42 protein-coding genes and 3 tRNA genes (1 of these 45 only partly in view) are annotated in these 57671 nt (G+C 61.1%); 33 read left to right on the top strand and 12 right to left on the bottom strand.

The features are described 5' to 3' along the window. Nucleotides 1-3919, bottom strand: partial view of an MSCRAMM family protein gene (locus tag COLINT_RS05645; RefSeq protein ID WP_039910396.1) — the 5' portion only. 716 nt of this gene lie to the left of the window's left edge; only the first 3919 of its 4635 coding nucleotides appear in the window; its start codon is at nucleotides 3917-3919; its stop codon lies off the left edge, out of view. A 285-nt stretch (nucleotides 3920-4204) separates the two neighbouring features. On the opposite strand from COLINT_RS05645, the gene COLINT_RS05640 reads away from it, so the two are divergent. The 4 genes from COLINT_RS05640 (at nucleotide 4205) to COLINT_RS08180 (ending at nucleotide 9500) form a co-directional block, all read left to right on the top strand. Continuing rightward, nucleotides 4205-4279: transfer RNA gene (locus tag COLINT_RS05640), tRNA-Gly, on the top strand. A 64-nt stretch (nucleotides 4280-4343) separates the two neighbouring features. After that, nucleotides 4344-5687 (top strand): adenylosuccinate lyase, encoded by a 1344-nt coding sequence (gene purB, locus COLINT_RS05635; RefSeq protein ID WP_039910394.1) that lies wholly within the window; start codon nucleotides 4344-4346, stop codon nucleotides 5685-5687. A 40-nt stretch (nucleotides 5688-5727) separates the two neighbouring features. Further along, nucleotides 5728-6819 (top strand): LPXTG cell wall anchor domain-containing protein, encoded by a 1092-nt coding sequence (locus COLINT_RS05630; protein WP_006723470.1) that lies wholly within the window; start codon nucleotides 5728-5730, stop codon nucleotides 6817-6819. A gap of 242 nt (nucleotides 6820-7061) precedes the next feature. Beyond that, nucleotides 7062-9500, top strand: coding sequence for an InlB B-repeat-containing protein (locus tag COLINT_RS08180; RefSeq protein ID WP_006723469.1), 2439 nt, complete (start codon nucleotides 7062-7064; stop codon nucleotides 9498-9500). 68 nt (nucleotides 9501-9568) lie between these two features. Here COLINT_RS08180 and COLINT_RS05620 read toward each other — a convergent pair whose 3' ends face one another. Continuing rightward, nucleotides 9569-10423 (bottom strand): trimeric intracellular cation channel family protein, encoded by an 855-nt coding sequence (locus tag COLINT_RS05620; protein ID WP_006723468.1) that lies wholly within the window; start codon nucleotides 10421-10423, stop codon nucleotides 9569-9571. Between the two features lie 139 nt (nucleotides 10424-10562). Here COLINT_RS05620 and COLINT_RS05615 point away from each other — a divergent pair. The 7 genes from COLINT_RS05615 to rplI all read left to right on the top strand — a co-directional run bounded on the left by COLINT_RS05615 (nucleotide 10563) and on the right by rplI (nucleotide 14348). Next, nucleotides 10563-10653, top strand: a tRNA-Ser gene (locus COLINT_RS05615). Nucleotides 10654-10706: 53 nt separating this feature from the next. Continuing rightward, nucleotides 10707-10797: transfer RNA gene (locus COLINT_RS05610), tRNA-Ser, on the top strand. A gap of 275 nt (nucleotides 10798-11072) precedes the next feature. Next, a complete protein-coding gene (locus COLINT_RS05605) occupies nucleotides 11073-12281 on the top strand; it encodes a DUF4013 domain-containing protein (RefSeq protein ID WP_006723467.1) in 1209 nt (402 codons plus the stop codon). A gap of 375 nt (nucleotides 12282-12656) precedes the next feature. Further along, nucleotides 12657-12950 carry a 30S ribosomal protein S6 gene (gene rpsF / locus COLINT_RS05600; RefSeq protein ID WP_006723466.1) on the top strand — a complete coding sequence of 98 codons (294 nt, stop codon included), beginning with the start codon at nucleotides 12657-12659 and terminating at the stop codon, nucleotides 12948-12950. A 53-nt stretch (nucleotides 12951-13003) separates the two neighbouring features. Then, entirely contained in the window at nucleotides 13004-13483 is a 480-nt protein-coding gene (locus tag COLINT_RS05595; RefSeq protein WP_006723465.1) for a single-stranded DNA-binding protein, read from the top strand. 59 nt (nucleotides 13484-13542) lie between these two features. Further along, complete coding sequence (rpsR, locus tag COLINT_RS05590) at nucleotides 13543-13809, top strand: 30S ribosomal protein S18 (RefSeq protein WP_006723464.1); 267 nt, start codon at nucleotides 13543-13545, stop codon at nucleotides 13807-13809. An 11-nt stretch (nucleotides 13810-13820) separates the two neighbouring features. Then, complete coding sequence (gene rplI / locus COLINT_RS05585) at nucleotides 13821-14348, top strand: 50S ribosomal protein L9 (protein WP_006723463.1); 528 nt, start codon at nucleotides 13821-13823, stop codon at nucleotides 14346-14348. Nucleotides 14349-15061: 713 nt separating this feature from the next. Here the strand turns inward: rplI and COLINT_RS05580 are convergent. Continuing rightward, entirely contained in the window at nucleotides 15062-15757 is a 696-nt protein-coding gene (locus tag COLINT_RS05580; protein ID WP_006723462.1) for a GntR family transcriptional regulator, read from the bottom strand. Nucleotides 15758-15765: 8 nt separating this feature from the next. Further along, on the bottom strand, nucleotides 15766-16503 hold the full coding sequence (locus COLINT_RS05575) for a GntR family transcriptional regulator (RefSeq protein ID WP_039910390.1): 738 nt from the start codon (nucleotides 16501-16503) through the stop codon (nucleotides 15766-15768). Nucleotides 16504-16701: 198 nt separating this feature from the next. Here COLINT_RS05575 and COLINT_RS05570 point away from each other — a divergent pair, with 198 nt between their 5' ends. From COLINT_RS05570 to COLINT_RS05525, 10 genes are all read left to right on the top strand, one after another. Next, nucleotides 16702-17718, top strand: a complete 1017-nt coding sequence (locus tag COLINT_RS05570; RefSeq protein WP_006723460.1) for an SIS domain-containing protein — start codon at nucleotides 16702-16704, stop codon at nucleotides 17716-17718. Beyond that, nucleotides 17718-18188, top strand: coding sequence for a PTS sugar transporter subunit IIB (locus tag COLINT_RS05565; RefSeq protein WP_006723459.1), 471 nt, complete (start codon nucleotides 17718-17720; stop codon nucleotides 18186-18188). The genes COLINT_RS05570 and COLINT_RS05565 overlap by 1 nt, the downstream gene beginning before the upstream one ends. A 37-nt stretch (nucleotides 18189-18225) precedes the next feature. Continuing rightward, on the top strand, nucleotides 18226-18975 hold the full coding sequence (locus COLINT_RS05560; RefSeq protein WP_006723458.1) for a PTS mannose/fructose/sorbose/N-acetylgalactosamine transporter subunit IIC: 750 nt from the start codon (nucleotides 18226-18228) through the stop codon (nucleotides 18973-18975). Continuing rightward, the gene (locus COLINT_RS05555; RefSeq protein WP_006723457.1) at nucleotides 18975-19829 is read left to right on the top strand and encodes a PTS system mannose/fructose/sorbose family transporter subunit IID; all 855 of its coding nucleotides are present in this window, start codon (nucleotides 18975-18977) and stop codon (nucleotides 19827-19829) included. The genes COLINT_RS05560 and COLINT_RS05555 overlap by 1 nt, the downstream gene beginning before the upstream one ends. A 1149-nt stretch (nucleotides 19830-20978) precedes the next feature. After that, complete coding sequence (dnaB, locus tag COLINT_RS05550) at nucleotides 20979-22376, top strand: replicative DNA helicase (protein ID WP_006723455.1); 1398 nt, start codon at nucleotides 20979-20981, stop codon at nucleotides 22374-22376. A 129-nt stretch (nucleotides 22377-22505) separates the two neighbouring features. Continuing rightward, entirely contained in the window at nucleotides 22506-23798 is a 1293-nt protein-coding gene (locus tag COLINT_RS05545) for an adenylosuccinate synthase (protein ID WP_006723454.1), read from the top strand. A gap of 57 nt (nucleotides 23799-23855) precedes the next feature. Further along, on the top strand, nucleotides 23856-25163 hold the full coding sequence (purD, locus tag COLINT_RS05540; protein ID WP_006723453.1) for a phosphoribosylamine--glycine ligase: 1308 nt from the start codon (nucleotides 23856-23858) through the stop codon (nucleotides 25161-25163). A 170-nt stretch (nucleotides 25164-25333) separates the two neighbouring features. Further along, nucleotides 25334-26008, top strand: coding sequence for an NUDIX domain-containing protein (locus COLINT_RS05535; RefSeq protein ID WP_006723452.1), 675 nt, complete (start codon nucleotides 25334-25336; stop codon nucleotides 26006-26008). Between the two features lie 144 nt (nucleotides 26009-26152). Then, the gene (locus COLINT_RS05530) at nucleotides 26153-27925 is read left to right on the top strand and encodes an ABC transporter ATP-binding protein (RefSeq protein WP_039910389.1); all 1773 of its coding nucleotides are present in this window, start codon (nucleotides 26153-26155) and stop codon (nucleotides 27923-27925) included. A gap of 3 nt (nucleotides 27926-27928) precedes the next feature. After that, on the top strand, nucleotides 27929-28810 hold the full coding sequence (locus tag COLINT_RS05525) for a hypothetical protein (protein ID WP_006723450.1): 882 nt from the start codon (nucleotides 27929-27931) through the stop codon (nucleotides 28808-28810). A gap of 95 nt (nucleotides 28811-28905) precedes the next feature. Here COLINT_RS05525 and COLINT_RS05520 read toward each other — a convergent pair whose 3' ends face one another. After that, nucleotides 28906-29772: a PfkB family carbohydrate kinase gene (locus tag COLINT_RS05520; protein WP_006723449.1), complete on the bottom strand. Its 867-nt coding sequence runs from the start codon at nucleotides 29770-29772 to the stop codon at nucleotides 28906-28908. 336 nt (nucleotides 29773-30108) lie between these two features. On the opposite strand from COLINT_RS05520, the gene COLINT_RS05515 reads away from it, so the two are divergent. Next, nucleotides 30109-31803, top strand: a complete 1695-nt coding sequence (locus tag COLINT_RS05515; RefSeq protein ID WP_006723443.1) for a phospho-sugar mutase — start codon at nucleotides 30109-30111, stop codon at nucleotides 31801-31803. Nucleotides 31804-32256: 453 nt separating this feature from the next. Here COLINT_RS05515 and COLINT_RS05510 read toward each other — a convergent pair whose 3' ends face one another. Further along, nucleotides 32257-33492, bottom strand: coding sequence for a cysteine desulfurase family protein (locus tag COLINT_RS05510; RefSeq protein ID WP_006723441.1), 1236 nt, complete (start codon nucleotides 33490-33492; stop codon nucleotides 32257-32259). A gap of 18 nt (nucleotides 33493-33510) precedes the next feature. Next, nucleotides 33511-33936 carry a hypothetical protein gene (locus tag COLINT_RS05505; RefSeq protein ID WP_006723440.1) on the bottom strand — a complete coding sequence of 142 codons (426 nt, stop codon included), beginning with the start codon at nucleotides 33934-33936 and terminating at the stop codon, nucleotides 33511-33513. A gap of 336 nt (nucleotides 33937-34272) precedes the next feature. On the opposite strand from COLINT_RS05505, the gene COLINT_RS05500 reads away from it, so the two are divergent. From COLINT_RS05500 to COLINT_RS05460, 9 genes are all read left to right on the top strand, one after another. Continuing rightward, complete coding sequence (locus COLINT_RS05500) at nucleotides 34273-35922, top strand: amidophosphoribosyltransferase (RefSeq protein ID WP_039910388.1); 1650 nt, start codon at nucleotides 34273-34275, stop codon at nucleotides 35920-35922. A gap of 176 nt (nucleotides 35923-36098) precedes the next feature. Beyond that, on the top strand, nucleotides 36099-37205 hold the full coding sequence (gene purM / locus COLINT_RS05495) for a phosphoribosylformylglycinamidine cyclo-ligase (protein WP_006723438.1): 1107 nt from the start codon (nucleotides 36099-36101) through the stop codon (nucleotides 37203-37205). After that, nucleotides 37195-37941 (top strand): phosphoribosylglycinamide formyltransferase, encoded by a 747-nt coding sequence (gene purN, locus COLINT_RS05490; protein WP_006723437.1) that lies wholly within the window; start codon nucleotides 37195-37197, stop codon nucleotides 37939-37941. The genes purM and purN overlap by 11 nt, the downstream gene beginning before the upstream one ends. A 459-nt stretch (nucleotides 37942-38400) precedes the next feature. Next, nucleotides 38401-43092, top strand: coding sequence for a discoidin domain-containing protein (locus COLINT_RS05485; protein WP_233418350.1), 4692 nt, complete (start codon nucleotides 38401-38403; stop codon nucleotides 43090-43092). Between the two features lie 261 nt (nucleotides 43093-43353). Further along, a complete protein-coding gene (locus COLINT_RS05480; protein ID WP_006723433.1) occupies nucleotides 43354-44559 on the top strand; it encodes a peptidylprolyl isomerase in 1206 nt (401 codons plus the stop codon). Nucleotides 44560-44580: 21 nt separating this feature from the next. After that, nucleotides 44581-45027: a GatB/YqeY domain-containing protein gene (locus COLINT_RS05475; protein WP_006723432.1), complete on the top strand. Its 447-nt coding sequence runs from the start codon at nucleotides 44581-44583 to the stop codon at nucleotides 45025-45027. 274 nt (nucleotides 45028-45301) lie between these two features. Then, nucleotides 45302-45679 (top strand): GntR family transcriptional regulator, encoded by a 378-nt coding sequence (locus COLINT_RS05470; RefSeq protein WP_006723431.1) that lies wholly within the window; start codon nucleotides 45302-45304, stop codon nucleotides 45677-45679. Between the two features lie 2 nt (nucleotides 45680-45681). Further along, nucleotides 45682-46638 carry an ABC transporter ATP-binding protein gene (locus COLINT_RS05465; protein WP_050750543.1) on the top strand — a complete coding sequence of 319 codons (957 nt, stop codon included), beginning with the start codon at nucleotides 45682-45684 and terminating at the stop codon, nucleotides 46636-46638. A 5-nt stretch (nucleotides 46639-46643) separates the two neighbouring features. Further along, the gene (locus COLINT_RS05460; protein ID WP_169302871.1) at nucleotides 46644-47345 is read left to right on the top strand and encodes an ABC-2 transporter permease; all 702 of its coding nucleotides are present in this window, start codon (nucleotides 46644-46646) and stop codon (nucleotides 47343-47345) included. Nucleotides 47346-47509: 164 nt separating this feature from the next. Here the strand turns inward: COLINT_RS05460 and COLINT_RS05455 are convergent, their stop codons facing one another. Both COLINT_RS05455 and COLINT_RS05450 read right to left on the bottom strand, forming a co-directional pair. Next, entirely contained in the window at nucleotides 47510-48337 is an 828-nt protein-coding gene (locus tag COLINT_RS05455; RefSeq protein WP_084743359.1) for an IS3 family transposase, read from the bottom strand. A gap of 23 nt (nucleotides 48338-48360) precedes the next feature. After that, complete coding sequence (locus tag COLINT_RS05450) at nucleotides 48361-48864, bottom strand: helix-turn-helix domain-containing protein (protein WP_156780335.1); 504 nt, start codon at nucleotides 48862-48864, stop codon at nucleotides 48361-48363. Nucleotides 48865-49088: 224 nt separating this feature from the next. Here COLINT_RS05450 and COLINT_RS05445 point away from each other — a divergent pair, with 224 nt between their 5' ends. Further along, entirely contained in the window at nucleotides 49089-49889 is an 801-nt protein-coding gene (locus COLINT_RS05445; protein WP_050750542.1) for a tyrosine-protein phosphatase, read from the top strand. 294 nt (nucleotides 49890-50183) lie between these two features. Here COLINT_RS05445 and COLINT_RS05440 read toward each other — a convergent pair whose 3' ends face one another. Further along, nucleotides 50184-52541, bottom strand: a complete 2358-nt coding sequence (locus COLINT_RS05440; RefSeq protein WP_006723424.1) for an LTA synthase family protein — start codon at nucleotides 52539-52541, stop codon at nucleotides 50184-50186. Nucleotides 52542-52759: 218 nt separating this feature from the next. Here COLINT_RS05440 and COLINT_RS05435 point away from each other — a divergent pair, with 218 nt between their 5' ends. Continuing rightward, nucleotides 52760-53551: a nitroreductase family protein gene (locus COLINT_RS05435; RefSeq protein WP_006723423.1), complete on the top strand. Its 792-nt coding sequence runs from the start codon at nucleotides 52760-52762 to the stop codon at nucleotides 53549-53551. Between the two features lie 137 nt (nucleotides 53552-53688). Here the strand turns inward: COLINT_RS05435 and COLINT_RS05430 are convergent, their stop codons facing one another. Together COLINT_RS05430 and COLINT_RS05425 are read right to left on the bottom strand one after the other, a co-directional pair. Beyond that, complete coding sequence (locus COLINT_RS05430) at nucleotides 53689-55725, bottom strand: KUP/HAK/KT family potassium transporter (RefSeq protein ID WP_039910387.1); 2037 nt, start codon at nucleotides 55723-55725, stop codon at nucleotides 53689-53691. Nucleotides 55726-55850: 125 nt separating this feature from the next. Further along, a partial coding sequence (locus COLINT_RS05425; protein ID WP_006723421.1) for a class I SAM-dependent methyltransferase occupies nucleotides 55851-57671 on the bottom strand: 1821 nt, incomplete at its 5' end.

Below are 57671 nucleotides of genomic sequence, written 5' to 3'. Positions count from 1 at the left end.
CGTTCTCTTCCTCCGCGTCGTCTTCTCGGTCGAGGTTCGTGCGATACCAAACGTTCAGCCTCCCGTCGTAATCGCCATGCGCCTGCCCGGTCGTGATGCCCGTCAGCTCAGCCATGCCGCTTTTGGCTGCATTGAGATTGTCTTCAACGGTGAACTCATCCACCCAGCTCGAACTGTCATTTCGATAGTCGAGAGCGTACGAGAACGAACCGTCTTCGCTTTCCCGAACCTTCGCGCGACTGAGGCCATCTCCATCCGCTTCCGCGTCCGGGGCAACGGGTTTCGCAATCTCCTGACGTTTATCGATTTTGCCCGATACGCTAATCGGCCTGTCGTGGAGCGAGACCATCTGGATGCCCGTCGTTGGTTTCACGTTGAACGTGAGCGCCGCGGCCGGCTCATGTGTGTGGGGAGACCTGAGTTCTGTCAGCGTGTAGGATCCCGGTTCGAGCCGTTCGATACGATGGGCCTCCGTTGTGCTTGTCCAACTTTCGATAACGTTGCCCTCTCCGTCCGTGAGTTCGAGCAGTGCACCCGCAAGCGGTTCCTCGGTTTCAGATGCCCGCTTCGTGATCTCGACTTTGGTGTAGTCATTGGCAATGTCGATGCGCCGGGATGCGACCCCCTCCTCGTTCGGTAGGACTTGAGTTGTGTATGTGTGAACCTCTCTGTTGGCAACGTATCCGGCGGGCGCGTGCATTTCCTGAACGCACCAGGTCAACGGTTTCTCCCCGGCCTCACGGGTGCTCGGTTCAGCCATATGCCGGGGCTGATCCTGCTGCTCTTTGAGCGCAATCAGGTTGAAGAGCGCGTCGAGTTCATGCGGCAACATCGGAAGGTGCGTTAGGACTATGTCTCCATGTTCGTCTGTCACCGTTGATATGCTCGCACGGGAAAACGCCGCATCCAGATATTTCTTGGCATATGGTACGAGTGTGTGATCCGTGCGATAGAGCTGGGACTCACGCCATTGCACATGGGCCGGTTCGCCGAAAGCAAGCTCCACATCCGTTTTTGCGCTCAGCTTCTCATCGCTGGTCGATGTTGTGCTTAGCCGATACGATCCCGGTTTAACGTCTCTGATGATGGCCAGGTCACCATCCAGGTCAAAGTCGTCGGTCTCATATGATTCGAGTTCGATATCTCTCGTTTCGATGGAAACCCTGCCCTTCATACCGAATATGCCCGGAGTGTAGGCGATGAGGTGTGACGTGCCCGCTTCGATGCGGAGTTCCTTTTCGTTGTCGGCGTGTACGGCCGCCCCATCTGCATCAAGCAGCTCGATTCGATACGTGCCGGGTGCCAGCATATCGTCCGTATCGCCGAGCGTTACGCGCTCGGCGCTCCGCGTCACATCGGGTTCAGGGGTCCTAACCTCCTTTTCGCCGCTGTCAGTAATTCGGGTGAGATGTAAGGAGTAGCCGACGGGGATTGATGCTCTGGCAAGTGCGTAGTCGACCTTTTGGTCAAGCCGGATCTCGACGTTCTCCCAGTCGCGAGCGCCGATGCAGTTCGTGATCAGCAGCGACCCCAGATTCCCATCGTCGGCCATCCGCTCGGGCTCAATCTGCTGCTTGAATTCGAGTTCCCGAGGCCAGACATCGAATGATGCTCCGGCCAGGGGCGTTCCCGTCGACGCGTCGGTCTTGTGTATGACGGTTTCGGTGGGGGCGTTCCAATGCGTCACTTCGATGTCGACCACGGGTGTTTCCGCGTTGACCCAGCTCAGGGTGAAGGGTATGGGGGTGGGGTCGAGAATGTGTCCCGGCGCCGCTTCGACCTCGACGAACGCATATCGAGCGTTCCCGCTGCCGAGCGGCAACCCATCGATACAGGCCACACCGCTTTCGTCGGTGGGGTCGAGCTCGACCGTCGCACCCTTGGGCATATCGACGGAGCCACTCGGGTTCACGATGTCTTCCATGGCTACCACGATAAAGCGTGCGCCTTCGATTGCGTTTCCCTCCTCGCACCATGGGCAGGCGTCATCGGCGCAGCGCTTAACGATTGACGCCGATCCCGTCGCTCGTTCGTCTGAAATGCGCACGACGGTCAGCGGTTGCGTTTCGGCGTCGTCGGCAATGTCGAATTCGATTTCGTCCCCGTTGATCAGATAGGGTTTCACGGCTTTCGTTTCCCGGATGTAATAGGTTCCCGGTTCGAGCGGCTCGGGCAACGTAACACATCCCGTGGCGTCGGTGGTGAAAGTGTCCATCACCGCATGATTGGGATGCCAAACCTCCTGGGATATCGGTTTCTTGTGCTTGTCGAGCACCTGAAACGCGAACCCTTCGAGTGGGATGGGCTGACCGCTGGCGGCGTCGCATTTCACGATTTGCACCCGCGATCCGACAAAGTCATTGTCGACGATGTAGTGCAACGTGCTTCCGTCTACCATCTGGTCGGTCCCAATGACCCAATCGGGGCATGGTTGATAGCCCGCGGGCGTGCTGTCGGGGTCCTCGTGGACGGTATATCCTTTTCGGTCGTAGGGGATGGCGCCCTTGATGCCGTCGATGCGCGATCCCTCACCGAACCACCTGCCCGCGCTCGACGCTCTTCCGCGGTCGTCGGTCGTGATGGAGCCGACGGTTTTGCCGGTCGAGTTTGAGATGATGTCAAAGCGTACTTTGGCACCCGGCTTTTGCAATCCGGAGCCCTCGTTGCCATTTTCGAGGTATTTCACCACCTCGATATCGAATGCCCGGGGCACTTCGCCGTAACCTTCTTTGGGTGAGAGTTCGAACACGCCCGATGTCCCAAGCTGGCCGCCGTTCACCTCGTAGGTATGCACGGTAGGATCGAGCCGATAGCCTTCGGGTGCCTTTGTCTCAACCACGGAGATACGGCCCAGAGGGATGTTCGTCGCCGTGGCGACGCCGCGTTCATCCGTTGTCATATGCGTTTTCCATCCCTGGGTCGACAAGGAGGTCACTTCGTATTGGGCGCCCTTTAGGGAGAGGCCCCTCTGTGCTCCGCCGCCGGTGGCGGCATCTTGTTTGCGAACGGTGAGGGAGACGGTCCCCGGCGCGTCCTCGAATACAATCGCGATTCCCTTGGGGTCCACATGGAACGGGATGCGGCCCTGATGCAGCTTGTAGCCCTGTGGCGCCTTGGTTTCCACGGCGTAATAGTTCTTGTTAGGGGCGAGCTTGCAGCGGGCCTTGCCGCCGGCGTCCATGGTGATGGAGGTGACCTTGCGCTCATCCGCGGCGTCGTATATGTCGAAGGAGGCCTCGCTCAGTGTGTATGCCGAGTTGCCGTCAGTCAGGCTCGGCGTCTCGGAGCGCTTAGAGAACTCGACGTTCACATCGAGTACGAGCTTCCATTCTCTGGTGCAGCAGCGCTGGTAAGGATAGGTGCTTGGCACGGTGCCCGGTGCACCCGCTGCTGCGTTTTGGCTTTTGATCAATACAAAGTACGTGCCGTTTGGGTTTCGCTTTGCCTCAAAAGGATATGAGCCGTCGCAGGGACCCGGGTACAGGCTGTGATTCGGCACCCCGATGACCACTTCGTAACAGAGTGCGGGGTACGTCGCGCCGTCCGGCATGGTGACCTTTCCGCTGAATTTGCCCCCCACAACGGCGTTGCCCGACATCACACAGGTGCCCGTGACCGTCCCGTCGGGATGCACCTCAACCGTATTGCCGTTGGGGAATGTATGCGTGTAGCCATCTGCGGCGAACGCGCTGCGCGACCAGGGTCCCATGAGACCTGAGAGCGCGCAAAATGCTGCAGATATGAGGATGAATATGAGAATGGTACGAGCTCTAGCGTTGAGTGTCGCGCCCGGCAGGGGATAAGTCCGTCGTCGCCCGCGCGCCCGCCGCGCCGCGGCTCCTTCGGTTGCCGTACGTCCCTTTTTGGCGTTTCCACCTCCGATCAGCCCGCGTGTCGGTTTCTTCCTCTTGTCGATCATCGTGCCCTCCCGTGGTCTCGTGGTTGAACGCGGGCGGCTGTGTTTGTGGTGCGTTGCCCGTGGGGCGATGCTACGATGCGAAATTCCGAGAGCATCTCGATTCGTCTGTCGTCGCTTTGGTAAGAAGCTGAGAAAAACTGACCATTCGTGCCGTCCCCCAGCTCAAGACGACGCCATGCGGTGAGCAGTTCACAGGGCCTTCGTTTTTGCCTGTTTTCATTCAAAGAAAGAGCGCAAAGACGTCGGTTGCCTGTGCGGGAGTGCGCGTGGTAGGATTAATCGCACGCGGGTATCGCCAAGTGGTAAGGCATCAGCTTCCCAAGCTGACATTCGCGGGTTCGAGTCCCGTTACCCGCTCCATTGAAGCCAAAAGAGCCCGGTACCGTGGAGGTGTCGGGCTCTTTTCATGAAAGGAGCCCTCGTCATGATTGATCGCTACACCCGTCCTGAGATGGCCCACATTTTCTCGCTCGAGAACAAGTACGCCGTTTGGCAGGAGATCGAGGTGCTCGCCTGTGAGGCCCAGGCCGAACTCGGCCAGTGCGGCATCACCAAAGAGGATGCTGCCTGGATTCGTGAGCACGCCGGGTTCGATAGGGCCGAGGTCGACGCTATCGAGGCAGTCACCCATCATGACGTCATCGCCTTCCTCACCAACATGGGCGAGCACATCGACGCCGAGGTCCCGCAGGGCGAGCCCAAGCCCAGCCGCTGGGTCCACTACGGCATGACCAGCTCCGACCTGGGTGACACCGCCCTGTGCTACCAGCTCGTCCAGGCGACCGACATCATCATCGAGGATGTGCGCAAGCTCGGAGAGATCTGCCGCCGCCGCGCGTTCGAGGAGCGCAACACCCTGTGCGTGGGCCGTACCCACGGCATCCACGCCGAGCCCATGACCTTCGGTATGAAGTTCGGCAGCTGGGCCTGGGAGCTTAAGCGTGACCTCGACCGCCTGGTGGACGCCCGCAAGAACGTCGCCTTTGGAGCCATCTCCGGAGCGGTTGGCACCTACAGCTCCATCGACCCGTTCGTCGAGGAGTATGTCTGCGAGCATCTCGGTCTGGCACACGACCCTCTGTCCACCCAGGTTATCTCTCGCGATCACCATGCGTACCTGGCCGGCGTGCTCGCCACTACCGCTGCGACTTGCGACCGTATCGCTACCGAGATCCGCAGCCTCCAGAAGACCGACACCCTCGAGGTGGAGGAGCCGTTCCGCAAGGGCCAGAAGGGCAGCTCGGCTATGCCGCACAAGCGCAATCCCATTACGCTTGAGAAGGTCTGTGGCCTCTCCCGCGTCGTGAAGGCCAACGCCCAGGTCGCGTTCGATAACGTCGCGCTGTGGCATGAGCGCGACATCTCGCACAGCTCCGCCGAGCGTGTTGCCCAGGCGGACAGCTTCATGGCACTCGACCACATGCTTACCTGCCTCATCCGCATCGTGGACGGTCTCATCCTGTATCCCGCTCGCATGAAGGCCAATCTCGATCTCACGCGCGGCCTGATCTATTCCTCCAAGGTGCTGCTCGCCCTGGTCGATACGGGCATTTCGCGCGAGGATGCGTACAAGATCGTGCAGCGCAACTCTATGGCCGTGTGGGATGACGTTCACGCCGCCGTGGATGGCCTGGATCTGCGCGCTCGCCTGGAGGCCGATCCCGAGTGCACCGTGACGCCCGAGACGCTCGACGAGATCTTCGACCCGTGGGACTTCCTCACTCGCCGCGACGTCCTGTTCGATCGTCTTGAGCAGCTGAGCTTCTAAGAGATAGAAAAAGAAGGAGTCGAGCTTGAGGTTTTCGAGAATGACACGGGTGATAACGTTCGTGCTCCTCGCCGGTGCGCTGTGCGCTCCGTCTGTGCTCCCCTCGTCGGCTTATGCCGATGGCGGGCAGGCTGGGCCCGGTGCTGATCCCCAGGCACTCGAAGATACGCATTTCTTCCCCGATTTTGAACTCGGACCCATCATGGTTTCGGGCTGGAATTTCAAAACGCTGCAGGAGGCCGTCGACGCCATTGGCACCGATCCTGAGGTTAAGGGCCGGACCGCGGTACTGATAGACAATGTCGAGGAGTCGATCACGGTTCCAGCGGGTAAGGAGCTGTCGATCGATTTGTACGCCCACAGGCTGAACGGTACGGCGGGCAAGCCGGCGATTACCGTCAAGTCGGGCGCCAAGCTCACCATTGAGGGTTCGGCGACCGATTCGGCCGTGCTTTTTGCTCCGACCCCCGGCACTCCCGCACTCGTGATCGAACCCGGAGCGTCTGTCGTGATGGAGAGTGGGTCGGTGAAAGGCGCGGAAGGCGTTACGACCCCCGTCATCCAAAACGGAGGAACGTTCGTCGCGCATGACGGGGTCAGGGTCGAGGGCGAGGTTCTCGGCGGTATGGACGTGCACAAGCATGCGCTTTCCTTTGTGCCCGAGGTGCCGGCGACCTGCATGGTGGACGGGCGTCCCGAGTACTGGCATTGCGACGGCTGCGGGCTGTCGTTCTCCGATCCCGAGGGCCGCAACACGATCAGGTTGGATGAGCAGGTGATTTTGCATCCTGGGCACCTGGTCAAGCATGTGCCCGCGGTGGAGCCGACGACCCAGGCAGAGGGAAATACCGAGTACTGGGAGTGCGACCGCTGTGGCCTTGTGTTTGCCGATGCCGGCCTCGCGCAGGTGATTGAGAAGGCCGACACGGTGCTGCCGAAGCTTGAGGCGCCTGCGCCGGCCGTCCCGATGCAGCCGACGTCTCCCACTGCCCAGCAGGTTGTCCTTGCGCCGTTGAACCTTCTGCCGAAGACGGGTGATGACTCCGCTATTCCGGTCGTGATCATGGGCGTGATCGGAGCTATTGCCGTCGTTACCGGCATCGTGGTCAAGATGCGGGGAAAGTCGAAATAAATCTTCAAGAGGTCATGCTCTTCGTTAATCGGATATGGGTCCAGGCGTGATGCCGAGGGTGGTTGTACCGCTCTCGGCATCATCTATATCAAGCAGTTAAAGGCCTGGTAGCACACCGTTCAGGTGACAAAACGCGACGATTGGCGATAGGTCATTCAGGGGTCGGATTTCCTTTGTTTGCAACGGGGTATTTTGTTTCTGAGCGGCCAGAAGGCCGAGCAAGCGAGTGGAAGGACCGAACGATGAGAAAATGGAGTAAGGCCCCACGCATCCTATCGCTTCTCGCGGTGATGATCGCCGCAGCCGTAGGATTTGCGCCTGCCGCGCATGCGGCTGAGGGCGACGTCATGATTGGCGACAGCGCGTACGCCTCGGTGCCCGAAGCGGTGAAGGCGATTGTCGACAAGAAGGAGCCACAGGGCAGTACTATCAAGCTGACGAAGGATCTGACCGGACCGGGCGTTCAAGTTGCCGGGGGTCAGGAGTTCACCTTCGACCTTGGCGGGCACACGTACACGGTGACCGATCCCACGGTCGGTTCGACGGGTACCGAGACCAACGCATTCCAACTGATCATGGGTAGCAATTTGACGTTCCGGAACGGTGTCATCACCACCGAAAGCGCGAGCGGAAAGATTCTTATTCAGAACTACAGCAATCTCAAGCTGGAAGGCGTCACGCTCAAGGGCGGTCCGCACACCGCGTACACGCTGTCCAATAACAATGGCAACGTGACTATCGGCGTCGGTACCAACATTTACGCCGGCGGGGCCGGCCCTAAGGCGGCATTCGATGTTTGTCGCTTCGCAGATTACGAGTCTGTTGTCGTGACGGTCGAGAAAGGCGCGGGTGAGATCGTCGGCGTTATCGAGACGAGCGTCTCCGGTGGCGCGACCGGCAAGGGCCCGATCGGCCTGAATATCAATGGCGGAAACCTTTCCAAAGCCACGCTTGTTTGCATTGATGAATCCGCAGAGACCATCAAGGTCGTTAAGGACCCGTCCGTCGCGCTGGCTGCGCCCGGTGGCCATGAGTGGGTGAGCGGCACGCTCGTCAAGCCGAGTGAGAAGGCCGTTGCGGCCGTGGTTAAGCCCAGTGGTGACGTTGCGACCTTTGCGAAGCTCGCAGACGCCCTGGCCGCCGCCGACGGCGCGACCGTTCGGCTTCTGACCGACGTGACCGAATCCGTTGTCATTCCCGCGGACAAGACCATCACCCTTGACCTCGCTGGCCACAAGATCACCAACGTTGCCGGCAAGCACACCATCACCAACAAGGGTGAGCTCACGGTTGTGGATTCTGCCAGCGGTGGTGTGGTCGATAATGTGTCGCATGGGCGCGCCGCTTTGGTAACCGAGGAAGGGTCCGTTACCGTGCTTTCTGGCGGAACGTTCAAGCGCTCTGCCGAGGCGGGTACGCTTAAGCCCAATTCGGGCAACGGAAACTCCTATTACACCGTTTTGAATCGCGGGGATTTGACGCTCAAGGCTGGCTCCAGGGTCGAGCTGCTCCTCGCGGACGGCAAACCTGCCGGATTCTCGAGCGTTGTCGACAACGGCTGGTATAGCGGCAAGCCCGAGAAAGACGGCTATGTTGCAAGGTTGACGGTTGACGGCGGTGTTATTGAGGGCGGTAAATACATCAAGAACGATTCTTATGGCGTCATGGTGATCAAGAGTGGAGAGGTGAAGAATGGCGCCAACGCCGCCATCCTCAACTGGAACGACCTGACCATTACTGGCGGCACCATTGATCCTTCGGATGGCGCCAAGGGTAGTGTCTTTAACCTCATGGGTGCCAAGGGCTTCGAGGACGGCAAGGTGGTCGTAAGCGGCGGAACGTTCATCAGCACGGGCGGCCAGCAGGCCATCTTCACCGATAGCAAGGAGAATACGTCGAACAACGTGCAGGTCTCCGGCGGTACGTACGAGGGTGCCATTCCCAACGAGGATTACATCGTCCCCGGTTTCGGCCTGAACAAGAACCCCGACGGAAGCTTCGGTGTGCACAAGCACGTGCTCGTCGAGGTTGCTGAAGTTCCCGCTACCTGCGACAAGGACGGTGCGAAAGCGCACTGGAAGTGCAAGGACTGCGGTGATCTGTACCTGGATGAGGGTATGAAGACTCCGGTCACCGACCCCAACGCGCTTGTCATTGCCAAACTCGGCCACAAGGCAACCCATGTCCCGGCAAAGCCTGCGACCGTTGACACCGAGGGCGTCGTCGAGCACTGGTACTGCGCAGCGTGCAACACCTATTTCGCTGATGCCAAGCTCACTAAAACGATGACCAAGGCGGAGACTGTTCTGGCTAAGCTCCCCAAGGAGTTTACAGTGACCTTTGAATCCGGCGCCGGCAAGCCTGTTGCCGTTGTCGTCAAGGACGGGGCTCTGCTTGAGGAGCCCGCCGCCCCCACCCTCAAGGGTTGGAAGTTCCTGGGTTGGTTCAAGGTGAAGAACGCTGACGGTACTGTTGCCGAGAAGTGGGACTTCGCGAAGGATGCCGTCACGGCCGACACCACGCTGTATGGCGGTTGGGTGAAGGACGAGCCTGCCAAGCCGGCCGCCAAGCCCACGAACAAGCTCCCCAAGACCGGCGATGCGTCCATGTTGCCGATGATAGCCGCCGGCATCTCCGGCGTCGCTGCTCTGGCCGCTGCGTCCAAGCGTCGCAAGCACTAGTATTCGGTGCGCATAGCTGAACGGCTGCGGGTCGTCGCTTTCGGGCGGCGACCCGTTTTCTTTGCCGGCTAGCGTCGATGGCGGTGGGTCTCCCGCTGGCGATCGCGCTTGTGCTGACGCTCGATTTTGCGCAGGCGGGCCTGCTCGGCAGCCTGGCTTGTCTTGATGCTCACATGTTGAGCCGCCTTGCGCATGGGGCGAACCACCGGGCGGGCGACCTTTTTGACCGGTTCGGGCAGCTTGTGCAGATCGACCTCAGTGGGGCTCATGATGTTGTAGCGGATGGACCACCAACGGACGGCCATGGTGACGGCGACGCTCATCATGGCCGCGGCGATGTTCCAAATATCGAGGCATTGCACGAGAACGATGTAGGTGAGTGCGCCTGCGATCGCCGCAATCGCGTACAGGTTACTGCGTTGGAAGATATAGGGCACGCGGGCGAGGCAGACGTCGCGCAGCAGACCGCCGCCGACGGCGGTGAAAAAGCCCATCATGACGCAGGTGATGGCGGGATAGCCGTAGAGCATCGTCTTATCTGCGCCCATGACGGCGAACAGACCGACGGAGAAGATGTCGAGTATCGCCACGAGGCGGTCGGGTTTTTCGACCATAACGGGGAACGTGAACACCGCCGCGGCGGTTGCGATGGCGACGGGCAGGGCAAGCGGCTGGCGGAGGATGTAGACGTTGCCCTCCTGCAGGATCACGTCACGGATGAGACCGCCGCCGAGCGAGACGAGCACCGCCAGGCCGATGGCGCCGACGAGGTCGAGCTTGTTCTCGCGAGCCGTGAGCGCGCCCGTCGCCGCTGCAACGACGACAGCGAGCAGCTCGAACGCGAGTGGAATCGCGACGCTTTCGGATGCAATGACGGAAGCCGAGACGGCGCTTTGCGTGACTGCGAGTACGGCCGGAAACACGGTGCCTCCCTGGGAAAATGAACTGGCTCAACCATCTTAGCGGAGGCAGTTGTGGAGGGAGCAGAGCAATTTTGCCCCCTTTTCCAAGAATTACTGTTGCATCCCACCTAACTTACGGTACAATAGCCCCTGCATTCACGGAGAGTTGTCCGAGTGGCCGAAGGAGCACGATTGGAAATCGTGTAGGCGCCAAAAGCGTCTCCAGGGTTCAAATCCCTGACTCTCCGCCAGAACTTTCAGCGGCACGCATCCAATTGGATAGCGTGCCGTTTTCACATCCTACGGAGGAGTGGCAGAGTGGTTGAATGCGGCGGTCTCGAAAACCGTTTACGGGTACTCCCCGTACGAGGGTTCGAATCCCTCCTCCTCCGCCATCATGCATCGCGTTAACGAGCCCGAGTGGCTCGTTTTTTTGTATGTCGACCATGGGTCACGCCCAACGGGAGTTGTGGCGCCGGCGGGTGTTTTATCAGGGTGCGCATTTCGCCTTGTGACCCAGGCCCTGTCTGCGCGGGGAACATTACTCTTAGGGGGTTCTTGCGGGCGGCTTAAGCTGTGCTTAATGATGGGTGTTGCAAGTGAAACTACCACGTTCATCGGGATACACTTCAGTCATGCAAATGGCGAAGACTGAGGAATTGAGGCACGCATGCAAACTGGTGAAGTTGGTTTCATGTCGTCGTGGCGGATGCTCACGCGCGACAAGGGATGGGTGAAACCGCTACTCGTCCTGACATTGGTCAGCTGGATTCCGATATTGGGTCAGATCGCCGTGCTCGGCTATGGCCTCGAGTGGGCGCGGCTCACTGCCTGGGGCGTGGAATCCGCCCCCAAGCAGCGCGGCGTTGACTACGGCAAGGTTATCTCCACGGGCGCCCGCGCCTTCCTCGTCACGATTTCCCAGGCCTTTGTCTGTGGCCTGGTCCTGCAAATTCTGTTTCCCGGTTCCCTTGCGGCGCTGATGGCGATGACCATGGGCGGCAGCGGTCTTGCGAACTCGGTCATCCTGGCTTCCGGGGCGACGTTCTTCCTGCTCGACCTCGTTATCATGGTGTTCGCCGGTACGTTTTTGCAGGCGGCGGCGCTGCGCGGAACGTTGTACGACAGCTTTTCTGCCGGATGGCGTCTCGATCGACTGTTCCAGATGGTCGTCCGCGACTTCGGCGGCTTTTGCAAGGTCCTGCTGGTGACACTCATCGGGGCCGTGGCGTCTTCGGTCTACGCGTTCGTTGTGGCGATGGTGGCCATGCTCGTGCTGATGGGCGGCCTGCTGAGCGCCACCGCCGTGATTGGGCTTTCGGATGGCTATATGACCGGCTGGCACTTCCTGGCCGACCAGCTTCTGCGCATGGGCGCCGGCCCGGTTTTGCTCTTCGTGCTGCTTTTGATGGCCCTGCTGTTCGTGGGCAATGTGATTTCGACGGCGATGAACCTGGTGAGTGTGAATGCGATGGGGCAGTGGTTCGCACGTTTTGACGTGAACCGCTGGGGTGTCTCGTCTGCCCCCCTGCCCGACGATGTTCCCCACCACGGAGCTCGCACGGCTTACGCCTCCGCACCGGTGGATCCTATGGCCTCGCCGGCTGGAGAGCCCGATTCTGTAGCCTCTGCCCCCGCCGATGACGCCCGGCCCGTCGAGCCCGTCGACTCCGCTGCTTCTTCTGACCCCGTCGAGCCACTCGAGCCCACCGATTCTGCCGAGGCTGAGGCGAAGACTTCCGCGACGGCTCAAGTTGAGACTGTTGAGGAGGCCCAGGTCGACGCCACTTTGGATGTTGAGAAGAAGCCCATTCCGCTCGGACCGATCAGCACCGATGATGCTCCCGGCGATGAGGACGGCGGTCCCATCGCGGAATAGGATCGGGATAGCCTTCGTTTGCCATAGTGCCCCAGTTGTGTTTCTTGTTTGTGGGAAACGCGGCTGGGGCACATTTTGATTTTCGGCCGCGTTGTGCGCATGCTGAGTCTTTCAGATGGGGGAGGACGAAGGCCAGATATCGAAGAAGACACAGTGCGATGGGGAGCGATTTTGTGTCTGGGCGGCGTGTCATGCTTATCACGTGGCGGATCGCATGCTTGGGTATCTGGCAGAAGTGCTCGAAAATGTGGAGGTCATGGGGTGCGGCAGCGGACACCTTGCAAGATGTGCGGACTCGGCTATAGTTAGCACGTCTTTTCCTGCTTCGGGCGCACCTTCACGACCCGAAGCCGTTTGTCCAGAGGAGGTGACCACATGAAGGCTTATGAACTGCTGTTCTTCGTTGACCCCAGCCTCGATCCCGAGACTCGTCTCGCCGTGATGAAGCGCATCGACAACACGATCGCCGAGGGCAATGGTAAGGTCGACAACGTCGACGAGTGGGGCAAGCGCAAGCTCGCTTACGAGATCGACAAGCTCACCGAAGGTGACTACACCCTCATCAACTTCCATGCAGACCCGGCTTCCATCGCGGAGCTCGATCGCGTGCTTCGTATTACCGACGCCGTGATCCGCCACATGATCGTCCGTCGCGACGACCAGGAGTAGGTCATTTGTATGGATGCGGCCCATTAACGCCGCGTGAGAGGTAGTGAACACGTATGAGCATCAATCGAGTCAACATTTCCGGTAATCTCACCCGCGATCCCGAGCTGCGCGCCACTGCGAGCGGCACCCAGGTCCTGAGCTTCGGCGTGGCGGTCAACGACCGTCGTCGCAATCCTCAGACGGGCGAGTGGGAGGACTACCCGAACTTCGTGGACTGCACGATGTTCGGCACCCGTGCGGAGGCCGTGAGCCGCTATCTCTCGAAGGGGTCGAAGGTCGCTATCGAGGGCAAGCTCCGTTATAGCTCCTGGGAGCGTGACGGCCAACGCCGCAGCAAGCTCGAGGTCATCGTCGATGAGATCGAGTTCATGTCCCGCGGCCAGCAGGGTGAGGCAGGCGGCTACGCCCCCGCCCCGTCCTACGGCCAGCAGGGCGGCTACGCCCCCGCGCCCGCTCCGCAGCAGGCTCCGGCGCCCATGGCGGCTCCGGTTCCCCCTGCGGTCGACGTCTACGATGAGGACATCCCGTTCTAAGGGATGTGTAATTGACGGTGAGAGTTCGCTCGAACCGTCGTCACGAAAGGTATTGAGACATGGCTAATGATTATTCTGCCCGTCAGCCGCGTCGCAAGTACTGCCAGTTCTGCAAGGAGAACACTGAGTTCATCGACTACAAGGATACTCAGCTCCTTCGCAAGTACATGACCGATCGCGGCAAGATTAAGCCGCGTCGCGTCACTGGCGCCTGCACGCAGCATCAGCACGACATCGCGAACGCTATCAAGCGTGCCCGCGAGATGGCTCTTCTGCCGTATGCCGTGCCCGTGGTGTCCACCCGCGGTCCTCGCGAGAAGAAGTAGGGAGGGTACCCATGAAAGTTGTTCTGCTTGGTGAGATCAAGGGCAAGGGCGGCGAGGGTGACGTCATCGACGTCGCTCAGGGTTACGCCGAGAACTACCTGATTCCGCAGAAGCTCGCCGTTGCTGCTACCAAGGGCAACCTGAAGCAGCTCGAGGAGCGTCGCAACAACATCGAGAAGCGTGAGGCTGTCCGCCTGGCCGACGCCAATGCTCTCAAGGCTAAGCTCGACGGCCAGAAGGTCGCCGTCGACGCCAAGGTCGGCGAGGAGGGCGTCCTCTTCGGCTCCGTCACCGCTGCCATGATCGTCGACGCGATCAAGGCCGAGCTCGACGTTGAGATCGACCGCAAGCGCGTTGAGCTTGGCAAGCCGATCAAGGTCGCCGGTTCCCACGAGGTGGAGATTTCCATCTACCGTGAGATCAAGGCTTCCATCGTCGTCCTGGTGGGCGTCGAGGAGCAGGCCGAGGAGACCGTCGAGGCTGAGGAGGTCGCCGCTGAGGAGACCGCCGAGGTCGAGACCGAGGCTGCTGCCGAGTAGCTTACTCGCTTCGAGTTACGCGACTCATGAGCCCCGTGCCATTTGAGTAACGCCGGGGTTCTTGAATCGGCTGATCATGGGGACTGATTCCGGAATCTCCCGGGGTCAGTCCCTTTATTTGTGATGCTTCTTTGGTTCCAAGGGTTGAAGTGGGTGGACGGGCACCTTCCGATCGTTTGGAAGTTCGGATGAGCCCGTTTGTGAACAAGGCCGTCTTCGGGCGATGATTGTCTGTCTGACCGTGCGGCTGTCGACATGAGGCGTCCCTCCCTGAATACGATCCGCGTTGCAACCTCGGTCTTCTTTGGACGTAGGGTTATCCGATTTACGGGTGCTGCCGGTTCGTATCGGGATTCGGGTGCAGACTCCGCGTCTGTCATTCGTTCTGTTTGGGGCCGGTAGCGTTCACCCCAGCTTTGTGGCGAATCTTCATCCAGTACGCTGTTGGGATAGCTTGGGATTTCTAGACGGTCTTTGCTTTCGGCGCATAATCGCTACGATGGCTACCTTGGAAGGTGGCCCCGCCTCGGGCAGACGTCTGGCGCGTCTAAGGGATGCCCTCAGCTCATCGGGTCGTCTGGAAAGCCTTTTTTCTTATTTCCGATAAAAGGAAGGAGATTAGCTTGAATTGAGGACGTTGTACAGGTGATTTCAGACTAAAGAGTGATGTTTCTTTAATGGGGGGCTATCCCAACTTTTGGTCAATTCACTTGTTATTCCGGTAATGCAGTGGTGGATACAAGCGACACTCTTGTGCCCACGCATATTGAGTATGAGAGTGCGATCTTTCGTTCCCCAAGGTAAATGTTGTTCTGCAAAACGAGCAATGTATCGGATGCATGCGTTTTGAGTAAATGCGAGATGGACTCACTCGGCCTGTCGAATATTCGAACCTTTTGAGTCTGTGTAAGCTCTCGTGGAACATGGGTCGATTTGAATAGGTCAGAATACAGCATGCACGCATGTGTCGATAGCACGTTTGCGGTGAGCGAGACGATGTTGTTGTTGATGCTCTCCAGAAACAAATCCGTTTTTGCCACGTCGCTCTCAATGCCAAGTGACAGGTGGTCAGTTAGCCAGCGCAAATCGACAGGGAGATCTCGGAGCGCTCTGGCGGTATAACATGCGTTTGCAAATGCCTTGTCTGCATGAGGAAAGCAGTAAGTTGCTAACGTTCGAATTGCCTTCGGTTGGCAGAGGTACGAACCGCTTCCCTGTTTACTGAAGATAACCCCTTGGTCAACTAGGGCTTGGAGCCCACTTCGCAGTGATGAGCGGGTGATGCCGAGCTCTTCCGCAAGTGCGCGCTCGGTTGGAAGCCGATCACCCGCTTCTAAATGATGCTCGTCGATGTATTGAAGAACGTATTCCTCTACATCACTTGAGAGCAGATTGAACAATTTGGGCATGCGTGCTCCTAGACGCCCTGGAAGTTAATAGAATATACGCCGTTGTTGATGATGGCGTCGGTGTAGTATCTGCAAAAATCAGGAAGCACCGTGACGTCAGTAAACTCGACAACGCGATCGTTTTGATTGTGGGCGGTAATCTGAATGAGCATAATCGCTGATCCGTCTTCGGTGTCCAGGGCGCGCGCAATGCTCTGGCGCGCGCGAGAGCTTGAAAGCTTCTGATCGATACGTGTAATCGAAACGTGGTTCATACGGAAAGCATCATATAGCGAATAAACCTGGAAATCGACCTGTTCAATGTCGTTGATTAGGGAGGGGAGAGTGAAGGTGTTCTCAACTGAGATGGGCCGAGAGTTGCCGGAGCGCAGGCGAGTGATTTGGAACACCTCAGCATTCTCGTCGATGCCGAAGATGCGGGAAAGCCGGTAGCCGGAGGGCCGAATTTGGGTGCGCAGGATGTTTGAAGAAGGCTCATATCCAGCTCGTTGTAACAGTTCGCTCATGCCTTTAAAGTGGATGGATGCATCATCCACATCGGTGTTCATGACGAAGGTTCCTTTGCCCTGAACGCGTTTAAGCCTCCCGGATGAAACGAGAAGCTCAATGGCGGCACGGACGGTGGCGCGGTTAACGCCGAACTCATCAGCAAGGATTCGCTCGGAGGGGATGCGTGAACCGCAGGGGTATTTCCCGGAAGCGATTCGGTTTTGGACTTTATGGGCGATTTGGTGGGTAAGTTTCATCGAAGCGCTATTCATCTCGACCACTTGACATTATGAATATACCAAATGCCGAAGGAAAACGACCGTTCACGGCAGAAATGGTATTCCAAAACAACTAAGTGGTTGCATTGAGATGTAAATAGGTATATCTATACTACCAAGTGGTTGCAACACGAGACTGTTGGTGCCCATAAGGAAGGGCGAGAGGAAGGAAGAATCATGGTCGGTTACGACGAGGCTGTCTATCGAGAGGTGCTGGGAAAGGCCGTTTCGAATATTGAAGAAATCAACAAGGCAGTGGATGAAATTTGTGATCAGGGATACAAGAATCTGTATCTTATGGGTTCTGGCGGCACGTATTCTATGGCGAGCCCTGTGACCTATCTGCTCAAAACGCACTCCACCATCCCGTGGAATTGGGAGATTGCTGCCGAGCTCATCAAGGCCAAGCCGCTGTCGCTCAATGCCGACTCGGTGGTGATCACTGCATCGCTTTCTGGAACTACTACCGAGACTATTGAGGCCGCACGGTACGCACAGTCTGTAGGTGCAAAGGTTATCGCTCTGGTGGGTGAAGATGGGTGTCCGCTTGCCGAATGCGCTGACTATGTATTTGAGAACCCCAATGCATCGAATGATAACCTCGTTGAGGAAATCTACATTCAGTATTTCGCCATCGCAGCACGCTTCATGAGGAATAACGGTGAGTTCCCGGAGTACGATGAGTTTGTCTCGGCGCTTCGCAAGATGCCGGAAGTGCTTCAGGCCGTGCGCGAGCAGCAAGATGAGACGGCGCTCGCCTTCGCTACTGCTCATAAGGACACGCCATTTCACATGTGTGTCGGCTCCGGTAACGTTTGGGGCGAGACGTACTGTTTCGCCATGTGCGTGCTCGAGGAGATGCAATGGATCGCAACGAAGTCCATCCATGCTGCAGAGTTCTTCCACGGCACCATTGAGATGACCGATCCGGATATGAGCTTCATGCTTTTTAAGGGCGAGGACGAGACCCGTCCGTTGGTCGATCGTGTGGAGCGCTTTGTGCGCCAGCACACCGATAAGGTGCAGGTTTGGGATACTAAGGCCTTTGAGCTCGATGGCATTGACCCGAAGATTCGCCCGCTCGTCTCGCCGCTCGTTATGTCGGCAATGTTGGAGCGCGTGAGCACCCACTTCTCGATCGTGCGTGACCACGATCTCGATATCCGCCGCTATTATCGGGTGGTTGAGTACTAATGATCAAGCTTCTTCGAGTTGATGAACGTCTGGTTCACGGTCAGGTCGCGCTCGCGTGGACGAACTCCCTTAACGCCGATTGCATTTTTGTTGTCAACGACGCGGTGCGCAACGATAAGCTCCGCCTCACCACGTTAAAGATGGCTGTGCCTGCGGGCGTGAAGTTTGTTTCGAAAAATGTGGAAGACGCCATTGATGCGCTGAACTCCGGCAAAACCGATAAGTACAAAATGCTCGTTGTGGTGGATAGCGTTGTCGATGCTCTCCGCATTGCAGAAGGGTCGTCGGTTGTTGAGAGCGTGAACTTGGGCAACATGAAGAATCTCGAGGGTAGGCGTCAGCTCACGCCCTCGGTATATGCAAGTGATGAGGAGATTGCGGCGATTAAGGAGCTGCTTGCTCGCGGTGTGGAAGTGGGATGTCAGGCAGTTCCCACCGAAGCGAATGTCCCTGTAGAGACGCTCATCTAGCAATGTACGTAATGTTTTACTGCAAGAGGTGACTTTTATGCTTATCCAAGCTACCCTCGTGGCAATTGTCGCGTTTCTCGCGTCGGTAGACGAGCAGTTGTTCGGCGCCAGTATGATGGCGCGCCCGTTGTTTACCGGCATGCTGGTTGGTGCCATCATGGGTGATGTGGCCACCGGTGTTACAGTGGGTGCTGCCCTTGAAGCAATGTTCATGGGGTCGATTATGGTCGGCAGTGCGGTGCCGCCTGAGGTTTACGCATCGAGCACGCTGAGCATCGCGATTGCCATCAATGCGGGCACGGGCGCAGGCTCTGCTGTTGCCCTGGCGCTGCCCCTGTCTGTGTTCCTTCAAATGTGGCGCAACTTCTGCTATGCAGTTCCGGGCAGCTGGGCTGGAGCGCAGATTCAGGCCGCAATTGAGGCCCGCAATCTCAAAAAGGCCAACTTGCTCCACCTGGCAGTGGTGCCGCTTTCCCTCGGCCTTCCCTCCGCGCTTCTTGTGTTTGCTTCGCTCTACTTCGGAGCCGACGGAATAAATTCTGCTCTCAACGCAATTCCGCAGGTCGTGCTAGACGGCTTCAATGTTGCTGCGGGTGTTCTGTCGTGTGTCGGCCTTGCCCTGCTTATCAAGATCATGTCCAACAACAAGATCTTGCCCTATCTGTTCCTAGGGTTCATTGCTGTCGTTTACCTTCAGATGGACGTTATCGGTGTGGCGGTTGCGGGTTTGTGCTTTGCCCTCATCGCGGTCTCTAACATGAAGTTTGATGAAGAGGAGGACTTCTAATGACCGAAGAGTTGACTCGAGCGATGGACCCATCCGCTGAGGAGAAGAAGCCGGCCTGCGGCATGACGCCTGCAGAATATCGCAGCATTTTTTGGCGCTCATTTACGATTCAGGGGTCTTGGTCATTTGATAAGATGATGGCCTATGGCTTTGCGTACGCGCTGGAAAAGCCGCTTCGCCGCATTTATCCCAATGATGACGATTTCTATGCCGCCCTCGAGCGGCATACCGAGACGTTCAACATCACCCCGCACGTCTCTCCATTTGTAATGACTCTTGCGGTTGCCATGGAAGAGGAGGCGGCGGCGAATCCCAATTTCGATGTTAAGGCCATAAATAACCTGAAGGTCGGTCTTATGGGGCCCCTCTCGGGTATAGGTGACTCGTTCTTCTGGGGGACCTTTCGGGTAATCGCGGCAGGCATTGGCATCGGCCTTGCCTCAACCGGCAATATTATGGGCAGTCTTTTGTACTTTGCTCTCTACACCGCTATTCACTTCATCACGAAGATTCTTGCTGGCAAGTTCGGCTACAAGCTGGGCGCGCAGTTTTTGGAGAAGTCAGAAGAGGAGCACTTGATGGAGCGCCTGTCGTATGGCGCATCCATTTTGGGCATGACCGTGATTGGCGCTATGATTGCAACCATGGTTTCTTTGTCCACCACGCTTACCTTTACCCTGGGTGGCACCGAGACGGCGCTGCAGTCAATTTTCGACCAGATTTTCCCAGGCCTGCTTCCTCTTGCTGCGACGTTTGTCTGCGTGTGGCTGTTCAATAAGAATGTGAAGACCATTTATATTGTCTTGGGAATTTTCGCGCTGAGCGTTCTCGGTTGCATCGTGGGCATCTTCTAAATTCCGCCCAGGTTTCCCAGTTTAAACGGATGCACCTCTCATGGGTGAATCGCCTCCCATTTTCTGGACATCAGGAAATGGGAGGTTTTCTATGTCCCGTAACCTGAAGGTGGGGTTTAGTTTCGGCTTGCGCAGGGCCGTCGTGCGTTTAGAGGGGGCGGTTCGTCCGGCGGTTCGCTTCTTCTGACTTCGATGAGGTGCCGGGAGGAAGTGGCGTCGTATTTGCGCACAGTTGGAGACATGGGCGGTTGAGCGATGGGGTTACGCTGCAAGACGCTCAAAGATCATCGTTGTTTCCGAGAGTTGGGAATCCGTCGAAAGGCGTTCTTTCGCGCGGCCAGCGGCTGTGGGCACAAGCAGATGGCGCTCTGCCCGTAAACGAAGTGGGCATGGCCGCCGAAAGACCATACGGAAAGCCGCGCGCGGTAGAAGGTCCACTGCGCAGCACGTGGTGAGAGGTTCGAATGCGCGTCCGGCGCCCGCGCGGCATATTTGGGCATCAGTGACAGATTAAACCTGAGGTGATGCTGCGAGGAGGATCGGAATCTGTTTCTGCTGGTTGGAGGGGGTGGATTTGCTTGTTCTGGGCTAAAGTGCATTTTATGTTCGAGAAGGGGGCGCCGCGGCGGTTTCGTGGGAAACGTTGGTGGTGGGTTGGGTGCATGTCGGCAGATATTGAGAAATCCACAGACTGTGATTGCGATAACAGTCGAAAACCCAGATAAGCGAGTTTGTCCGAGCCGAAAGGCAGGTGACTTCAGCTTTGCCCCGAAATCGCCCAGGACATGACACTCGATCTCTATATAGGCATCTACCTGCGAAAATGCCAAACATGCAGGTAAACACTGCATTAAGGGAAAGTAAGCGCTGGACGTTCGTTGCAAACCCGCAGGTCATGCCCATTTCTGTGGATAACTTCAATCTCACGAGTCATCCACATTGTTGAAAACGTTGATAACCGTATTGTCCCCAGCTCAAGACGGTGAGTTATCAACAGCTGGAACGGGTTGGGCCTCTCGTCGATAAAACGGTCTACCTGGGGTCGTGACGCTGGGAACTCGGTCTCAGATGCCCTACCATTGTGTGTCCCAGGACCCGGTGAACGCGCCATGCGGCGTGCGTGCGCCATGAGGCTAGGAAAGGAGTGCGATGAGCGGAGCTGATGATTTTGGGTGGGAGCCTTCTGCCTCGATTGACCGCGGTGCCCTGAAGGGACTGCCCAACAACATCGATGCCGAGGCGAAGGTTCTGTCCGCCATGCTGCTCTCGGGCGAGGTTGTCGAGGAGGCCCTCGTCGAGCTCATGCCCGATGACTTCTATCGCCCGTCACACAAGACGATTTTCGTCGCCATGAGCGCGATGTACGAGAGCTCGATTCCGATCGACTCCATCTCCCTCATCGACTATCTGAACTCCATCGACAAGCTCGAGGCCGTGGGCGGGGAGGCGTATGTCCTCGAGCTCATGGGGAATACTCTCGCGCTCGCCAACTGGCAGCATCATGCCGGCATCGTCCGTCGTGACGCCATGCTGCGTGAGATCATCGGGGCGACCAATCAGATTAGCGCTTTGGCCTACGACGCCCCGATCGACACGAAAGAGGTCATTGAGCGCGCCGAGTCCATGCTGCTTTCCGTCACGGCGCGAGAGGTGAAGAGCTCCTATCGCGAACTTGGCGACTTTATGGCCGAGGCGTATCAGGAGGCTGAGGAGGTTGCGCGGGCTGGCGGCGACGTCCATGGTGCGCCCACGGGCTATCCGACGCTCGACCGCATGCTCATGGGTCTGCGCGAGGGCCAGCTTGTCGTTATCGGCGCTCGCCCTGCCGTTGGTAAGACCTCGTTCGCTTTGAACCTGGCTCTTAACGCCGCCGCGGACGGGTACACGGTGGGCTTCTTCTCCCTGGAGATGTCCGGCAAGGAAATCGCGCAGCGCTTCATCTGCGCCCAGGCCATGGTGAACATGTCCAACTTCCGCACGGGCCGCATCTCGCCCGAGGAGTGGGCCAACATCAACGAGGCCATCAACGAGCTGGGGCGTCTGGATATCTTGATCGACGACACCCCGGGCACGACGGTCACCGAGATCCGCGCCAAGGCGCGCCGCATGCTCCACAACAAGGAGAAGGCCGTCATCATTCTCGACTACCTGCAGCTCGTGAACCCGCCTGCGGGCAAGAACTACAACGGCAACCGCGCCGTCGAGGTTTCTGAGATGAGCCGTGGCCTCAAGATCATGGCCAAGGAGCTCGGCGTGCCGGTCATCATGCTCTCCCAGTTGAACCGTTCGCTCGAGGGCCGTACCGGCAAGCGCCCGCAGATGAGCGACCTGCGTGAATCGGGCTCCATCGAGCAGGATGCCGACATCATCATGCTGCTCGACCGTTCGAGCACCGAGTCGGAGGCCGAGCGCGATGACCGACCGGACTTTGGCATCACGCGCGTGATCCTCGCCAAGAACCGTTCGGGCCCGGTTGGCGACGTGGACCTGATGTTCCTGCCCGCCTCGACCAAGTTCTATGAGATTGACGAACACGCGGTTGAGTAATGCGAGGTAGGCGCTTCGCGCCTATAATGTGAGGGCTGGGCCGTTTGACCCCGCGGTCGGACGCTCGTCCGATATGTTCGAAGACCTGTCCGGGTCGATGTGCCCGGGCGATTGAATTGAGGAGTGGCCATGCCGTCAACAGTGTTGGTGGGTACCCAGTGGGGCGACGAGGGCAAGGGCAAGATCTGCGACCTGATCGCACCCGAGTTTGACTGCGTCGTCCGCTACCAGGGCGGTAACAACGCCGGGCATACCATCGTGGTGGGTGATAAGAAGTACGGCCTGCACCAGGTTCCCTCGGGCATCATGTACCCCGACTGCGTGTCGGTGATCGGCAACGGCTGCGTGGTCAATCCCGCCGTCCTGCTTGAGGAGATCGACATGTTCGAGGGCGACGGCATCTCCACCGCCAACCTCAAGGTCTCCGGCAACGCCCATGTGATCATGCCCTACCACGTCGATCTCGACGGCGCGTACGAGGAGCTGCTCGGCAAGAACAACATTGGCACCACCAAGCGTGGCATCGGCCCTTGCTACCAGGACAAGATGGCACGCATCGGCATCCGCATGCAGGACCTCATGGATGAGGCGACCCTCCGCGAGAAGCTCGAGATCGCCCTCGCCCGTGTGAACCCGCAGCTCGAGCGCATCTTCGATATGCCCGCTTACACTGTGGACCAGATCTGCGAGACCTATCTGCCCATGGCCGAGCGTCTGCGCCCCTATATCTGCGAGACGGGTCTTTTGCTCAACAACCTCGTGGAGGAGGGCAAGGAGATCCTGTTCGAGGGCGCCCAGGCGACGCTGCTCGATATCGACCATGGCACCTACCCGTTCGTGACTTCTTCCAACTGCACCGCCGGCGGCGCCGTGACCGGTTCTGGTGTGGGTATGAAGAACATCGACCGCGTTCTGGGCATCATGAAGGCCTACATCACGCGCGTGGGCTCCGGCCCCATGCCGACCGAGCTCGACTATGAGACGAGCGACGAGGGCCGCACCCTCACCGAGGTCGGCCACGAGTACGGCGTGACCACCGGCCGCCGTCGCCGTTGCGGTTGGTTCGACGGCGTGATCGCCCGCTACGCCACCCGCGTGAACGGCCTGACCGACATCGCGCTCACCAAGCTCGACGTGCTTTCCGAGTTCGACACCATCAAGGTGTGCGTTGCCTACGACTGCGATGGCGTGCGCTACACCAGCGTGCCCGAGCACACCGCGGCGTTCGCCCATGCGGTGCCCGTGTACGAGGAGCTGCCCGGCTGGAAGTGCGACATCACCGGGTGCCGCACGTTCGAGGAGCTGCCCCAGGCCGCCCAGGACTACGTGACCTACGTGGAAAACCTGGCGGGCTGCAAGGTGAGCTTCGTGGCCGTGGGCCCCGACCGCGAGCAGACGATCGTTCGCGACTGGAATAAGTAATTCAGCCAAGTCAGCGCGCCGTCCGGTTGGGCGGCGCCTTGCTCTAGAGGAGGACGCATGAGCGCACCCGAGAACACCATCGACATCCTGCTGCTGGGTAGCGGCGGTCGCGAGCACGCCCTGGCTGCCAAGCTCGCCGAGTCCCCGCGCTGCGGCACGCTCTACATCGCCCCGGGCAACGGCGGCACGCTCGAGTTGGGCGAGAACGTCGCCCTCGACGCCGAGGATCCGTCTGCGGTTGCGGATTTTGCCCGTGAGACCGGCTGCGGCCTGGTTGTAATCGGCCCCGAGGCCCCGCTCGTGAAGGGCGTGGCCGACGCCGTGCGCGAGGCCGGTATCCCGTGCTTTGGCCCGGGTGCCGCGGGCGCGCAGCTCGAGGGTTCCAAGCGTTTCTCCAAGGAACTCATGGCCCGTGCCGGCATTCCCACCGCAGCCTACGGTTCCTTCGCCGACGAGGAGTCCGCCCTCGCTTACGTTCGCGAGCAGGGCGCCCCCGTGGTTGTGAAGGCCGATGGCCTGGCCGCTGGTAAGGGCGTTGTGGTGGCCCTTACTCTCGACGAGGCCCTGCAGGCCGTGCACGAGTGCTTTGACGGTGCGTTTGGCGCTGCGGGCAGCACCGTGGTGATTGAGGAGATGCTGACCGGTCCTGAGTGCACGCTGCTCGCCTTCACGGACGGCAAGACCGTCCGCCCCATGGCGACCTCCCAGGACCACAAGCGCGCCCTCGAGGGCGACCTCGGTCCCAACACGGGTGGCATGGGCGTGTACAGCCCCGTGCCGATTGTCACGGACGAGGAGCACGCAGAGATGTGCCGCATCCTGGACGAGACCATCGCCGCCGCCAATCGCGAAGGCATCGATTTCCGCGGCTGCCTGTACGGCGGCTTCATGCTCACGCCTGAGGGCCCCAAGGTCATCGAGTACAACGCCCGTTTTGGCGACCCCGAGACCGAGGTGCTGATGCCTCGCCTGAAGAGCGACCTGGTCGAGGTTATGCTCGCCTGCGCCGAGCAGCGTCTGGACGAGGTCGAGCTTGAGTGGTGCGACGAGTGGGCCGTGTCCGTGGTACTTACGAGCGCCGGTTACCCGGGTTCGTATGAGAAGGGCAAGGTCATTACCGGTGTCGAGGATGCTGCGGCCATGGAGAACGTGACCGTGTACCACGCCGGCACCGCCGTGAACGAGGAGGGCGAGCTCGTCACCTCCGGCGGCCGCGTGCTCGACGTGACTGCGCTCGGCGAGACCTTCGAGGCCGCTCGCGACCTGGCATACGCCGCGTGCGAGAAGATCGCCTTTGAGGGCAAGACCCTTCGCCGTGATATCGGCCTGCGCGCCCTTCGCGGCCGCGACGCTTGGGACGCGTAAAACGCGGTTGCTCCGCGCCCGCGCAGAGGTTTCACGCGCCGACGCCGGGGACTGTGCGAATGCTGGTTTAGAGGGTAGGAATGTCGAAAAACGCTTGGATTTTCCGGCGGGTTTTTGGCATTCCTACCCCATATTTCAACGCGCATGTATGCGCGGGCAGGGAGAGAGCCATGGATAACGAGGAATTCGAGGCCGAGGTCATCGAGAACGAGCGACCCGCAGGGGAGGCCGAGGTCATTGAGGGGGAGCAGCCGGTCGAGGAGGTCGAGCAGGCCCTCGTCTTGGGTGACGACGATCCGCGCGACGCCGGGCTTCACGAGCACATCATCTCGGAAGAGCAGGCATGGCACGGCAAGTTCCTCGATGTGCGCAGCGCGCAGGTCGAGCTGCCGAATGGCCGCGTGACTAGCCGCGACCTGGTGCGCCACCCCGGCGCAGCCGCCGTGGTCGCGCTGACGGAGACGGGCAAGATCGTCCTCGTGCGTCAGTACCGCACCGCGATCGACCGCGTGACCGTGGAGATTCCCGCGGGCAAGCTCGATCCGGGCGAGGACCCGCTCGATTGCGCCAAGCGCGAGCTGCTCGAGGAGACCGGGTTCTCCGCTGGCCGCATCCAGTACCTCACCACCATCGCCACGACTCCCGGTTTTTGCGACGAGGTCATCCATATCTACATGGCGACGGGTCTCACCTTCAGCGGCGCGAATCCCGACGACGATGAGTTTGTGAATGTGGATCTGGTGCCGTTGGCCGAGCTGATCGATGCGGTGCTCGACGGCAAGATCGAGGATGCCAAGACCGTTGTGGGAGCGCTTGCCTGCGATGCGATCTCGCATAGGCTCTAATTCGTCCCGCCGGCCCCGAGAGGGGTCAAGGGTTTGGGCTGGTCCTCGTTCCTGCGGAATCGCCCAAACCCTTGACCCCTCTCGGGGCCTACCTCACATGAGCCGATATGCTCGCAAATGAATTCTGTTGCAGGAAAGATGCCTATGTTTAAACGCTTCATTTCGTATTACGGGCCCGAGAAGGGGCTGTTTATCGCCGACACGGTCTGCGCGTTGACGTATGCGGGGATCGACCTGGCGTTTCCGATTATCCTGCGCGCGCTGACGGGTGGGTTGTTCACCGAGGGCGCTGCGGCCATCATGGACGGGCTTCTGTTCCTGGGGCTCGGGCTCGTGGGGCTCTATATCGTCCGTACGGCATGCATTTATTTCGTCTCCGCACAGGGGCACATCATGGGTGCTCGCATGGAGTCGCGCATGCGCGAGGACCTGTTCGACCAGTACGAGCGCTTCAGCTTCGCCTACTTTGACGCCCATAACTCGGGCGACATGATGAGCCGCGTGGTCAACGACCTCTTCGACATTTGCGAGGGTGCGCATCACCTGCCTGAATGGATCATCATCTGCGGCATCAAGATCATCGGCGCCCTGGCCATCCTCTTCACCATCTCGCCTGAGCTCGCGGGCGCTCTCACGCTGGTCACGGTTGTGTTCGTGGCGCTTATGGTTCAACAGAACCTGCACATGCGCAGCGTGTTTGCCGATAACCGCACCAAGATCTCCGAGGTGAATTCGCAGCTTCAGGACTCCCTGGCGGGTATGCGCGTGGTGAAGTCCTTTGCGAACGAGGAGACAGAGCGTGCGAAGTTCCGCGTGGCGAACGGCCGATACCTCGATTCGAAGGTCGCGCAGTACAAGGTGATGGGCAGTTATCAGGCGACCAGCGCCGTCATGACGGCGATGCACTACATCACTATCGTGCTCTTCGGCGGTTACCTGGTGGCGCAAGGTCAGATGACGGCCGTCGATATGGCCACGTTCGCCCTGTACATCAGCTTGTTCACCGGGCCCATCGAGACGCTCGTGAACTCAACGGAGATGTTCCAAAAGGCCATTGCGGGATTTCGCCGTATGGACGAGGTGCTTGCCACCGCGCCCGACATTCAAGACAAGCCCGGCGCACGCGCGCTCGAGGTGACGGAGGGCGCGATCGAGTACCGCGACGTGTGCTTCTCCTACGAGCAGGGCGAGGCGGCCGAGGCGGGTGCCGAGGTGCATCCGGTGATCGACCACATGAACCTCTCCATCAAACCTGGCGAGACGATCGCGCTGGTGGGTCCCTCCGGTGGCGGCAAGTCGACGACCTGTGCGCTGCTTCCGCGCTTCTACGATGTCGCGAGCGGTTCGATTACCATCGACGGCCAGGATGTGCGCGATGTCACGCAGCACAGCCTGCGCAGCGCGATCGGTCTGGTGCAGCAGGATGTTTACCTGTTCGACGGCACCCTGCGCGACAACATCGCCTACGGCCGTCCAGGGGCCATGAACGCCGAGATCGAAGACGCCGCCCGCAAGGCGAACATCCACGACTTCATTGCGAGCTTGCCCGAAGGCTACGATACCGTGGTGGGCGAGCGCGGCAGCCGCCTGTCCGGTGGACAGAAGCAGCGCGTGGCGATCGCCCGCGTCTTCCTCAAGGATCCGGCGATCTTGATCCTGGACGAGGCCACCTCGGCGCTGGACAACGAGAGCGAGGAGGCGGTGCAGGAATCGCTCGAGCGCCTCGCCGCCGACCGCACCACGATCATCATCGCCCACAGGCTCTCAACCATCAAAAACGCCGACGAGATCGCGACGGTGGAGCGTGGTCGCGTTGTGGAGCGCGGCACCCATGAAGAGCTTCTCGCTCGTGGCGGCACGTATGCTCGGTACTATCGAATGCAGTTCGAGGGCGCGCGAGCGCGTGACGTGAGGTAGGCGATGGGCAAAAAGCACAAAATGACACCGGAAGAGGCGCGCGATCTGTTCGCCGAGCTCGACGCGTCGGGCGTGCTCGACCCCGACGATGCCCCCGGGTGCGAACAGTTCTCTCGCGGCATCTTTGGCAGCCGAAGGGCGAAGAAGAGGGCGGCGAAGAAAGAGGCGCAGCGCGCCGCGATCGACCCGCTTTCCGATGATGACCCCTCGGGCTCGCAGGTGAGCAAGACCATCTCTCGCACGGCCGTGCTGGTGATCATGGGCGTGTTCGTGTTCGTTCTCGGCATGCAGATCGTCTACGGTGTGAGTCGCCGCCTCAACACCGCCAACCTGTCCGACCGCGCGAACGCCGAGACGGTGTCGCACGCGATGGACTCCGGCGTGGAGTGGGGCAACGGTTTCACGCAGTTCCCGCGTGAGTTCACGGTGAACGAGGCGAGCGAGAAGACGGGGACGATCGAGGTTTCCGTGGTCGACAGCGATTCGCGCAACGAGCTCGAGCTCCTGTCCAACTCGCAGATCCAGGCCTCAGCTTTGGCGACGAACGCCCTGCTCAACGAGAAGATCAATCGAGTGGTCTACAACGTGTACGCCCTTGTGGACGATAACGGCGCGTTCCAGCACGACAGCCTGTTCGGCTTCTTGCCGGCGCGCGGGGCCCGTCGAGCGATGCTCACTTTCGTATGGACCAAGACGCAGTCCGCCACGCCGTCCAACATCGATTGGGAGCTCAAGATCATCGGCATGGATGACGATCTTGCCGAGGCGATTCAAAAGCAGGTGAACTCGGTGAGCTCGCTGGCCGAAGACCCGGGCGCCACGCAGGCCGAGATCGACGAGGACCTGCGGATGCGTGAAGAGGAGGCCGCACTGTTCTCTGAATAGCCGGGCTGCCGCACAGATTATGAGAAAGGGCATCGACTCGAGGTCGATGCCCTTTTGCGTTCGGGGAAATGGAAAGGCCGCGCACCCCGTGTGGCTTAAGCCAGCAGTGCGGCAACCTTGCCGAGCGTGGGCTCGAAGGATACGCCGCGCATCTCGAAATCAGGCTGCTCGCGGGTGATGCGCATGGCGTCGCGCACGAGCTCGCCGGCAAAATCAACCGCTTCGCGCGTGGTGCGGCCGGTGTAGATCGCAGCGGTGAGGGCGCTGGCGAACAGGTCGCCCGTGCCGTGCAACATGTAGGGGAGCAGCTCGCTGGAGACCTCCTCGACCTGGCCACCTTCGGCGGCGCTGGCGAGGTAGTTGCGGATGATGGGCTCATCACCGTGGACGATGCCCTTGATGACGACCGTCTTTGCACCCATGTCGAGGAGGGCATTGGCATTCTTCTGGACGAATTCGACGGAGACGTCCTGGCCCTCGTAGGGGATGCCGGTGAGGATGAAGGCCTCGGTGAGGTTGGGAGTGAGCACGTCGGCGCCGTCGACGAGGGCTGCCATGGCCTCGCACAGCTCGTCGGTGTAGGTGGGATACTTCACGCCGCCGTCGCCCATGACGGGATCGACGATGCGAAGGGCGTTGGGATATTCGCGATAGAGGCGCTGGATGACGGCGACCTGTTCGGCCGAACCGAGGAAGCCGGAATACACGCCGTCGAGATCGACGTTCTCCTCACGCCAAGCGTCGAGGTAAGCCTCGAGCATGCAAGTGGTGTCGTGCATGTGGAAGACGGGGAATTTGGTGTGGGCGCTGAAGAGGGCCGTGGGAACGGGGCAGACATCCACGCCGGCGGCGCTGAGGACGGGTATCGCCACGCCGAGGGAGCATTTGCCGTAGCCGCACATGTCGTGGACGGCCGCGACGCGCGGGATGTACGCGCCTTCGCGCTGATAAAGCTTGGTCATGATTCGGTTTCCTTTCCGCGGACTTATGGACCAGCGTACGGGTACAGGGTAGCACCGGTTGCGGCGTATGCGATCGCGCAATTGGAGACGGGCGCAAATTGCGCCCGTGTGCAGACGCGGGGCCGCTGGCGGTGCCTGGCGCCGGCGAATCGGTAGGCAAAATGTTGCAATTGGTGCCTGTCCCCAATTGAGACTTTCTAACCCCTCGCCGAATAATCCTGAGATGAGACGGGAATTTGGTCGCGAAGGCCGTTCGAGGGCGTATTATGCAGGTGCGGCGCGCTCGTACGCTGACGGCGCTCCCGCACCGTAATCAACATCGGGAAGGGTTTCACCATGGCAGATGTGCACGAGCTTCTCTCCGTTTGGATCGAGAATGTGAAAGATGAGGAGCTCCTTGCGGAGCTCAAGGCCATGAAGGAGGCGGGCGACGAGGAGGCGATCACCGACGCGTTCTTCCAGGAGCTCGCGTTCGGCACCGCTGGTCTGCGCGGCACGCTCGGCGCCGGCACCAACCGCATGAACATTTACACTGTCGGTCGCGCTACGCAGGGCTTCGCCGATTACCTGGTAAAGCACTTCGAGAGCCCCACCGTGGCCATTGCGCGCGACAGTCGCAACAACGGCGAGCTGTTCGTCAAGACCACTGCGGCGATCCTGGCTGCCAACGGCGTGACCTCGTACGTGTATCCCAAGATCTCTCCCGTGCCTACGCTCTCGTGGGCCACGCGCTACCTCGAGTGCTCCGGCGGTATCTGCATGACCGCGAGCCACAATCCGGCCGCCTATAACGGCTACAAGGCATACGGCCCGGATGGCTGCCAGATCACGAGCGAGGCGGCCGACGCCATCTCCGCGGCCATGAACGCCTGCGACCCGTTCCGCGACGTCAAGACCATGGATTTCGATGAGGCTGTGGAGCAGGGCCTGGTCAAGTGGATCGGCGACGAGGTCCTCGACGCCTATTACGACGCCGTGGCCGATAAGTCGGTGAACAACCTCACCGACGAGCAGATCGCCAACGCTCCGCTCAAGCTCGTCTACACCCCGCTCAACGGTACCGGCCTGATCCCGGTCACTACCGTCCTCAACAAGGTGGGCGTGACCGACATCACCGTGGTTCCCGAGCAGCGCGACCCGGACGGCGACTTCCCGACCTGCCCGTATCCCAACCCCGAGATCCGCGAGGCCATGCAGAAGGGCATCGACCTGTGCCAGGAGGTCAAGCCCGACCTGCTGCTCGCGACCGACCCGGATGCCGACCGCGTGGGCGTTGCCTGCGCCGACGGCGACGATTACACGCAGCTGACCGGTAACGAGATGGGCGTTCTGCTGCTCGACTACATCTGCAAGATGCGCGCCCAGCGCGGGGAGGACCTGTCCCGTAAGGTTGCCGTCACCACCATTGTGTCCTCCGCCATGGTGGATGCCCTGGCCGAGGAGTACGGGTTCGAACTGCGTCGCTGCCTCACGGGCTTCAAGTACATCGGCGATATCATCACCGGTCTGTCCGACGCCGGCGAGGTCGACCGCTTCATCTTTGGCTTTGAGGAGAGCTACGGCTATCTCTCCGGCGACCACGTGCGCGACAAGGACGCCGTCAACGCCTCCATGCTCATCTGCCAGATGGCTCAGTACTACAAGCTGCAGGGCAAGAACCTGGTCCAGGCCATGCGTGCCCTGTACGAGAAGCACGGCTTCTATCACAACAAGACCGTCTCGCTGAGCTACCCCGGCGCCGATGGTGCCGCCAAGATGGCCGGCATCATGGCCGGTCTGCGCGCCGAGGCCCCTGCCGAGATCGCCGGCGCCAAGGTCGAGGCCGTGGTGGATTACGCCACATGCGTGAATGGTCTGCCCAAGGCCGACGTTATCGAGTTCGATCTTGAGGGCGGGAACAAGGCCATCGTGCGTCCTTCCGGCACCGAGCCCAAGATCAAGCTGTACATCTTTGCCAAGGGCGAGGACGCGGCTGCCGCTGATGCGCTCATCGACGCCATCGAGGAGGATGGCCGCAAGCTGCTGTCCTAGCGTTCCAGCATCAATTTGGGGACAGTCCTTAAATTGAGGTCCACGGAGCAAGGCAGCCGTGTGTAATTAGGGGCGGGTGTGTTTTGCATGTCCCCCGAGGCCGAAGGCGGGCCGCTCGCAGATGCGGGCGGCCCGTTTTTTTGAAGTTCTGCTGCGATCGAGGGCAGGATGGGGGCTCGAGGTGCGTGGGGCGCGAGCTCGATGAGGTTTTTCGTATTGATTTTGCGATTCGGTGAGTAGCCGGGGCGAATTGCAATAAAAAGCGCAAGTCGAGTTTGGTCGAAATGCCCCCGTACTCATGAAAACTCAAAATGGATACGAAAAACCTCATCGAACTTGTCCTGCGACGCGGTCATTCGCCTTGCGACGCGGTTGGGTCGGCTGGGAGGAGCTTTGGCGCCTGATGATATGAGTGGGTCGACGGGTGGAGGACCGTTATTCAGGGACGGTCCGTTACCGCGTGGAGCTGATGAGGCGCGCTTTGCGGACGCAAGTGGGAATGCGTTCGCTGAGCAGGGCGATGTCTTCGGCGGTAGCGTTGCTTGCGAGGGAAAGACGCAGGGCGCCGCGTGCCGTCGTGGCATCGATGCCCATTGCGGTGAGGACGTGCGACGGTTCGGTGGAGCCGGTTGAGCAGGCCGAGCCCGTGGCGGCCGCAACGCCTGCTCGGTCAAGCAAGACCACGAGCAGTTCGCCATCGACGTCGTCGCATGTGAAGGATGCAATTGAAGGAAGGCGGCCGTCGAGACCTGCGGCGATGGGCGCGCCGGTGAGGCGGATGCCGTCGACGTGCTCCAAGAGATGGTCGATGAGCGCGTCGCGCAAGGTGGAAATGCGTGTCATGTCGGCCGCGAGGTGCTCGCACGCCTCCTCAAGCGCCGTTGCCATGCCGACGATGCCGGCGAGGTTCTCGGTGCCCGCCCGCTCGCCGCGCTCCTGGGCGCCGCCGGCGATGAGCGGCGGGATGGAAAAGCCCTCGCGCAGGTACAGGGTGCCAATGCCGCGCGGCCCATGAAACTTGTGGCCGGAGAGCGAGAGCGCGTCGACGTCGAGGTCCTGCACGTCGACGGGGATGTGTCCCACGGCCTGCACCGCGTCGGTGTGGATGGGCGCACCGTGCGCGTGCGCGATCTGGGCGAGCTCGGCGATGGGCTCGATGGTGCCGACCTCGTTGTTGGCGAGCATGATGGAGACGAGCGCCGCAGGGGCGTTCGTGCCGGCTGCCGCTTCGCGCGCGTCATGTTCTTCAAGTGCGCGTTCAAGCTCGGAGGGGTGAACGCGGCCCTGCGCGTCGACCGGCAGATATGTGACGCGAACGCCTTCGGCCTCAAGGGCCTGACAACAGTGCAGGATGGCGTGGTGCTCGATTGCGCTGGTCAAGATGTGGGGGACGGCACGTTCGCCATATGCGTCGCGGAAGCGGCGCACGGCTCCGCGCAGGATCCAGTTGTCGGATTCCGAGCCGCCACTGGTGAAGTAAATCTCGCCGGCATGCTCGGCGCCAAGGAGGCGGGCCATGGTGCCGCGTGCCTCTCCGAGCGCGACGGCGGCTTCGCGCGCCATGCGGTGGATTCCGCTCGGGTTGCCGAACGAGCGGGTGAGATGGGGCGTCATGGCTTCGAGCGCGCGAGGCGAGAGCGGCGTGGTGGCCGCGTTGTCGGCATAGATGTAGGGCATGATGTCGGTCATGGGCGAGGGTCGAATCTCTTAGCGCAGAACGAAGAACCAGAACAGGGCGAGGGCGATCGCGGCAACGATCATGATCCCGAGGGCGATCTTGATTCGCCTGCGCTGGCGGTCCTGGCGGGAGGTGAAGATGGCGCGTCCTTTTTTGGGCGTTGAGATGTAGTTGCGTCTCGGGGAGATATTGCCGCCACCTTCGTACGTGCGGACCTGCAGCGTTGGGCTGGCGACCGGGATGCGCGAGGGCGATTGGCCCGAGGGGATGCCGTTTTGGGCGGAGCCCCCGCTGCCGTACGAAACCTTGCGCACGGGGACGCGCGCTTTGCGGTCCGATGTGGGTGCGTTGGGGTTGTCCACAGGCGGCAGGTAGGTCGGGTCGCTCGTGGCGACCCCCATGTGCTTGCGCGTCCCTCCGATGACGGGGCGCGGCTGGGATGTCTGCTCGTCCATGAACACCTCGTTGAATAGCGGGTTCGATAACGCAATTGTATGGTCAACGTCTGCCTTGCGCGCCTGGCTTTACGCCGAAGCGCGCCCTTTTCATTACTCCACCATGCCCGGTCAAGTCTCAATTTAGGGAGAGACCCTATTTGGGGCCGCTCGCGGCGGCACGGTGCGTCGGGGACCTCAATTTGGGGACTGTCCCTGAATTGAGTTCCCCGGGCTGAGACCGGGGTGTGTTTCTTTGCAAAGCCGTGTCGATTCAGCGTGTACATTTGGTACGCACGATGCGCGCGTATAATTTTCACCGTATGGCCGTGTATGGCAACCAAGAGGGGAACTCGCATGTCTTTTGACGCCGATCTGTCCGAATTCACCGCGTTCGATTCCGACACCGACCATCCGCATGACGAGTGCGGCGTGTTCGGCGTTTGGGCGCCCGACCGCGACGTCGCTCGACTGACCTACTTCGGCCTGCGCGCGCTGCAGCACCGTGGTCAGGAGTCCGCCGGCATCGCCGTGGGCGACGGCGGCACCGTCATGGTCCGCAAGGACCTCGGCCTGGTGAGCCGTGTGTTCTCCAACGCCGACATCAACGCCCTCAAGGGCCAGCTGGCCATCGGCCACGTGCGTTACGGCACCGCTGGCGCCAAGAGCTGGGAGGCCTCCCAGCCCCACCTTTCCACCATCGGCGAGGTCATCGTGGCCCTCGCCCACAACGGCACCCTGGTGAATACCGATGAGCTGCGTCGCCAGCTGATCGAGCTCGGCGTACCCTTCAACTCGAGCTCCGATTCCGAGGTCGCCCTCAAGCTCATCAGCTACTTCACCCAGGAGACGCATCATCTGCGCGAGGGCATTCGCAAGACGATGGAGCTTATCCGCGGTGGTTACGCCATGGCGCTCATCAATGAGGAGGCGCTGTACGCCTTCCGCGATCCGCACGGCGTCCGTCCGCTCGTGCTCGGCCGCTTGACCGACGACGAGGGCGTGGCCGCCGCCGATGCCGCCGCGGCTGCCTCCGCCATGCCCAGCGACGCCGCCTCCGCCGAGGACCTCGTGGGCGACGCAGTCGTGGCCTCCACCGCCGGCTGGGTTGTTGCCTCCGAGACCTGTGCGCTCGACATTGTCGGCGCCGAGTATGTGCGCGATATCCGCCCTGGCGAGATCCTGCGCATCAGCGCCGAGGGCCTCGTGTCCGAGCAGGGCGTGCCCGCCGCCGAGAAGAGCGCGCACTGCATCTTCGAGCAGGTCTACTTTGCCCGTCCCGACTCCATCGTGGACGGCAAGTCCATCTACGCCTGCCGTTACGACATGGGTCGCAAGCTGGCGCTCGAGTGCCCGGTCGAGGCCGACATGGTCATCGGTACGCCCGACTCCGGCCTGCCTTCGGCCGAGGGCTACGCTTTTGAGAGCGGCATTCCCTACGGCACCGGCCTCATCAAGAACCGCTACGTGGCCCGTACCTTCATCGAGCCCACGCAGGAGCTGCGCGCCATGGGCGTGCGTCTCAAGCTCAACCCGCTCAAGGATGTGATCGAGGGCAAGCGCATCGTGGTCGTGGACGACTCCATCGTTCGCGGCACCACTATGGTCCAGCTCGTGCGCATGCTGCGTCAGGCCGGCGCCAAGGAGATTCACATCCGCATCAACTGCCCGGAGGATGTCTGGCCGTGCTTCTACGGCGTGGACACCGGCGAGCAGAGTCAGCTCATCTCCGCGACCAAATCCGTCGAGGAGGTTTGCGAGTTCATCGGCGCCGACACGCTTGCGTTCCTGTCCGTGGATGCGCTGCTCGAGTGCGTTCCCAAGGGCGGCTACTGCACCGCGTGCTTCACCGGCGAGTATCCGGTTGCGATTCCGGAGAGCTTCGGCCGTGACAAGTTCATCGAGGGCTATGCCCCGCGCAACCTCAGCAAGCTCGAGCCCATCACCGGTCGCTGCGTTGTCGACAAGGCCGAGGACCGTAGCTGGGAAGAGGCTCACGGCGAGTAACCGCGTTCCAACGTGCGATTTATCCGCCCTCGGCGCTTCGGCGCCGGGGGCGTTTTTCGTGCCGGGGTGGCGGGGTGGTGCTGCATCGGCGTCTCAATTGGTACCTGTCCCCAAATGAGACGTTGGCCCTGCTATCATGCTGTACTAGGAATTCCCTGGGTCGAAAGGAACCTCACATGGCCGAGAGCAAGCACGTAACGTACGAGGACGCCGGCGTCGATACCGCCGAGGGCGGCCGCGCGGTCGACGCGATCAAGCAGATGGTCAAGGAGACCAACCGCCCCGAGGTCATCGGCGGCATCGGTGGCTTCGGTGGCCTGTTCTCCGCCGCCGCGCTCAAGGACATGGAGGACCCGATCCTCATCTCCGGAACTGACGGCGTGGGCACCAAGCTCGTGCTCGCCCAGATCCTCGACCGCCACGAGACGGTCGGCCAGGATCTCGTTGCCATGTGCGTGAACGACATCCTCGCCTCCGGCGCCGAGCCGCTGTTCTTCCTCGATTACGTCGCCATCGGCCATATCGAGGCCGAGCACATGGCCAAGATCGTCAAGGGCGTGGCCGACGGCTGCAAGCTCGCGGGTTGCGCGCTCGTGGGCGGCGAGATGGCCGAGCATCCCGGCGTCATGCGTCCGGACGACTACGATCTGGCCGGCTTCACCGTGGGTGTTGTCGATCGCCCCAAGATGATCGACCCCGCCAACGTGCGTGAAGGCGATGTCATCATCGGCCTGCCTTCCACCGGCGTGCACTCCAACGGCTACTCGCTGGTCCGCAAGGTCATCGGTGTCGACGGCATCGTTCCCGGTACCCCCGAGGCCGAGGCTAAGAAGGCCGAGCTCGAGTCCATCGAGCTCGCCCCCGGTCTGTCCCTGGCCGACGGCCTGCTTGCCCCGACCCGCATCTATGTGAAGCCCATCCTCGAGCTGCTCCGCGGCGAGGCCGGCAAACACGTTCACGCCATTGCCCACATCACCGGCGGCGGCATCACCGAGAACCTCAACCGCGCCCTGCCCGCCAACGTCGACGCGCTCGTGGAGCGCGACGGCTCCAAGATGGGTTGGGATATTCCCGCCGTCATTACCTATGTGTCCGAGAACGCCGAGCTCACGCCCAACGAGGCCTGCAAGACCTTCAACATGGGCGTCGGCCTGATGCTGATCGTTTCCGCCGAGGACGAGTCCGCCGTGACCGAGGCTCTCGTCGCCATGGGTGAGAAGCCGTTCCGCGTGGGCACCTGCATCGCGGGCTCCGGCGAGGTGAAGTACACCGATGAGCAGTAAGGACGAACAGTCCCTGGACGCCGCCGTGGCAGAGGTCGCGGCGGCTGCCCGCGTTTCTGGCATGCCCGATATCAACGAGCTGCAGGATATCCGCGCAGCCCTTGCTCGCGAGGATCGCGCGCCGCTGCCCATCGGCGTGTTGCTCTCTGGTTCCGGCACCAACCTGCAGGCGCTGATCGACGCCATCGACGCCGGTGTGCTCAATGCCGAGATCAAGCTCGTTGTGGGCAGCCGCCCCTCTGCCTTTGGTCTTAAGCGCGCCGAGGCAGCGGGCATCCAGACGCTCACGCTGTCCAAGGAGATCTACGCCGATCCGATTCAGGCAGACGAGGTCATTGCCCATGAGCTGCTTGCGACAGGCTGCGAGTACGTGGTTATGGCCGGTTACATGCGCATGGTTCACGCCCCGCTGCTCGCCACGTTCCCCAACCGCGTGATCAACATCCATCCCGCGCTCCTGCCCAGTTTCCAGGGTGCGCACGGTATCCAGGATGCGTTCGACCGCGGCGTGAAGGTGACCGGCGTGACCGTGCACATCGCCAACGCCGTGTACGACATGGGTCCGATCATCGCCCAGCGCGCCCTCGTGGTCGAGGAGGATTGGGATGTGGACACGCTTGAGGAGCATATCCACGCCATCGAGCACGTGTTGTATCCGGAGGTCGTGCAGATGCTGGCCGACGGGCGCGTGCATGTGAGGGAGAACCTCACGGTCGAGGTCCGGTCACTCGCGTAGCGGGCCGAGCGCGATGCGTTTCGCATTGCGCCTTGCAGCTCGTTTCGCTGCGCTTCATACATATCGCGCCATGGGGTGCGGCGGCTTTTGAGGCTCGCCGCACCCTTTTTTCATTCCGTTCGCCGACGAACCCGCGCCGTTCGGCGGGGAGTTAAGCCAAGGGGAAAGGTGGGAAAATGAAAAAATGCGAGCCTAACATACTGAAATAATAGGTATTAAATATAGGGCAATTGTCTTGTCTGATGCATAAACGTACAGGTGTACCACTTGTTAACAAAACTGGTCTTTTCGGTAAAATACCAGATATACATGCATAAAAATATTGAAATATAGAATATAGCTGTATGAAATGAGCTCAGCATCCCAACCAGCACACGTTTACAGTAGGCAAATCCATGCTCGGGGGCTCCAGCTTCCAAGGGGCCGAGCGGGGGTTTTGTCGAATGGAAGGGGATGTATATGAAGATGCAGCGCTGGAAGAGGGTGACCGCTCGGTGCCTATTGCTGCTGTGCGCCGCTGCGATTGCCCTGCCTGCCCAGGCGGCGCACGCCGACGAGGTCAATTTGGCCCTCAATAAATCGGTTGAGGTGACAAGAGAGCACGAAGGGAGCGCTAAAAGGCTGGTCGATGGTGACAAGACGAAGGCCGGTCGTTGGATGACCGAGGCCCCCGCGACCGACGCCCATTCCGCAATCGTGGACCTACAGAAGGTCGAGAAGGTCAATTTTTTCGAGATCACTTGGGAAGATGAGACCAACTGCGGCGCCGATTTCAAGCTGTATGCGAGCAAGGACAAGAAGAGCTGGGGCGCACCGATCAAGGAGTGGAAGGGCAGCAAAGGGGCCGTCACTCGCCTCAAGCTTGATGCTCCCGTCGATGCCCAGTTCATCAAGCTCGAGATTACGCGTATGAACGGCGCGTATGGCGTGTCCGTGGCCGAGCTCGAGGTTTGGAATATCGCGGGAGAGGCTCCGAACCCTGCGCCTGAGCAGCAGACTCCCGAGACCAACATCGCGCGCAAGGCCAAAGTCGCCACTTCTAGCAACGAGGACGGAAACCTTACGGGCGAGAAGGCGATCGATGGGGATACTTCTGCCCGCGAATCTCGGTGGGCGACCAAGACTGGAGCCCGCCCGGCTTGGATCCAGCTCGATTTCGGTTCTACGCGTGATGTGAAGACCTTCCGTGTGTATTGGGAGACTCGTAAGCCCAAGAGCGTGAAGTTCCAATATGCGGACGGAGAATCCGCTCCAGCCAAGGACAGCGAGTGGACCACGGCCAAGGAGACGGGGCGCCCTTCGAAGAAGACGCAGACCGTTTCTCTGGAGAAGGCCGTGAAGGCACGTTATGTCCGCGTGCTCGTTGAGGATTGGGACGCGCTCGATCCGGACGGGGGAGTCGAGTGGGATAACATCTCGATGCACGAGCTCGAGGTGTATGGAGGCGACCTGGAGAAGACGCTTGATGACTGGCTTTCCGAGGTCACTGTCGATCCCGTGACGCCCGAGACCAAGATGCTCTCCTACGATCTGCCCGCGGTTCCCGAGGGCTATGAGATCAAGTACAACGGTACGGACTACGAGCAGGTCATCGATGCCGACGGCACGATTTACCGCCCGATCTGCGATGTCACGGTCAAGGCGTCCTTCAAGATTTCCAGCAAGACGGATCCTTCCGACTATGCTTTCAAGGAGTTTGACGTCAAGGTCCCGGGTAGCATGACGGCCACTGGTGCCAACGCGGCCCCCGTTGTCCTGCCCGAGTTCCGCGAGTGGGTCGGCGGCAGCGGCAGCTTTGCCGCCTCCACGGCGGAGCGTGTTGTGTACGGAGATGCCTCGCTCAAGGCCATGGCGGAGGACTTCGCCAACGACTACCAGGCCCTGACCGGCGTGAGGCTTCAGGTTGCCACGGGCACCTCTGCCCAGAAGGGCGACATCTTCTTTACCCTCGGCGCCGATAAGGCCAAGGGGCTCAAGGATGAGGGATACCTGCTCGACGTAACCGCGGATCGGATGACCGTGACGGCCGAGGCCGTTGCCGGTGCCAACTGGGGCGGCAAGACGATCCTGCAGGGCATGAAGTCCGGTTCCGGCTCCTTCCCGCTCGGCACGGCCCGCGACTACCCGCTCTACAGGGTGCGCGGCATCATCCTGGACGTGGGACGCAAGACCTTCACCCTCGACTGGCTGAAGCAGATGACCAAGCAGATGTCGTTCTACAAGATGAACGACTTCCAGATTCACCTGAACGACAACCTCATTCCGCTTGAGCACTACAAGAACGAGGATGTTTTCCAGGCCTACTCGGCGTTCCGTCTCGAGTCCGACGTCAAGAAGGGTGGCAACAACGGCAAGAACCAGGCCGATCTGACCGCGAAGGACGTTTGGTACAGCAAGAAGGACTTCAAGGCCTATATCGAGGAGTCCAAGGCTCTCGGCGTGAACATCATCCCCGAGATCGATACCCCCGCCCACTCCCTGGCTCTCACCAAGGTCCGTCCGGACCTGCGCCATGGTACGAGCGGTCGTCAGAACGATCACCTGGATATCGCCAAGCAGTACGACGAGTGCTTCAAGTTCGTGAGCGGCATCTTTGATGAGTACGTCAAGGGCGGCGACGCAGCCGTGTTTGCTGGCGCGGACACGATTCACGTGGGCGCCGACGAGTACACCGCGGATGGAAACGCGTACCGCAAATTTGTGAACGACATGTTCAAGTACAGCGAGGACAACGGCAAGAAGGCCCGCGTGTGGGGTTCGTTGAGCACCATCAAGGGCGATGTCGAGGTCAAGGGCGTGTCCGAGGACGGCAAGCATCGTCGCGAGATGAACCTGTGGAACCCTGGTTGGGCCGATCTCAAGAAGATGTACGAGCTCGGCTTCGACCTGATCGACTGCCAGGACGGCGTTTTCTACATCGTGCCGAACGCCGGCTACTACTACGACTACCTTGGCGATGCGGCCTATACCGATCAGCTGAACTCCATCAGCGGCGTGGCTATTCCGGCGGGCGATCCGCAGATGGTCGGCGGCGCCTATGCCGTGTGGAACGACATGTGCGACTATCTGGAGAACGGTGTTTCCGAGTACGACATCTACGACCGCATCGACCATTCGCTCGGCCTCTTTGCTGCCAACTCCTGGGGCAAGGGCAAGCTTGACACGGCTGGCGCCAAGGCTGTTGTCTCCAAGCTGGGCGACTCCCCGAATGTCGACTTTGGGTACGAGGTTTCCGCCGATAAGAACGGTGTTGTCGCCCATTGGGCGATGGACTCTCTGAAGGATTCCTCCGAGCTCGGCCGCGACCTCGTGGCGGGCAAGAACGCCGCTATCGAGGACGTCGATGGCAAAAAGGCCCTCAAGCTTAACGGCGGCGAGTCTTTCGCGTCTGTCAAGGACGACGCTCTCACGACCGTTGGCCTGGGCAACGACCTTCGCGTGAAGGTGAAGCGCACCAGCGCCTCCGTGGATCCGCAGGTCCTGTTCGAATCCGATTACGGTTCGATCATGGCCGTTCAGGAGGGCACCGGTAAGGTTGGCTTTACCCGCGAGAACCGCGCCTATTCCTTCAACTACACCCTGCCCGTGAACGAGTGGGTCGAGCTCGAGATCAAGAATAAGTTCGAGCAGGCTTCGCTGTACGTGAACGGCACGCTCGTCGACACGCTTGGCGATGACGAAACCGTCGAGGGCAAGCCGCTCAAGGCCACCCTCATGCTCCCCGTTCAGCGCATCGGATCGACCGCCCGCGCGTTCGAGGGCTACGTGGACGATGTCCGTCTGGGCGGCCAACTGCCCGAGGGAACGGAATTCAGCAAGACTATGGATCTCGAGTACGCGATCCTCAACGCCGAGGCCATCCTCGCCGAGCAGGGAAATGGCACTCGCTCCATGGACGCAGCTAACCTGCGCGCGCTGATTTCCCAGGCCCGCGAGCTTCTTAAGCAGTACAACCCGGCGCAGGCCGAGGTCGATACCCTGCTGGCCAAGATCAACGGGGAGATCGAGCAGGTCGATTATGCGAAGGCCGACTACTGCCGCATCGACGCATATGCGCAGCTTCTCGACTCCAAGGAGCTCGAGGACATGTTCACCGAGCAGTCCGTCGCTGAGCTGAAGGCCGCTTGGACGTGGGTCCGCCGCGACCTGCCGGCTTCGATGCAGGGGGTTGTCGATGGACACGAGCAGGCTATTGTAAACGCGCTGAACGGCCTTGAGCTCAAGGCCGCCGGCGACCTGAGCCTGATCGACCGCACGACCCTCAAGGCCGAGGCCAACAGCGAGCAGGGCGGCGAGGAGGCCGCGAAGGCCATCGACGGTGATGTGAACACGAAGTGGCATTCGAAGTGGGGCAACGAGAACGCCAAGCTCCCCTATACGTTTGATCTGAAGGCCAAGAACGGTGAGCCTATGGCCGTCAATGGCCTGGTGTACACGCCGCGTCCCGATGGCGGCAACGGCGTTGTGACCGGCTACAAGGTTGAGGTGTCTAAGGACGGCACGTCTTTCGAGAAGGTCGCCGAGGGCAAGCTCGCCGATAACGCCGAGGTGAAGACGATTTCCTTCGACCGTGTTGAGGCGAAGATCGTGCGCCTGGTGATCACCGCGGCCAAGGGCAACTTTGGCAGCGCTGCCGAGATCGGGCTTTCCGATGCGGACGCCAAGGGCGATTTCGAGGGTCTGCAGGCCATGGTCGCCTCTGCGAAGCAGATCAAGAAGGATGGCCCCTGCAAGCACGATACCTTCTCCGATTCAACGTGGAAGGACCTGACGAAGGCGATTGCAGCCGCCGAGGATGCCATCACCGCGGCAGACGGGGATGTGAACACCGTCCACGGCCTCGAGGCAGAGGTTGCTCGTAGCGTGGCCGCGCTTCGCCTTGACGAGGAGGCCGCTCCCAACCCGGGTCCCAATCCCGGCGAGGACAACAAGCCCGGGCAGCCCGAACAGCCCGGGAACCCCGAGCAGCCCGGGAACCCCGAGCAGCCTGGAAAGCCCGGTGAGTCCGAGCGCCCCGGTGCGACGGTTAAGCCCAACGGCGGTCTGCCCCAGACGGGAGACAACACCATGGTGGCCGTCGTCGGCGTCGGCCTGGTTGCCGCAATCGCGGTTATCGCGGGCATCGTGCTGCGCCGCCGCTCCGGCAAGTAGCATCGTCTAGTGAGAGGTCGCCCGCGTGCCCTTGGGGTGCGCGGGCGCTTCTTGTCGAGGCAATCGATGACGGGCGCCGGGGCCATGGTTCGTTCGTGGCTCGGCGTCCTCGCGCGAAACATACGTGTGCGAACGGCACTCATATGCCAAAAACCGACTCGGCGAAGAGACGCCTGGCGATGCGGTGTGAGACAATACAACGATATGCGTGTACAAGAGCCGCACTGCGCGGCCCGTCACAAGTGAAGGAAGGCCCTCGTTATGGCAGTGAATAAGAAGAGCGCCAAGATCAAGCGCGCGCCCGAGCCCGAGGCGGCTCCCACAAAGCGCCAGGTGAAGGAGGCACGTAAGGAGAAGCTCTCCAAAACCGCCAAGATCGTGCTCGTGGCCATCGGCATCCTCGCCATGCTCCTGTCTGTGACCGCCATGGCGTGCTCTGGCGTGCTCAACGAGGTCAACAAGGAAGAGCCCTATGAGCTCACCGGCGGTGTGGCCGCCACGGTGAACGGCGTCAACATCAAGGAGGACACCGTCACCAACCAGATCATGAGCCTGCGCACGGGTTCCTACGACAAGGACGCCGATTGGGCCGCCTACCTCGCGAGCCAGGGCCTTACGCCCGAGTCCTACCGTGAGAACGTCATCGACGGCATCGCCCGCCAGTACCTGCTGGTCGAGGCCGAGAAGGAGTACGGGATCACCGTCTCCCAGGAGGACCTCGACAAAGCCTGGAAGGACGCCGTGAAGAACTACGGCGGCGACGAGAAGGCATTCGTCGAGATGATCGAGCAGGTTGGTTTTACCAAGGATACGTACCTGGAGAACATCAAGAGCTCCTTGGCCCAGCAGAAGCTCAAGGACGAGGTCGCGCCCGCCGAGAAGCCCTCGGATGAGGAGATCATTACCTATCTCAACGAGAACCTCTCCACCTACAACGGCGCCCGCCGCTCCTCGCACATCCTGTTCAAGGTCGCCGAGGACGCCACCGATGAGCAGCGCGCAAAGGTTGAGGCTGAGGCCCAGAAGGTGCTCGACCAGATCAACGCTGGTGAGATCGAGTTCGCCAAGGCCGCAAAGAAGTACTCCGAGGATTCTTCCGCCGACAAGGGTGGCGATGTGGGCTGGGACAAGCTCACCACGTTTGTGCCCGAGTACCAGGACGCCCTTTCCAAGCTCGGCGTCGACCAGGTCAGCGGGCTGGTGAAGACCACCTACGGCTACCACATCATCAAGTGCACGGAGCTGTTCGAGGTTCAGGCCGTGACCTCTCTCGACGAGGTGCCTGAGGGTATTCGCACGTATGTTTCCGACATGCTCGAGTCTCAGGCGGTGGCCACGGCCTATGGCGAGTGGCTGACCGACTACACCGAGAAGGCCGAGATCAAGATCAACCCCATGCCCGAGAACGTGCCCTACAACGTGGACATGAAGAAGGCATCTGAGAAGAAGGACGACTCCGCCAAGTAGGCGGATGTGAGGAGGCATCCCATGACGTACGAAGAGCTGCATGCCGAGATGGTCGCCGCCATGAAGGCAAAGGACAAGGTCCGCCTGGGCGTTGCACGCCTGGTGCTGGGTGAGCTGAAGAACGCCGCCTCTCGCGGCGGCGCGCACGAGATCACCGAGGAAGAGGTGACCGCCCAGATCAAGCGCACGCTCAAGCAGACCAACGAGACGCTCGAGATGTCCGAGAAGGCCGGCAACAATGCCGAGCGCACCGAGAGCCTGCGCGAGCAGGTGGCGGTGCTCGAGAGCCTGCTTCCGCAGCAGGTTTCCGGCGATGAGCTCGTGGCACTGGTCGAGAAGACGATCGCCGAGCTGGGTGCCACGTCCAAGAAGGACATGGGCCGCGTGATGGGCGCTCTCACTGCCGCGACGAACGGCAACTTCGACAAGCCCGCCGCCGCCAAGGAGGTTGGCTCGCGCCTGTCTTAACCCGATTGGACCCAATTGGGATGTGCAATTGGGGACGGGTGCAAATTACACATAGCAGTGCGGGTTGCGCACGGCGTTGTCCGGAGGGCGGCAAGACGAGTATCTTGCCGCCCTCTCTCATTGAGGCAAAATTATCTTGCACTGTGTATAAGTGTGTATATACTGTACTTATCGAGTATACACAGTATGCTCGGTCTGGTCGCACCATGACGTCTGGGGCGACCTTGGCGCCGCGGGGACGCCCAAGGCGCAGACGGGAAAGGGACAGTGATTCGTGGAAATCATTATTTCGAATTCGAGCAACCAGCCCATTTACGAGCAGATTGTCCGACAGGTCAAGGGTCAGATCATGGCTGGTGACCTGACGGCGGGTGAGCAGCTTCCCTCGATTCGCGCGCTTGCCAACAGCCTGCGTGTGAGCGCCATCACCACCAAGCGCGCCTACGCGGACTTGGAGGCGCAAGGCTTCATCGAGACGGTGCAGGGCAAGGGAAGTTTTGTCGCCGGCGGCAACGCCGAGATCCTGCGCGAGGAACGCCTGCGCGAGATCGAGGAGCGCCTGCTCCAGGCCATCGAAGCTGGTAGGGCGCTCGATTTGGGCGATGAGGAGCTCATCGAGATGATGAGGACCCTTTTGGAGAGTGACGACTAGCTATGACTTCATCACGAGTGGGCGCGCCTCTTATCGACGTTCGCAATATCACCAAGCATTACGACGGCTTCACACTACAGGGTGTATCCCTCACGGTGGAACCGGGGCAAATCGTGGGCTTTATCGGGCAGAATGGCGCGGGTAAATCAACGACCATCAAGGCCCTGCTTGGCATCATCGGTATCGATGCGGGCGATGCCCGAATCTTGGGTGTCGATGCGCACGGGCTGTCCGGTGCCGACGCCGCGGTGAAGGAGCGCGTCGGCGTGGTGTTCGACACCGTTTCGATGCCGCCGCATATCAAGATCGCCGAGGTCGGCAAGCTTATGGACCGCGCGTATCAGACCTGGGACGCGCGCGTGTTCGAAGAGTATCTTCATCGGTTCAAGCTCGATTCGAAGAAGGCGATTAAAGAGCTTTCTCGCGGTATGGGCATGAAGTTGAGCCTGGCCTGCGCCCTGGCGCACAACCCGCAGGTGCTCATCTTGGACGAGGCGACCGCCGGGCTCGACCCCATGGCACGCGATGGGGTGCTCGACATGCTGCGCGAGTTTGTGGCGGTGGAGGATGCCGCGGGAAACCCGCAGCATGCGATTCTGATGAGCAGCCATATCACGAGCGACCTCGACAAGATCGCCGATACGGTGGTGTGTATCGATGACGGGCGCATCGTGTTTGCCTGCGACAAGGACGAAATCTGCGACCTCATGGGGGTGGCGCGGTGCCGTGCGGCGGAGGTCGAGCAGGTGCTGGCGAGCGCGCAGGCACCTATGGAGGTGCGCGTTTTGCATCACGACTATGGCGTAGACCTGCTCGTTCCCGATCGTTTTGAGTTCATGCGCGCGTTCCCGCAGATCCCATGTGACCGCGTGTCGATTGACGACTACATGGCGCTCGTCCTCAAGGGCACGGTCCTGCATCCGCGTGACGGCGCCCAGGAAGGCGGTGATGCGCGATGATGCGCATGCTCAAGATGGAGTTCACGGTGTTTGGGCAATACCTCAGGCAGCTGGCGTTCAGCATCTTGTTCATGGCGGTGTGTTTCACGGTAGGCGTGGGCAGCACTTCCATGTTGCCGGGCATCATTTTCATGATGGGGATGTTCAGCCTGTCAAATAGCGCGAGTCATTACGACGAGCAAAACGCTTGGGCTGCGTTTAGGTTGACCATGCCTGTGTCGCGCAGAGATGTGGTGTTGGGTCGCTATCTGTTCGTGCTGGCGGGCACGCTGATCGCGTCGCTGCTCGTTGCCGTAGCGGCGTGCCTGCTGTCCTGGATGGGCGGGGCTTCGCTACTTCCCGAGGTGGTCGCCAACGTGGTGCGCCTCGATGCGGATATGATTCAGGCGGGGGTGTTCGCCCTTGCGTTCTGCAGTGCCATGGGGTTTGTGATCGCATCGGTATCCATGCCGGTGTTCTTCAAATTCGGCCAGACCAAGGCGACGCAGTGGCTGCCCTTCATCATGATGTTCTTGGGAGTCGCGCCGTTAATGGTGGGCGGCTTTATGGGCGAGGAGGCCATTATGGCCATGCAACAGGCGCTTTCATTCGCGGAAACGCCTGAGGGCCTGACGTCGTTTGCCATGGGCGCTTTGATCTTCGGTGTGGTGTGCTATATCGTGAGCGCGCTGGTCTCTCTGCGGGTGTATAAGGCGCGCGACCTGTAAGGGTGCGCAAATGCCAAACAGTCTCAATTCGGGGACTGCCCCAACGCCAAACGTTCAATTCGGGGATCATCTTCATCCAGGGACCATCTTCAATTTGAGAGAGCGGGGCGGGTGCAATGGTATTGAACTGCGCCCCGAAACTTGGACGCGATAAATCATAACCGCTAAGCGGCCCCCCGAAGGGCCTGCTCCCGGAACTCCACCGGGGTCAGGCCCTTCAGCTTGACCTGGCGCCTCACGTTGTTCCAGTGGTGGATGTAGTCCTCCAGGTCCGCCTTGAACTCCTCGAACGTGTCCCAGTCGCGCCCGCGGAGGAACTCGTCCTTCAGGTGGCCGAACATCCCCTCCGTGCATGCGTTGTCCAGGCAGTTTCCCTTCCTGGACATGCTCTGGACGATGCCGAGGCCGCGCAGCGCGCCCACGAAGTCGGCGTGCTGGTACTGCCAGCCCATGTCCATCTGCATGACGGGCTCCGCGCCCTCCGGCATGGCCTCCGCGAGCCCGTCGAGCATCTCCCTCTGCTGCGCGAGGTCCGGGCTCCGCGAGATCGACCACGCCACGATCTCCCTGCTCCCGAAGTCGTAGACGGGCGCGAGGTAGGCCCTGCCGAAAGAGAGCCTGAACTCGGTGACGTCGGTGCCCATCTTCCGCCACGGGCCGTCCGCCGCGAAGTCGCGGCCGAGAACGTTCTCGAAGGTCTCGCCGACGACGCCCCTGTAGGAGTTGTACCTGTGGTAGTCGGTCTCGCGGCGGATCCCGCACCTGAGCCCCATCTCGCGCATCATCTTGAGCACCGTCTTGTCCGCCACGCGCTCGCCGTCGACGGCCCTCAGCTCCATGGCTATCTGCCTGTGGCCGACCCCGTTGGGGAGCCTGCCGAAGATCTCGGCGACCCTGGGGCGCAGTTCAGGCCTGGTGGGCCCCTTGGGGTGCGACAGCGCGTAGTAGTAGGTCGACCTGGGCAGCGACGCCGCCGCCAGCAGGTCGGCCAGGGGGAAGCGCCCCGAAAGCGCGGCTACGGCCGCCGCCCGGTCCCGAGCGGCAAGCCGAGCTCCGCCTTCAGGGCTATCGATTTTTTTAGGTACGCCACCTGGGCCTCGAGCCTGCGGACCTCGCGCTCGAGCTCCTCCTCGCGCGTCGGGGGCGCGGCCTTCGCGCCCGAGCCCCTCGGCCGGCCCTTGGGCTTCGGCCTCAGCGCGTCGGCGCCGCCCTCGCGGTACAGGCGGCACCAGCTCTTGAGTGGCGAGATGCTCGCGACCCCGAAGCGCCCCATCGCCTCGGGCATCGACATCCCGCCGTCGATGACGGCGCTCGCCGCGGCGACCTTGGTCTCGTAGTCGTACGTCCTGTGGCTCCCCATGTCCAGCAGCGCATCCCTCCCGACGGCGCGGTACGTGAGGTGCCATTGTCTCACAGCCTTCAGCGGTATCCCCAGCCTCGCGGCGGCGGCCTCGTGCCCGAGCCCGCGTTCGAAGAGCCCGCAGGCCCGCTCCCTCACCGACCTGTCGTAGATCGTCATGGAAAAACCTCCCATCTCGAGGACTTTATTTTCCAGTCCAAGAAATGGGAGGCAGTTCAGTATCCGCCCCTTTGTTTTGGCGATTCGGGCATTTCGAGGCAGAGCGGGATGCCGTAAGCGTTGCGTAAGCAAGTGGCGAACACCGAGCGATACGATGTAGTGTACAAACCGCATGGCAAAATCCAGTGTATGAGAGCTTCGATTCGCAAGGTGGATTGGCGCATATGGTAATTGCAACTGAGCGGCGCGATGCCGCAGTTCATTCCGCCGGCCCCCAGCAGCTTCCGCTTGCTCGCGTGAGAAACGTGCGCGATTTGGGCGGGTATGCGTATAGGGCGGAGGACGGCTCGCAAGGGGAAACAGAATATGGCATCTTTCTTCGCGGCCCGTCTCTTCGCAAATTGACGCCTGGAGACTATGAATATCTGCAGGAGTACGGAGAGGGTCTGAAGTGCGTTGTCGATTTGCGCAGCGATTTTGAGGTTGGTCATTGGCCCGATCCTTATGCCCGCGGTCGAGACGGTGTGACGTACGTGCATGTTCAGATGCTCGACCAGCTCAATTCGGGAAAGTTTCGTGACGCACTGCCGGATCGCATGTCGACGGTGTACAAGGGGCTGCTCGACAATCACGCTTCGAGCATCCGACGCGTGATGGAGTCGATTGACGCCTTTGGGCAGGATGGCTGCACGCTGTTTCATTGTCGGGCGGGCAAAGACCGGACGGGCGTTGTGGCGATGTTGCTGCTGGGACTCGCTGGGGTTTCGGATGGGGACATCGTTGCGGACTATGCGGCTACGCAGCGGTATCTCGGACGGGGGCTGCGTGCTCAGCGCGTGGCTGTTTCTGCGCTTTTGTGCCGTCGCGCTCCTCGTTGCCTGTTCGAGGCGATTCCCGCCGAGATGGAATTGACGCTTGAGCATCTGCACGAGCGCTACGGAACGGTCCGGGAGTATCTGGAGGGTCACGCCGAGGTGCCCGTCGCCGTGCTCGACCGGATTGCGCATCGGCTGAGGTTTGGTTGATCGCTTGGTGGGGGTGCGGCGTGTCGGATAGTTCATGAATGGGACTTTTGGTAATTAGAAATCGAAACCGTGAAGTAGCGGGTGAGAAGTTGGGCGCCCGACCTGCGGGTTTATTTTGTCGTTGGGGTTGTCTACCGGGCAAGGTCGGAAAGTAATTACCAAAAGTCCCTCAAGTGAAAAACGGAGACGGCAATCATATGCAAAACCCCTGCATGTTTTGATCGCATGCAGGGGTTTTGACGTCATGATATTCAGAAGCGGGCCGAGCGCTTGCCTCTTGACCTTTCGCTCGGGTTACTTGATCTGCGTCGTACCGGGCGCGAGGTTCGGGTCGGTCTCGTTCGCGGCGCTCTGGCGAAGCTTGGTGTACACATCCTTGCCGTCGCCAAAGAGCTCGTAGTACTGAATCGTGGCGTACTCGGAGCGCGCCTGCAGTGCCTTTTGCAGCGAAGTCTGGGCATCTCCGCCGCTCTCATCCTCCTTGACGCTGGACAGGTAGATGGTGCCGGTGGCGTCAAGGTAGCCGGTGGTGTTGATGGCGGGCAGCGCGCTGCGCAGGGTGAGCTGGGCCTTCTGGTAGTCGTTGAGCGGAGCTCCGATGATGTTCATCATCTCGGTGCCCAGGTAATTGGTGGAGAGGTTGTCCACATGGCTGTCCTGGTCGTTGCCGGCGACATCGTAGTTCGCCCAGATGAGGTAGTCGGTGGTCCACAGGCGCATGTTGTGCTCGGCCTTATCCTCATTGGTGAACCAGCGGTTGTTGTACTTGTCGGGGAAGAACGGCTGGTGGTCGCCAAAGAACACGAGCACGACGGGGCGATCGAGCTTGCGCAGCTTGCCAACGAAGTCCTTGAGCGCGCGGTCGGATTCCTCAATGAGGGACAGATACTCGTTGACCTCGTTGTTCACCGCACCGTCGATCAGGTAGTTGTTCAGCTTGTCGGGCGGGAGCAGGCCGGTGTCATAGCCGGAGTGGTTCTGCATGGTCACGTCGAAGATGAACTGAGGCGCGGAGTCGGACTCGAGCATCTCGAGGATCTTGTCGTAGGTGGCGGCGTCGGACACCATGCCGCGGAGCTTCTCGGCATCCTGGAAGTCGTTGATTGTCATGAAGCGATCGAAGCCGAAGCCGGAGTAGACGTTCTCGCGGTTCCAGTTAGTGCCATGGTTGGGGTGCATGGCCGTGGTGGTGTAGCCCAGATCCTTGAACTGCTCGGCGAGATTCTTGGTGTCGAGCAGGTCGTAGATCGTGTAGGGATACACGCCCGACCCAAGGTAGGACATTGAGTTGCCAGTGAGGAACTCGAACTCGGTGTTGCAGGTGCCGCCGCCGTACGCGCTCACGTAGAGGGTGCCGCGCGAGAGGGTGTCGGGGAGGTTCTTGAAGAACTGCGGGCCGTTGTAGCCGGCATGCATGTTCTGGTAGATGGAGAGGTCGGAGAACGTCTCGTTCATGATGGCGATAACCGTGGGCTTTTCCTTGGCGAATTGGGCCTCGGCATCGGTGCGCTGCTGGGTCTTGCCGGCAGTCTCGTCGTACTCGCCGGCGAGCTTCTTCTCGAGCTTTTCGGCCTTGGCCATATCGTAGTCTTTGGGCACGGGCGGCTTGATGGTCTGCGCGGAGGAGATGAACGTGGGGATGAAGCCCTGGCGGTAGTAGCTCTCGAGCGGGCGCCAGGTGTACACGGTGATGTTGAGGGTGTTGTAGTAGTCGATGAGCGTGACGTGGGCACCAACGCCAACGAGGCACAGGGCACCGATCAACAGGTTGGTGAGGAAGAGGCGGCGGTTGCGCTTGGCGGGCTCGGGGCGGAAGACGCCGGCGAGCGAGCACAGCAGCATGGAGATGGCCAGGAAGGTCATGCCGTACAGGCCGAACGCGCTGAAGATGTAGGTGAAGCCGCCGCTCACCGCGGCAGCAGTGCCCAGGGCGGAGAGGTCGGCGGGCTGGATGGGCATGGACTTGAACGTGATGACGAAGAACTGCGCCATACCGATGCCCCAGCACAGGAAGGCGACGAACGCCGGGGCGCCACCGCGACGCTGGAACAGGTAGAACAGGCCGACCATGACGGCGGTGATGAGTGCCCACTCAAGCAGAATGCACAGCGGGTAGCACCAGGTGAGGTCATGGTTGGAGGGGGTTTCGAGTCCGAGCATGGCGAACAGTCCGGCGAGCAAGAGCAGCATCACGCAGACCGCGGTGGGGCGGTGCAGCGCGATGCGGAGCTCGTGGACGCGGCCGCGCAGCTTGCGGCCCAGGCGACCGATGCGGGAGAGGTCCTCGTCGCGGGTGATGCGATGTGCGCACGCATCGTACTTGTCGCATGCGCCGCAGTCGGGTCGGAAGGTGCGAGCGGCAAGTTCGTCACCGAAACGCATGTAGGATTCGATGCGCGCCCAGGTGATGTCACGCGCGAAAGAGGCCCAAGCGCAGGCGGTGAGCACAGCGTTCAGGATGATGGGGGAGAGGATGTCGTCGGGCGCCATGCCAAGAAAGCCCAGCGCGACGGCAATGGCCTGCATGATGCAGAACGTGATGCCCCAGCCCATGCCGGAGCGATCACCCGATTCCTTGCGACGGGTGAGCTCCCGACGGCCTAAGTAGGCGGAGGCGATAAGCCCCGCGATGGATACGATGGCAGTGAACATACGACAACCTCTTCTTCGCTCAACGGATGTTGAAGCAGGCGGCGTGCCCAAATCCTGGACAGCGCTTACCCGGCCTTGATAAACATGTGCTACGCGCGGAAGGCGACAAGGGAACATACTACCCACGGATTGTCGAGATTTAGTCGATAAGCTGCAGGTATCCGTTGTTTCCATAGAATGGGCCAAGAAGCGTAACCGATGCTTAAGGACGGCGGTAAATGGGAATGACGGGAAACGCGGTGCTCGACTGCATCGAGCGCAGGAGCTCGACGCGGCAGTTCGACTTGACGGTGGAAATCACGGCCGAACAACGGGAGGCCGTGCTCCATGCTGCGAGTAGGGCCCCAAGCGCCGGGGCGATGATGATGTATTCGATTATCGATATTCGCGAGCAGGCGACGCGAGATCGCCTCGCGGTGCTTTGCGACAATCAGCCGATGATCTCCAAGGCGCCGTGGGCGCTGGTGTTTGTGGTGGACTACTGCAAGTGGATCGACCTGTTTGAGCACGCGGGATGCTTGACCGAGGAATTCGCGACCGAATCTGGCTGCGCTGCCCGCCCGCATCCCGGTCTGGGCGATTTTGGAATCGCGGCGCAGGACGCGGTGATCGCGGCACAGAATGCGGCAATTGCCGCCGAGGCGGTGGGGCTGGGCACCTGCTACATAGGCGACATCATCGAGAACGCCGAGGAGGTGCGTGACCTTCTGGATTTGCCCGAGCACACCGTGCCCTTGAGAATGCTCATCCTTGGGACTCCTAAGAAGGAGCGTCCGGCAACCCCGCATCCGACCGTCAACCTTGTGATGGAGGAGCGCTATCGTCGCGCCGACGCTCCGACAATGGACGCTCAAATCGCCGAGATGGACGCGATGTTCCGCCCTCACGCGACGGAGCCCGGGGCGCGTGTGCGCGACATCTACACGCGCAAGCACACGAGCGACTTCATGGCCGAGATGAGCCGGTCGATGGACTTGTGGCTTCGGAATTGGCTTGGAAAGAGCTGGTAGAAACATCTTAAGCGTGATGCTCGGGGCCCCGCTGGGGCCTCGGTTTTCACGGCGAACGTCTTGGCATGCACAAACAAAAAAGACCCATCCGCGCGGATGGGTCTTTTTGACATTCAGCGAGATTGCGGAGGCGCTCGTTAGCAGCGCTCCTCCACGGCCACGCGCGCGATGCGGTCGACCGGCTTGAACTTGGTGAACAGCGGCACGTACTCGTAGAACACGCTGGAGTTCTCCAGGCCGAACCACTGCACCGGAGAACCGGCGAAGCGGCGGATCGCGTACTTCATCGCGATGGCGTGGCGCTCACGCTGCTCGACGTCGGACTCGGGCGCAAGCGTCTTTCGGATCAGGCAGAAGCGGAAGGAACCGATCACGCCGGGCTTGTCATACACGGAGTAATCGTGCACCTGCGGCGGCAGCTCACCGGACGCGGACAGGTCGGAAACGATCTGGCGTAGGTAGGCGTTCACGCGCTGGTTGACCTTGTAGCCCAGGTAGAGGTGCACGCGGTACACAAAGTCGGTGCCGTAGTTCTCGACGGAGTACTCGAAGGTGTGCGGCTCATCGGTGACCTCGACGTTCAGGAACCAGTAGGCGCGGGCGCGCTTGGGGTGCTTATCGAAGATTGAGTACAGGATGTCACGGTCGAGCATGTCGGTCGACTTGCTGTTGGTGAGGTAGACCAGGTTGTCGCAGAGCGTCTCGTAGTGCGAGTCGTTGCGCAGGCGGTCGAGCTGGTCGATGTACTTGCGCACAGGGAGCATCGTGTACTGGCGGCGCTCGACGCGGCTGCCGTTGTACCAGCTGACCATGACGCCCATGATGAGTGCGGCCATCAGGATGGTGAAGTAGCCGCCATGGAAGAACTTGGTGAGGGAGGACACGAAGAAGAAGCCCTCAAGCGCGACGAAGAAGATGACGAAGGCCCAGGGGAAGACCTTCATCTCGCGCACGCCGTGCAGGTAGAAGAAGAGCAGCACTGAGGTGCAGATCATCGTGATGGTGATGGCCAGGCCGTAGGCGGCCTCCATGTGAGCAGAGCTCTGGAACAGCAGCACGACGATAACGCAGCCGACCCACATGACGTTGTTGACCATGGGGATGTAGAGCTGGCCCTTGGTCTCGGCGGGGTAGAAGATCTGCATGTGGGGCATGAGGTCGAGGCGGCTGGCCTCGGACACGAGCGAGAACGCGCCGGTCACGAGTGCCTGGCTCGCGATGATCGCGGCGCAGGTGGAGAGGACGACGCCGAACGGGCGGACCATCTCGGGCAGCATCTGGAAGAACGGGTTGAGGTCCTCGATGAGGGCGAGCTCGGGGTTGCCGGCGTTGGCGAGCAGCCAAGCGCCCTGGCCGAGGTAGGACAGGATGAGGCAGATCTTGACGAAGGGCCAAGTGGCGTAGATGTTGCCGCGGCCGACGTGGCCCATGTCGGAGTAGAGGGCCTCGGCACCGGTGGTGGCGAGGAAGCAGCTACCCAAGATCATGATGCCGGCATGGTTGTTGGGAGACAGCAGGAAGCTGATGCCGCGCAGCGGGTTGAACGCGAGCAAGACAACAGGGTTGCCGAGCACGTAGATGAGACCCGCGCCGCCGAGGAACAGGAACCAAAACGTCATGACCGGGCCGAAGGCATGGCCGATCTTGGAAGTGCCCACGCGCTGCACCGCGAACAGCAGGCACACGATGATGAGCGTGATGACCACGACGTTCATCTGGTTGTCGCCCATAATGTCGTGCACGGCGGGGATGGTGCGCAGGCCCTCGATGGCCGTGGTGATGGTCACCGCAGGGGTGAGGATGCCGTCGGCCAGAAGCGCGGCGCCGCCGAGCATGGCGGGCACGATCAGCCATTTGCCGTATTTGCGCACGATGCTGTAGAGCGCGAAGATGCCGCCCTCGCCGTGGTTGTCGGCCTTGAGGGAGACGAGCACGTACTTGACGGTGGTCAGCAGCGTGACCGTCCAGATGACGAGCGAGAGCGCGCCGAGGATGAACTCCTCGGTCACGGTCATGATGCCGCCCTGGCCCGCAAGCAGCGCCTTGGTGACGTACATGGGCGACGTGCCGATGTCGCCGTACACGACGCCCAGGGTGACGAGCATCGCGCCGATGCTTACCGGGATCGCGGCAGAACCGTGCCCGTGCTCGGATGATTCAGTTGAGTGTGCCATTGCGGTATTGCTCCTTGGCGAAGATGACCCGGCGCCGGCCTTCCCCCAGCGCGCCGAGAGGCATATGCATGCCATCTAACGTTCCAGCCATTATAGGCTGTACGCAGGGCGTAGGCTATATGCCTCTACCTGCGGAAACGCTTTGTGTCGGCAGGTTTTCGCGCGGAAGCCTCGCGCAACTCGCGCGTGCGCTCGCGAATTGCATCCTCGCTCATGCCGATCCGGCGCATGGCTTCTTCGGACGTGTAGCGCTTGACCAGGTAGCAATGGTGGATCTTCTTATTGCGGGCAAAGTCCTCGGGGATGGTCTCGTCCGTGATGTCGGTGAGGACCACGCCGGCGCGCGCCAACTCTTCAATATCGGGGCGGAACGTGCGCAGGTTGCACGAGAAGATCGCCTCGCCCTCGCGGGAGAGCAGGCGCGACAAGCCGACGAGCAGCTCGACGTGGTCGCGCTGGACGTCCCAGGTGCGGCGGCCCATCTTGCTGGAGTTGGAGAAGGTGGGCGGATCGCAGAAGATCAGGTCCCAGCGGTTGCGGGTCTGCCTCATATCGCGGATCCAGCTCATGACGTCGGCGCGCACGTAGTGATGGTCGGGGCCGACAAAGCCGTTTTGCTCCATGTTGCGCTCGGCCCAGTCCAGGTAGGTGTTGGAGAGGTCGACGGTGACGGTTTCCTCCACGCCTGCATCGGCCGCATAGCAGGTCGCGGTGCCGGTGTAGGCGAACAGGTTGAGGAAGAAGCGCTTGCCGCGGGCGTGCTCGCGCACGAGGCCGCGGGTGATGCGGTGGTCCAGGAAGATGCCCGTATCCAGGTAATCGTTGAAGTTGACGGCGAAGGTGAGGCCGCCCTCCTCGATGAGGGGGAGCCTGCGGGTGCGGATGTCGGATGGGGTGCCCGAGCTCGCGCCCTGGCTGGGGCGGTTGGATGCCGAGCCGCCGCGGGTGCCGCGGGGCTTGCCGCCCTTGCCGGGGTTGGGGCCGCCGGCCTGCTTGCCGTACTGAGAGCCGCCGCGCGAGCGGATGCGCGCCTTGGCAAAGACGTTGTCGGGGTCGACCTGCAGGATGCGCGGAGCGAGTGTGAGGATGTCGAGCAGGCGCGCCTCGGCCAGGGCGGGATCGACCTCGCGCGGTGCGGCGTATTCGGCGATGACGAGCCAGCGCCCGGGCGTTGTGGCGCTGCCCTCGTACAGGTCGATGGCCGCGGAGTAGTCGGGCAGGTCCGCGTCGTAGACGCGGTAGCAAGTCACGCCTTCGCGCTGAGCCCACTTGCGGCGCAGCTTTGCGACCTTGCGCAGGCGGCGGGCAAACTGCTCGGACTCGGGGATGAGGACGGCGCAGGGCTTGCCGTCGCCCAGGTCGATGAGGGTGGTGGCGGGGGAGGGGGCGACGCTGGATTCGATGGCGTCTTCCGCGGGCATGGAGTCCTCGGCGGCCACGTTGCCCTCTCCGGCGCTGATTGCGCCGTTTGCCGCCGAAAAGACGGCGAGCTCGGCTTCTTCGTTGTTCGGCATGACGCGCAGGGAGCGCGCGGGCTCGCCGAGTGCACGGATGAGCAGGTCATCGCGGGTGAGGGCCACGGTGGGCATGGTGCTCAGCATGGCGCGGACGGGGTCGGCCCCACAGGCGCCGGCGTGCAGGCTCGTGGCGAGGTCGAGCACGCGGGACATCTTGGAAATGGCGGTCTCGGTGGTGTCGAGGAAGACGAAGCCGCGCGGCTCTCCGCCGCAGCATGCGGACATCATGAGTTTGCGCGAGATCTTGTCGAGGTCGGGTTGGGCAAAGATCACGCGGTCGGCGAGGCCGGCGGCTTTGAGGATGCGGCGCGCGCAGGCGACGGCGTCTCCGGACGGGTCGGTGGCGACGATGCGGGCGACGCGGCCCTTTGCGAGCTCGGCGCGGCGATCGGCCTCGTTGAGGAGTTCGCGCCATGTGGCAGCGTCGTG

This window comes from Collinsella intestinalis DSM 13280 (genome assembly GCF_000156175.1).
GTDB lineage: Bacteria > Actinomycetota > Coriobacteriia > Coriobacteriales > Coriobacteriaceae > Collinsella > Collinsella intestinalis.
This window is presented reverse-complemented; position numbering and strand designations above follow the sequence as displayed.

What these genes read in the sequence shown, in the direction of transcription:
- purB (WP_039910394.1), top strand. Translation starts at nt 4,344, where the DNA reads ATGATTGATCGCTACACCCGTCCTGAGATGGCCCACATTTTCTCGCTC.
- COLINT_RS05630 (WP_006723470.1), top strand. Translation starts at nt 5,728, where the DNA reads ATGACACGGGTGATAACGTTCGTGCTCCTCGCCGGTGCGCTGTGCGCT.
- COLINT_RS08180 (WP_006723469.1), top strand. Translation starts at nt 7,062, where the DNA reads ATGAGAAAATGGAGTAAGGCCCCACGCATCCTATCGCTTCTCGCGGTG.
- COLINT_RS05605 (WP_006723467.1), top strand. Translation starts at nt 11,073, where the DNA reads ATGCAAACTGGTGAAGTTGGTTTCATGTCGTCGTGGCGGATGCTCACG.
- rpsF (WP_006723466.1), top strand. Translation starts at nt 12,657, where the DNA reads ATGAAGGCTTATGAACTGCTGTTCTTCGTTGACCCCAGCCTCGATCCC.
- COLINT_RS05595 (WP_006723465.1), top strand. Translation starts at nt 13,004, where the DNA reads ATGAGCATCAATCGAGTCAACATTTCCGGTAATCTCACCCGCGATCCC.
- rpsR (WP_006723464.1), top strand. Translation starts at nt 13,543, where the DNA reads ATGGCTAATGATTATTCTGCCCGTCAGCCGCGTCGCAAGTACTGCCAG.
- rplI (WP_006723463.1), top strand. Translation starts at nt 13,821, where the DNA reads ATGAAAGTTGTTCTGCTTGGTGAGATCAAGGGCAAGGGCGGCGAGGGT.
- COLINT_RS05580 (WP_006723462.1), bottom strand. Translation starts at nt 15,757, where the DNA reads ATGCCCAAATTGTTCAATCTGCTCTCAAGTGATGTAGAGGAATACGTT.
- COLINT_RS05575 (WP_039910390.1), bottom strand. Translation starts at nt 16,503, where the DNA reads ATGAAACTTACCCACCAAATCGCCCATAAAGTCCAAAACCGAATCGCT.
- COLINT_RS05570 (WP_006723460.1), top strand. Translation starts at nt 16,702, where the DNA reads ATGGTCGGTTACGACGAGGCTGTCTATCGAGAGGTGCTGGGAAAGGCC.
- COLINT_RS05565 (WP_006723459.1), top strand. Translation starts at nt 17,718, where the DNA reads ATGATCAAGCTTCTTCGAGTTGATGAACGTCTGGTTCACGGTCAGGTC.
- COLINT_RS05560 (WP_006723458.1), top strand. Translation starts at nt 18,226, where the DNA reads ATGCTTATCCAAGCTACCCTCGTGGCAATTGTCGCGTTTCTCGCGTCG.
- COLINT_RS05555 (WP_006723457.1), top strand. Translation starts at nt 18,975, where the DNA reads ATGACCGAAGAGTTGACTCGAGCGATGGACCCATCCGCTGAGGAGAAG.
- dnaB (WP_006723455.1), top strand. Translation starts at nt 20,979, where the DNA reads ATGAGCGGAGCTGATGATTTTGGGTGGGAGCCTTCTGCCTCGATTGAC.
- COLINT_RS05545 (WP_006723454.1), top strand. Translation starts at nt 22,506, where the DNA reads ATGCCGTCAACAGTGTTGGTGGGTACCCAGTGGGGCGACGAGGGCAAG.
- purD (WP_006723453.1), top strand. Translation starts at nt 23,856, where the DNA reads ATGAGCGCACCCGAGAACACCATCGACATCCTGCTGCTGGGTAGCGGC.
- COLINT_RS05535 (WP_006723452.1), top strand. Translation starts at nt 25,334, where the DNA reads ATGGATAACGAGGAATTCGAGGCCGAGGTCATCGAGAACGAGCGACCC.
- COLINT_RS05530 (WP_039910389.1), top strand. Translation starts at nt 26,153, where the DNA reads ATGTTTAAACGCTTCATTTCGTATTACGGGCCCGAGAAGGGGCTGTTT.
- COLINT_RS05525 (WP_006723450.1), top strand. Translation starts at nt 27,929, where the DNA reads ATGGGCAAAAAGCACAAAATGACACCGGAAGAGGCGCGCGATCTGTTC.
- COLINT_RS05520 (WP_006723449.1), bottom strand. Translation starts at nt 29,772, where the DNA reads ATGACCAAGCTTTATCAGCGCGAAGGCGCGTACATCCCGCGCGTCGCG.
- COLINT_RS05515 (WP_006723443.1), top strand. Translation starts at nt 30,109, where the DNA reads ATGGCAGATGTGCACGAGCTTCTCTCCGTTTGGATCGAGAATGTGAAA.
- COLINT_RS05510 (WP_006723441.1), bottom strand. Translation starts at nt 33,492, where the DNA reads ATGACCGACATCATGCCCTACATCTATGCCGACAACGCGGCCACCACG.
- COLINT_RS05505 (WP_006723440.1), bottom strand. Translation starts at nt 33,936, where the DNA reads ATGGACGAGCAGACATCCCAGCCGCGCCCCGTCATCGGAGGGACGCGC.
- COLINT_RS05500 (WP_039910388.1), top strand. Translation starts at nt 34,273, where the DNA reads ATGTCTTTTGACGCCGATCTGTCCGAATTCACCGCGTTCGATTCCGAC.
- purM (WP_006723438.1), top strand. Translation starts at nt 36,099, where the DNA reads ATGGCCGAGAGCAAGCACGTAACGTACGAGGACGCCGGCGTCGATACC.
- purN (WP_006723437.1), top strand. Translation starts at nt 37,195, where the DNA reads ATGAGCAGTAAGGACGAACAGTCCCTGGACGCCGCCGTGGCAGAGGTC.
- COLINT_RS05485 (WP_233418350.1), top strand. Translation starts at nt 38,401, where the DNA reads ATGAAGATGCAGCGCTGGAAGAGGGTGACCGCTCGGTGCCTATTGCTG.
- COLINT_RS05480 (WP_006723433.1), top strand. Translation starts at nt 43,354, where the DNA reads ATGGCAGTGAATAAGAAGAGCGCCAAGATCAAGCGCGCGCCCGAGCCC.
- COLINT_RS05475 (WP_006723432.1), top strand. Translation starts at nt 44,581, where the DNA reads ATGACGTACGAAGAGCTGCATGCCGAGATGGTCGCCGCCATGAAGGCA.
- COLINT_RS05465 (WP_050750543.1), top strand. Translation starts at nt 45,682, where the DNA reads ATGACTTCATCACGAGTGGGCGCGCCTCTTATCGACGTTCGCAATATC.
- COLINT_RS05460 (WP_169302871.1), top strand. Translation starts at nt 46,644, where the DNA reads ATGCTCAAGATGGAGTTCACGGTGTTTGGGCAATACCTCAGGCAGCTG.
- COLINT_RS05450 (WP_156780335.1), bottom strand. Translation starts at nt 48,864, where the DNA reads ATGACGATCTACGACAGGTCGGTGAGGGAGCGGGCCTGCGGGCTCTTC.
- COLINT_RS05445 (WP_050750542.1), top strand. Translation starts at nt 49,089, where the DNA reads ATGGTAATTGCAACTGAGCGGCGCGATGCCGCAGTTCATTCCGCCGGC.
- COLINT_RS05440 (WP_006723424.1), bottom strand. Translation starts at nt 52,541, where the DNA reads ATGTTCACTGCCATCGTATCCATCGCGGGGCTTATCGCCTCCGCCTAC.
- COLINT_RS05435 (WP_006723423.1), top strand. Translation starts at nt 52,760, where the DNA reads ATGGGAATGACGGGAAACGCGGTGCTCGACTGCATCGAGCGCAGGAGC.
- COLINT_RS05430 (WP_039910387.1), bottom strand. Translation starts at nt 55,725, where the DNA reads ATGGCACACTCAACTGAATCATCCGAGCACGGGCACGGTTCTGCCGCG.